We start from the raw sequence: 52,589 nt of genomic DNA, 5'->3' as shown, positions 1-52,589 counted from the left end.
AAGTCCTTAGGCACAACTATGGACAAAAGTTTTGATACACAAATAGAAACCCTAAAAAAGGAAGGTACAAAAATACGTCTTCTTGAAAAGAAGGAATTAAAAGAGTTCAAAGAGGTAACCAAATTTGAAGAAATTCAAGATAAATGGGCAAAAAAACAACAGGAAAAAGGAGTTTCTAATGCTGCTGATGTTTTGCAAAAAGTTAGGGTTTTACAATTTGATTCCAAAAGCTAAAAAATTCTAAAAGTCTGCACACTATTCCAAAAAGGCCTAAAAGCGAATTCATCAAAATAAGACTGGGCATGCTTTTTACGTACATGAATTGGAACAGTGCTTATCCATGCTTTTAGCTGATGAATGACAATAGGCATTTCCTTAAAAATTCTTCCCGTTTTTACTTTCCTTCTGTTCAATATTATACTTTGATTTCAACGGGGAATATCCTTTCCACTTATCAGTAAATATTTTAGCGTTTGTACTAATACCATTTAGATTTATAAAATAGCCTGAAAACTCAGGCTATTTTTTTTACATAAATTAGACTATTATATAGTTCTAATTATCTGTATTACTGTTTGATCGAAGAATTGGTTATAAAAAATCTATAATCACTAGTGAAATCCATCAAGCAATTAAACAAAGGCTAACCTCTCCAAAAGATGCCTTTACCTCTTATGTAGATTTAATTCATTGGATTGTTGAGAATTACATTCCTCAAGGCATAAATTACCACACAGTAAATAAATATGCGAAAAGGCATTTTGGTGCCAAATTAAAAGTATCTAGAAAAAGTCATGTAAAAAAAGACCTCAACGCTGTCGAATCTTTTAAAAAAACTTCTCAATAATTCTTGATTCTACATTAAAAAATGTTTCAGAAAAATTCACTCATTTTAATCTTTACGTGCAAGACGAAAGCCGATTTGGATTATTTACCAGAAACGGCAGAGCCTTAACGGCAAAAGAGGTAAAGCCCATTTGCACTTACCAAAACATATTCAGATCAACCTATATTTTTGGAGCATTTTCCCCAATCAACGGGGATAGTTTAGTAATAGAATTGCCGTATTGTAATGGGGATAATTTTCAAATATTCTTAAACGAATTGTCAAAAAAGAAACCCGAAGAATTAAAAGTAGTCATTTTAGATAATGGTGCTTTTCACAAAGGAAAAGCGTTAATCATTCCAGAAAACATAATACTTATTTTTCTTCCACCATATTCTCCAGAACTCAATCCAGCAGAACTTGTTTGGCTTAATATGAAAAGGAAAATTACTAACAAAATCTACAAAACAATGGAAGAACTGAAAATTAAATTAGATGAGATAGTCAAAGAATTGATAACTGAAAAGTTTGTTAAAAATCTATGCAGTTTTGACTATTTCTTTATTTAAATCAGACTGTTTAATATGTCTAAATGGTATTAGAAATAGGGAAAACAATCTTCCTTTAATACATCACTCAGACAGAGGTTTACAATATTGTTCACAGACCTATCAAAATGTATTAAAAGCCAATAAAATCAGTCCATCATGGTTATGATTGTTATCAAAATGCTTTAGCCGAGAGGATTAATGGTGTTTTAAAACATGAGTTTTTGATTTATAAATGCAAAAATGGTCAAGGACTCGGTAAGCTAATTAAAGAATCTATTGAGTGTTACAATATTAAAAGACCGCATTTAAGCTTAAGATGAAAACACCTAATTTTGTATATTTAAAGATAGTTTGTACATGTGAAATTTGTATTTAACCAAAACTCTTGCATCTTTATTCCCCAACCACGGTAAGCGACAAGACGATAAAAGAAATCCTAATTCAAACGAATTAGGATTTCTTTGTTTATGAATCAATGTGTTTTTTTATAGATTCTTAATTACAAATTCACTTCTTCTGTTTAATTCGTGTTGTTCTTCATCGCATGAATCTTCCGGTATACATTTTACAATTGGAACAGATTCACCGTAGCCTTTGGCATGAATTCTGTTTTTAGAAATTCCCTGTTCCAAAATATAATCTCTTGTTGCATCGGCTCTGTTTTGAGAAAGATTCAGGTTGAATTTCGCAGCGCCACGATTATCAGTATGAGAACCAATTTCCACAACCATTTCAGGATATTTTTTCATTAATTCGACTACACGATTTAGAATTTTTTTAGATTCTTTTCGGATGTACCACATGTTGTAATCAAAATAAATAGGTTCAGTTTTGATTATCAGCCTGTCTTTATCTTTAACAACATCTTTTTCTGCTGCAACTATAGCTGCAGTTTTTTCTTTTTTCTTAGCTTCAGCTAATTCTTTTTGTTTTTTATCCGCTTCTAATTTGTCTTTTTTCAACTGTTCAAGTGCAGCTATTTCTGCCAGTCTTTTGGATTCAGCAGCATTAGTATCGGCTATTTTTTGCTGCTGTAAAGCTATAGCATCGTCCTTTCTTTTTTGCTCGAGTGCCGCTAATTCGGCAGCTTTTAATTGCTGAGCGGCCAGTTCTTCTTCTTTTTTGATTATTTCCTGAGACTTGATTTCCATAGAGGCATCATTAGTTTTGTTTCTGTCTTTAGAAATAGTCAATGACTTTGAATTTTCGGTATAATTTTCTTTGGTTACAAATACAGAATACTGAGATTCACATGCTATAGAAAAATTAAATTTTCCATCTGCTGCAGTTATAAATTTATTAATTTCCTGATCGTCACTGTTTATCAGTATAACTTTTGCATTTTCTAAGGCAAGATGCGAATCAATATCCGTTATTATACCGCTGATATACTGCTTACAGTCTTCAATAAGCAGTTCTTTGGTTTCTTTTATGGAATAAATATCATCTTTTCCTTTTCCTTCCGGTCTGTCAGATGAAAAATAACCTTCTTTGGTATCTGAATCAATATAATAGGCAAAATCATCATAACCAGAATTTACAGGCAGTCCGACATTTGAAGCTTTCGAATAGGTATTATTATGAATATCTGATACAAAAATATCTAAAGCGCCATATCCTTCCAGTCCATTCGAAGAGAAATACAGCTGGCTGTCTTTTGAAACAAATGGAAACTGTTCTCTTTTTGATGTATTTATATTTTCTCCTAAATTAGTTGGAACACCGTATGTTAAACCATCTACAGAAACACTGAAAATATCGAAGGATCCTAATGTTCCCGGCATATCAGAAGCAAAATATAATGTTTTTTCATCAGGGCTTAAAGCAGGATGCTCTACCGAATATTCCGGACTGTTAAATGGTAATGAAACAACATTTGTCCATTTTCCATTAATTAATTCTGCCCTGAAAATTTGAATGTTAGATATTTTTTCAGCGTTTTTTCCTATTTTGCCGTTATTATAATTATTTCGGGTAAAATACATTGTTTTACCGTCTTTTGTGAAAATGGCATTCGATTCGTGCATTGGTGATTTTAATTCTTTAGAAAAATAGGATACAATAGAATCTTTTGTATTTATATTCTTCAATGGAATGCTTACTAAATTCAGATAGCCTTCATTGTTCCATTTATAGGTTTTGTCGAATAGACTCGGTTTCTTTTTAACAGCAGCAAATACTAAATTATCATTAAAAACGACTCCGCCAAATTCTGAATTTTCTGTGTTCAAAGCTAAATTTACAATTTGAAATCTATCTCCAATTGCGGTGACATTACTTAAACTTTTAATTCCCTTGTCTAATTTTTCGATTGCAGCACTATTATTTGAAATCTGATAGTAATTTCTTAGAACAGTATTGGCTTCATCGTATTTTCCTCTGGTTTTTAATGTTTGTGCATATCTAAAATAAAAGTCTTCATTTAGTTCGTTGCTTCCGCTTTGAAATAAAAGAGCATATTGTGCCTGAGCTTTATCATATTGGCCAGTGTAATAATAACAGTCTCCCAGATTTTGAATTACTGCAGTACTTTTATCTTTAAGACTAATTTTTTCATACAAAGGAATGGCTTCGCTGTAATACGTTTTGTTAAACAGACGATTTGCTCTCTGCAGATCCTCCTGCTGGGCTTGTGCAAATTGGATTGTAAAAACAATTAAAAGTATATATATTCTTTTCATCTTTGTTTTTTTAGAAGAATCTAGGCGATTTATTATATCCTTTACCCAACAAATTCAAGTTATACAAAAGCACTATTTCATGTGAGCCGGAATTAAACTGGCTCAGGTTAGAAATAGTATAATCATAAGAATAACCAATTCTAAAATTTGGAGATACATTTATGCTCATTAGAGCACTTACAGCATCTCCAATCCGATAAGCTGCTCCAAGCTCAAATTTTTCATTATACAATACATTAGCTGTTAAATCTACAGAAACAGGCGCTCCCTCAACAAATATGGCCATAGCTGCCGGTTTTAGTTTAAATTCTTCATTGATGTCAAATACATAACCCCCAGTTAAATAACCATGAGCTTTATGAGTTCCAAAGGAATTAATCTTACCTCCGGATGATCCTGGGTGTTCGGCAGAAAGAATGTTTGGAACAGATATACCGATATAATAATTATCAGCAAAGAAGTATGCTCCTGCTCCAATATTTGGCATGGTTTTGTTTGTGTTTTCTGCAAATGCTAAATCAGTAGTTACGTCACCGCTGTTTAACTGAAAGCCGTTGAAATTTGTAGTTATTGCAGTAAATCCAGCTTTTAGTCCAAAGGAAAGTTTGTGGGTTTCATTTAGCTGAAGTACATAGGCAAAATCAGCAAAAAAATTTGTTTCTTTTTTTGCACCATCACCTATATCATCTGAAATTAATGAGAAGCCGGTTTCGATTTTGTCATTTATTGGAGTATGTGCAAATAAGGTTAGTGTTTTTGGAGCGCCTTTAATTCCAGCCCATTGGTAGCGATAAAGACTTCCTAAATTTAGTATTGCCGGCGTATCTGTTGCATAAGCAGGATTTATCACACTCATATTACTCATATACTGTGTAAAATGAGGTTCTTGCTGAGCGCTTGCCTTTAGTATAGAAAGGAAAAAAAACACAAAAAGTATTAATTTTTTCATTGGAATTGGTTTAGTAGTAAAAAAAGAATTATCGGTTCAAATAAAGCTGTCCTTGTCGTGGTGAAAAGTTCTCTTTATTATAATTGATAATATAAAAATATACACCTGTAGCGGCATCACCGCTTATAAAGCTTGAATTAGAATTTTTTCCATCCCAGTCAGGTTTGTTTATATTTCCTTTGAACATGATATTTCCATACCTATTAAATATTTCTATACTGAAATTCGGAAATAAATATTCTATATCTAATATTTTGAATGTATCATTAATGCCATCACCATTTGGCGAAAAACCGTCAGGAATTGTTAAGCCGTCTGGAGTAACGCTGCAGGCTGTTAATATAATAGCTGTTTCTAATGGCCCTGAAACGCACTTAGTATTAGGATTGTAATCAATGGCATAATATGTCGTTCCTTCAGTTAATAAAACAGTATTGTCGTATGCTGTCCCATTCACAGGTGCATCATACCATGTTAAATTTCCAGTATAGCTAGTGTTACTAGTCAAATTTTGAATTGTCGGTTTGTCTGCTCCGCAAAAATTCTGACCATCAGTTTTTAATGTTGGAACTGGTACACTGTTTATAGCAACATTAACAACAGTAGCGTTTGATTCACATCCAGTAGTAAGGTTAACTTCTGTCAAATAGTAATTCCCGCTGATTAAAAGTGTGCTTGGCTGCAATGGTGTTGTGCTGTTTGCAGAATTATACCATTTATACTGCGTTCCGCTAGGTTTTAAATTTGCAACTGTTGCTGAATTTTCTTTACAAAATCCCTGATCATTTGCAGCTGGTTTACTTGGAATTGGCAGAATAGCAAAACTTTTAGGGGCTGGGGGGATTACTGCAGAACAAGTTGTAATTAAATTAATTATATCGTTCATAATTAATGAATTAGATCCTGTATTAGGAAGCCCTGAGCCAAGTATCGTAAAATTGGTACTGCCTCCTGTTACTATAAGTGCATCAGTTTGTGCATTAATAGTATTGGCACCGGTAACGCTATAACTAAATTTTACGCTGGATAAAGTTCCTAATCCGGAAACAATAACATTTAGTGGCTGATTTGGACAGCCGTCTTTAACGGTTACAGTCATGCTGGAAGTGTCTGGAGGACCACTTACAGTGAAATTAGTTTTTTGATCGGTAAATATTGGACAGCCAGTTACAGTATTAGTGATGTTTGTCAGATTAAAAGTCGTTAATCCTGCTTTTGGTATATCAGATGCAGGAATTATAAAACTTACTTTTCCGTTTACAACAGTCAATGAAATGGTTTTTAAGCTGACAATATTTGCTCCCAATAATCGATAATTGATATTGATTGTTGTTAAAGATCCTAATCCTGATAATTCAACATTTGTTGACTGTCCCTGACAAATATCTTTAATAGCTGTTACCATGCTGGAGATATCTGGTAATGGATTTGTAATAAAGGATTTACTTAGATTGGCAGTATTTGTACATCCAGTATTTGGATTGGTTATATTGGTTACTTGAACTGTAGTGGTACCTACGTTTGGAACAAAATTTGGAAGAATATCAAATCGGCCGATACCGCTGGTTACGCTAAGAACAGCAGCTATTCTGGTTCCTGTATTGGCTCCGCTAAGACTGTAAAGGACATTATAATCTCCATTGGCAAGGTTTGAACTACCTCCTAATAAAACAGTTACTGTATAAGACTGACAGGTTGTAGCAATTGATAATCTGGCACTGTCAATTTGCGGAGTTGTATTAATAGTTACCTGGATTTTTTTTAAAGCAGATTCACAAAGAGTTACTGGATTCACTTCTTTTACAAAATAATCTCCGGTGCGTAATGGCGTCGTCAGTGCTAATGGTGTTGTACTTGCAGCAGAATCAAACCATTGGTATTGATTTCCTTGAGGTGTTAAATTGGCAACAGTTGCATTATCAGCGCTGCAGAAAGGTCCGCCTGAAGCAGCAGGTGTATTTGGAAGCGGATTAACAGTAAAAGATGTTCCCTTGTTTATTGCAAATGTACAGCCTGTTATAGTATTAGTAACATTTGTTATGTTTAAAGATGTTGAGCCTGTATTAGGAATATCGGCAGCTGGAATTGAAAATTTAACTTGACCAGCGACGGCTGTTAAAGAAATAATTTTAGAACCAGTAGTATTACTTCCTGTAAGGTTATAAGTGACATCGATAGCAGTTAATATTCCTAAACCAGTTAAAGTTACTTCAGTTGGCTGAGCTGCGCAGGCATCTTTTACTGTAACTCCCAAATTGCTTAAATCTAAAGACGGATTAACTGTAAAATCTTTTCTAAGGTTTGAGGCATTAGGACAGCCGGTAGCAGAATTTGTAATTCTGGTAATTGTAATTGCTGTAGTGCCGGCTTTTGGTATATATGCAGATTGAATGGTAAATGTAGATAATCCGCCTATTACATTCATTGTTGCTGGTATTCCATTTAGATTGTTGCTTCCGCTCAAATTGTAAATAATGTCATAGCTTCCGTCTGTAAGGTTAGAAGTACCAGAAAATGCAGCTAGAGCATCAGCACCTTGGCAGACTGGCGGAATTGTAAGGGTAGCGCTATTGATTTTAGGACTTGGATAAACGTTTACTACATCTTGAATTGTTCCAACAATGCTTGAACAAAAAACTGGACTCGCGGTCAAAGTAACGTTTGTAACGCTTACTGTATAATTTCTTACTTGCGAAAAATAGGAAGTAGGAATTGGAAATATTAAAATACCATTAGAAAAATTTTGAAATGAAACAAATGAACCTACACCAGAAATGGAATAATCAACTCTATAATAACCGTTTGCAATGGGTTTAGCTCCTTGTGTCAAAATTCCTGTATAGATTGTAGTTGATAAATTGTTTTCGCAGACAGGATTTGGATTTACTGTTAATGTCGCAGAAGTAAAATCTAACTGCTCCCCTATTGCTATAGTAACTGTGGCCGACTGTTTACTGCAGACACGATCGTCTTTAGGAGGTGATACTGTATATGTAAAACTGTAATATCCAGGCCCTTTTGTATTGTATATATTTTGAATGTCAATTGTAGAGTCTGTACTGTTGCTGAGTTCTGATGTACCAAATTCCGTCCAGGTTCCACCAGTATCTTCTCCGCTTAATTGATTGTATAGGTTCACATTTGTATATGAGCCAAGCTGATTTGAACACAGCTGTAAATTACTGGGAGTACCTGGTTCTGGAGTACGATAAATGGATACCGAAACTTGAGATGATACTGCCGGACAGCTGCCGATAGCGTTAATTGAGTATTTATAAGAGTATGTATTATAAGGAGGAGGTACAGAAGCATTTAAAACACCGGTTACTGTATTTAATCCTCCTGCGAAAGTCAGGGCTTGCCAGGTTCCTCCGCTTTGTGGAGCTAAAACTGGTGTTCCCTGAAAAACCTGAAATAAACTATAAGCATGATCAGAACTGCAGATAGAATTGTTTGGTCCCGGCACTCCTGCATAACCACCGATAGTAACCGTAATCGTAGCTGTATTAGTGACACAGCCCACAACTCCATTTATAGTATAGGTATAATGATAAATACCGCTTTCATATACTTTCTGGGCATTTAAAATACCTGTGGCAGTATCAACTAATCCTCCGGAATTATCATCATCACTCCAAGTGCCTCCAGCTGTATGAGTTCCTAATAATAAATTCAGATCAATTGACTTGCTGCTAACATTTGTTATATCGCTGCCGCATAACGTGAGACTGTTATTATTACCGGCACATTGAGCATTTATGTCTGTCGAAAAGACTAAAAAAAGGAAAACAATTAAACAAGTAGGCAATGTAAATTTGGAAGAGAAAAGCAATTTTCGAACCATAAATTGTTTTTAGTTTATTCAAAAATAAGCATTTTTAGAATTAAATATTCAGTTTTATTCTTTTTAATGAGTTAAAAATGCCAAAGAGGTGAAAAAATGATATTTTAATAAAAAAAAGCCCTGCAAATCGCAGGGCTCTCTATATTTAAAAAATCTAAAAATTATTTTTTCTCTGATTTTTCCATTTTAGCTTTCAATGCAGCTAATACATCATTGTTATCTCCTAAAGTTGCAGCTGGTGCATTTGTAGTAGATGCAGATGAAGTAGTTTCAGCAGCAGCTTTCACGTTTTTCTCTTCTTCTTCACGGAAGATAGCAGTGTGAGAAGCAACTACTCTTTTGAATTCTTTGTTGAACTCGATTACTTTGAAATCAGCAGAATCACCTTTTTTCAATTTTTTACCGTCTTCTTTTTCAAGGTGACGAGTAGGAATGAAAGCAACGATATCTTCACCGAATTCTACAGTAGCTCCTTTATCAACGATTTCAGAAATTTCACCATTGTGGATAGTTCCTACAGCAAAAGAATCTTCGTATTGATCCCAAGGATTAGCAGTAGTTTGTTTGTGACCTAAAGATAATTTACGTCCGTCAACATCTAATTCTAATACTACTACATCAAGTTTTTCACCAACATTTACAAATTCAGATGGGTGTTTGATTTTCTTAGTCCAAGAAAGGTCAGAGATGTAGATTAATCCATCGATTCCTTCTTCCAATTCTACGAAAATTCCAAAGTTTGTAAAGTTTCTAACGATACCTGTGTGTTTAGAACCAACTGGGTATTTAGCAGTGATATCAGTCCAAGGATCTTGAGTCAATTGTTTGATACCTAAAGACATTTTACGGTCTTCTCTGTCTAATGTCAATACAACAGCTTCAACAACATCTCCAACTTTTACGAAATCCTGAGCAGAACGTAAGTGAGTTGACCAAGACATTTCAGAAACGTGGATTAAACCTTCAACACCTTCAGCAACTTCGATAAATGCACCGTAATCAGCGATTACAACTACTTTACCGTTTACTTTGTCACCAATTTTCAAATCAGCGTTCAAAGCATCCCATGGGTGAGCGTTCAATTGTTTCAATCCTAATTGAATTCTTGTTTTCTCATCATCGAAATCAAGGATTACAACGTTTAATTTTTGGTCTAACTCAAGAACTTCACTTGGGTGGTTGATTCTTGACCAAGAAAGGTCAGTAATGTGGATCAATCCGTCAACACCACCTAAGTCAATGAATACACCGTATGAAGTGATGTTTTTAACAACACCTTCCAATACTTGTCCTTTTTGTAATTGACCGATAATTTCTTTTTTCTGTACTTCGATGTCAGCTTCAATAAGCGCTTTATGAGATACAACAACGTTTTTGAATTCGTGGTTGATTTTTACCACTTTGAATTCCATCATTTTGTTAACATATACATCGTAATCTCTAATTGGCTTAACGTCAATTTGAGATCCTGGTAAGAATGCTTCAATTCCGAAAACATCAACGATCATACCGCCTTTAGTTCTGCATTTTACAAAACCATTAACGATTTCTCCTGTTTCGTTTGCAGCAATAACTCTATCCCATGATTTGATAGTACGTGCTTTTCTGTGAGATAATACTAATTGACCAGTTTTGTCTTCACGGATGTCAATTAATACTTCTACTTTGTCACCTACTTTTAAATTTGGATTGTAACGGAATTCGTTCAATGAAATAACACCTTCCGATTTTGCATTGATATCAACGATAACGTCTCTATCTGTAATTCTCACAACTACTCCCTCTACTACTTCTTCCTGGTCAGTAGCGATAAAAGTTTTTGATACTAGTTCTTCGAATTCCAACAAGTTTTTCTCATCTACTGCATCGATACCTTCTTCAAAGTTATGCCAGTTGAAATTTGCTAAAAACTCTTCTTGTGATTTTAATTGTTCAGACATGCTGATAAAAAATTTGTATTCTGTTTTTTCTCGAGTTTCTTCATGCGAAAGAAAAATACAGAAGTTGTTTTACTTAAATTGTTGATACCTAAAGGAAACTCCTATTCACCAAAAGGTCTGCAAAATTAATTCTTTTTTCTGAACTGACAAAACAAAACATGCATGATTATCAATCAATTGTTTTAAGAGCAGGAAATTTTGTTTTCATTAGGAAGTTCAGTCCCGATTTTTGTTGCAATCTTGTGAACCGAACCTCGGTCCACAAGGATTTTTACTGCAATCGGGGCTATTTTAGAAGTTCACTATTTCATAACAACAAACCCGACAAATTTTAAAAACTTGTCAGGTTTAAACTCTCAAAACTGTTACTATATTTTATGGGTACGTGCGAGACGCTCACACTTGCAATTTTAAAAACTCAAATCAACTTTAAAGGGATTCTTTCATGAATAAAGGAAATTATTTTTTCAAAATTTATTTCACCAACTTCAAGTTTATCCAATATGTATGGTTCGTAATTTTTTGCAACAAGTATTAAATTATCTTCTTTTACTAAATATAAGGTAAATTTTTCCCAGTCTAGAACTGCTGTATTATCTCCAACTTTCATAATGAAAGATTTCTCTGTGAATTCAATAATTGCTTTTTTGTTGTCTTTTAAAAACTTAACTTCTTTTACTTTTGCGATTTCAAACTTTTTATGAACACTTTTAACTTTAAAATAATAATAAATAAAAGGGAGTAAATTATATAATCCAATAAAGAGAAAAAAAAGACCACCCATAAATCTATTTGGGTTATCGTAAAGTAAAGAAATTCCAATAACTATTAATAAAACACCAAGGTATTGAGAATATCTATGAAAGTCAGTCTTTTTTTTCCAGCCCAAATCAAACAATAAATCCATTTGTTTACGGTAAATATTTTCGTCAAAGTCTATTTCGAATTTCATATAATCTAATCACTTTTTTATTTTTAAATATTTCAAAAAAAAAATATTATTTTAAACAACAAACCCGACAAATTTTAAAAACTTGTCGGGTTTATTTAATACATTTTTAATGCTTCACATTCTCCAATTCCTTCGGATCATGTTTGTATTTGAATAAAAAGGCAAACAAAATCAAAATCACAAAGGCATATCCGGCAAATGAAAACCAAACCTCCGGCCATTGAACTTTATTTTCAGTGGTAAAATAACTTACCGTTCTTCCTGCAAATTCACCGCCCAAAATAGCTCCAATTCCGTTTGTCATTAACATAAACAATCCTTGTGCGCTCGATCTGATTTTGCTGTCGGTTTCTCTTTCCACAAATAAAGAACCTGAAATATTGAAGAAATCAAAAGCCATTCCGTACACTATCATCGATAAAATAAGGAAAATAACTCCAGAACCCGGATTTCCAATTCCAAATAAAGCAAAACGCAATACCCAAGCCAGCATACTAAACATCATTACCTGCTTGATACCAAATCGTTTCAGGAAAAACGGAATCGTCAAAATAAATAAAGTCTCTGAAATTTGGGACAACGAGATGATAAATACAGAATGTTCAACTCCAAAAGTTCCGTGATATTCAGGATTGGAACCAAAATCTCTGATGAATGTATCAGCAAACATATTGGTAACTTGTAAAGCAGCTCCTAAAAGCATAGCGAATACAAAAAATATTGCCATCTTTTTTTGTCTGAATAACACAAAACTGTCTAATCCAAATTTACTCGATAAGGATTGGTTGGTATTTTTATTTTCGGCAGGCACATCCGGCATCGTAAACGAAAACAAACCTGTTGCAATCATAGCAGCGGAAGCAAAAATAAATTGGTTGGTATTTGATTTCCAGTCTGTCAAATCTACTATCCACATTGCTATTATGAATCCAACTGTACCCCAAACACGTATTGGAGTAAACGCTTTTTGCACATCAAATTGGAATTTATTTAAAACCGCATAACTTACTGAATTATTCAATGCGATTGTTGGCATATAAAAACAGCAGGTTACAAAAATCACCCAGTACATTTCAGTAGAATTGGTTGCCTTAGTAGCAAAAAAGATTGAAATTCCTGCAGCGATATGTGCAAAACCTAAAACCTTTTGAGCGCTAAAATATTTATCTGCAATTATTCCAAGTAAGGCTGGCATAAACAAACTCGCCCACCCCATAGAAGCATAAGTTCTAGCGATGGACAAACCTGTACTACTACCTTCCACTGGACCGAAAACCTGCCCCATATAACCGCCTAATGAAATCAGCCAGATTCCCCAAACGAAAAATTGGAGAAAATTCATAATTGTCAATCGTAATTTTATATCCATAAGATGATTTGTTTTTTTATTTGTAGATTTTGAGACGTGTAAATCTAACATTAAAATTGATATTACCAAAAAAAATACTCGACAATACATGTTTTTTTTAAACATATAAGTCATATATGATTATGTAACGTTAAAACCAAATTGAACTCAATTTGAGAAGCTTGTATAAGTGTAAAAATATTAAAAACGAGTGTGTTATTTCTTTTGAGGAGTATGTGAAAAGCCTTTAAAACAAACTTCTGTTTATTTTAAAGGCTAAAAAACTTATATTTTTTATATGTTTAAAGAAAGTTATGAATTTATAACTTCATTAACCAATTCTAAAACAACTTCAAACTGTTCTTTACGGTCCAGATACGAATTGTCTACTTCTATCGCATCTTTGGCGATTACTAAAGGAGAATCTTCTCGGTGTGTATCAACATAATCGCGGTCCACCACATTCTTTAAAACTTCTTCATAGGAAACTGTATCTCCTTTTGCCTGCAGTTCGTCAAAACGTCTTTGTGCACGGGTATCAGCACCGGCTGTCATGAATATTTTAAGTTCGGCATTGGGGAAAACAACGGTACCAATGTCTCTTCCGTCCATGACAATTCCTTTCTCTCTGCCCATTTCCTGCTGCTGTTCCACAAGCTTGGCGCGTACTTCTGAAATTGCTGCAACTGTACTGACAAAACTGGAAACTTCCAGAGTCCGGATTTCAGTTTCTACATTAATATCATTCAGATACATTTCGGCAAAACCTAATTCGGGATTGAATTTAAAATGCAGTTTTATCGAAGATAGGCTGTCTATTAATTTATCTTTATCCAAAAATTCGATTCCAATACAATTATTCTGCATTGCAAATAAAGTGACTGCGCGGTACATTGCACCAGTATCTACATATACATAACCCAAATGTTTTGCTAATTGTTTCGCCAAGGTACTTTTACCTGTAGATGAAAATCCATCTATTGCTATGGTGATTTTTTTCATGTCTATGTTCTGTTATCTATATTCTTTTTTCTAAAATCATTCTCCAAAATTAATAATCAATCCAAATAAACTAGTGTTTCCTGCTAATGTATATTTAGAATAGGAGTAATTTAGTTTTAATTTATTCAGTTTGAGTCCAAAACCCAATGAAAGTCCTGAAAAATTGCGCTGATCCTGTATCTGCAGCTCTTGACCTCTTCTAAAATTGTAGCCCAATCTTATATTAAATGCTTTCTTGGGAAAAAGTTCTGCACCAAAAATCATGTGACGCAGCGCATTGTTAAAAAAAGATACTTTTTCTTCTGTTACCGTGCCATCAATAGAAGTTTCAGAATTAACAGGATTTGAAAAAGACAAATTCCATTGCTGTAAATTTTCAATTGTCAAGTGCCAGCGCAAAGGTACGTGTTCTAACTCCTGAGATACTCCAGCAATAATTTCAAAAGGAAGCTGCTCTCTAGTCCCATCATAAGTAGTAAATTGAGTTCCAATATTCATTAAAGTCAAAGCCCAATTCACATCATTTTTTTTATCAATATATACCATTCCTAAATCTACCGCTCCTCCAAATGAGCTGTAACTTTCCAATGTAGACTGAATAAGTTTTGTGTTGGCACCAATGTGAATATCGGTGTAAGGAATATTGTAGGCATAACCAAGAGAAAGTGCTATTTCACTTCCGGTAAATGAATTTGTCTGTACTCCATTTTCATCATATCCGTCAAATTTTCCGTAATTAATGTAATTGATTCCGGCTTGAAATGTCTGCAGATGCTGATCATAAGTGTAGGCATATGAGGCTGTGCCGTAAGTGACTTCCTGATAGTAATTTCCGTAATTTAATGATAAACGATTGTGCATTTCGTCATTGATTGACGCAGGATTGAAAAGTGCCTGATTGACATCTTCATCATAAATAGTAATCGTTTTTCCGCCTAATGCAGCTTGTCTTGGTGAAGTAATCAAATTTAAAAACTCATAAGTATATTTCCCTCCTGTTTGTCCGTAGGAAACAGAACAAATTAGCAGAGAATAATAAAATAAAAGTTTTTTGAACATACAATAATCAAAAGAAGGTTTGATATTTCAAGATTCAAACTTACAAAAATAACAGCTAATAATAAGGTAAAAAACAAATTGCTTTCGCCTGTTAGCAATCGCTCGAGTCCAAATCCCAATTTTCAGATATTAATCAGAACTGGAATTTGGAATTTTGCTATTTGTAATCTAAAATATTGAAATTTATTTCAACTCTTTTGCGTTTTTAACTTTGTCTTTTGTAATGGCTAATTCTAAAACTTCGCTCATTTCTTTAACATAGTGAAAAGTTAGACCTTCTAAATATTCGGGTTTGATTTCATCAATGTCGCTTTTGTTTTCGTGGCATAAAATGATTTCTTTAATATTGGCTCTTTTGGCTGCCAGTATTTTTTCTTTAATTCCGCCAACAGGCAGTACTTTTCCTCTCAAAGTAATTTCTCCTGTCATGGCCAAGTTTTTCTTAACTCTTTTTTGAGAAAGTAAAGAAACCAATGATGTCAGCATGGCGATTCCGGCACTTGGTCCGTCTTTTGGTGTAGCTCCTTCCGGTACGTGTAAATGAATGTTGTATTTATTCAATACTTCTGGATTCAATCCCAGTAATTCAGCGTTTGCCTTAATGTATTCTAAAGCAATTGTGGCTGATTCTTTCATTACAGTGCCTAAATTCCCTGTAATAGTCATCGATCCTTTTCCTGGTGAAAGTAAAGACTCAATAAATAAAATATCACCTCCCACGCTAGTCCAGGCAAGACCTGTTACTACACCAGCTACTTCGTTATTTTCGTATTTGTCTCTTTCCAATCTTGGAACACCTAAGACTTTTATAATATCTTCGTCTGTAACTTTTTTATTGTATTCTTCTTCCATCGCTACTGCTTTGGCTGCGTTACGGACAATCTGAGCAATTTTATTTTCCAGACCGCGTACACCTGATTCACGTGTGTAACCTTCTACGATTTTTTCTAATTGTTTTTTGCCAATAGACAAATCTTTTGGTTTAAGTCCATGAGCTGTCAATTGTTTTGAGAACAAATGTTTTCTGGCAATTTCAACTTTTTCTTCGATAGTGTAACCTGACATTTTTATGACTTCCATACGGTCAATCAATGCAGGCTGAATTGCTGCCATATTATTAGAAGTGGCGATGAACATTACTTTGGATAAATCATAGCCCATTTCAAGGAAATTATCATAAAAAGCACTGTTTTGCTCTGGATCCAAAACCTCTAATAATGCAGATGATGGATCACCGCTATGGCTGGAAGATAATTTATCAATTTCGTCCAAAACAAATACAGGATTTGAAGTTCCGGCTTTCTTTAAACTCTGAATGATTCTTCCTGGCATTGCACCAATGTAAGTTTTCCTATGTCCGCGGATTTCGGCTTCATCACGCAGTCCGCCTAATGAGATACGAACATATTCTCTTCCCAATGCCTCGGCAACAGATCGCCCAATCGATGTTTTACCAACACCTGGAGGTCCTGTTAAACAGATAATTGGCGACTTCATATCGTTTCTTAATTTAAGCACGGCCAAATGTTCGATCATTCTCTTTTTGACATCTTCCAAACCAAAATGATCTTTATCTAATACTTTTTGAGCGTGTTTTAAATCAAAATTATCTTTTGAGAATTCACCCCAAGGCAATTCTAAAAATAATTCTAAATAATTTCTTTGAATACCAAAATCAGGAGCCTGTGGATTCATTCTGCGCATTTTTGACAATTCTTTATCAAAATGCTTCATTGTTTTTTCATCCCATTTTTTACTTTTGGCCTTCTGGCTCATTTCGTCCATTTCTTCCTCCTGCGAAACACCTCCCAATTCTTCCTGAATGGTTTTCATCTGCTGATGAAGGAAATATTCTCTTTGCTGCTGGTCTAAGTCAAAACGAACTTTAGACTGAATATCATTCTTAAGCTCTAGTTTCTGTAGCTCAATATTCATGTAGCGAAGCGTTTCCAAAGCACGTTCTTTCAGCCCATTAATCGACAATAAATCTTGTTTTTCCTTTACTGATAAATTCATATTAGAAGAAACAAAATTGATTAGAAACGAAGGGCTTCCAATGTTTTTTATAGCAAATGTAGCTTCAGTAGGAATATTTGGGCTTTCGCTGATAATTTTTACCGCTAATTCTTTTACTGAATCAATAATTGCATTGAATTCAGTATCTTTTTTAGCAGGTCTTTTTTCAGCAACTTCTTTGATTTTTGCTTTTAAATAAGGTGTTTCCGAAACTACTTCAGAAATTTCGAAACGTTTTTTCCCCTGAAGGATAACTGTTACATTCCCATCGGGCATTTTTAAAACACGAAGAATACGTGCTACGGTTCCAATTTTATTGATATCATCAAAGGTAGGATCTTCATCGTCTTCATTGATTTGAGCCACTACTCCAATTACTTTTCCATCAGTGTTGGCGTCGTTTATCAATTTTATTGATTTATCTCTTCCAGCCGAAATTGGAATTACTACTCCCGGAAACAAAACGGTATTGCGTAAAGGTAAAATAGGTAAAAATTCCGGTAATTCTTCATTATTCATTTCTTCCTCATCTTCTGGAGTCAATAATGGAATTAATTCGGCTTCCGAATCAAATTCTTGAAGTGACAGATTGTCAATAGTGAGTATTTTATGGTTTGACATAGCAGTATTTAAGTCTTTTTGTCATTAATTTTTTAGATAGGAACGCAAATATAAGGTATAGTAACAATATTCTGATCTAATATTGTTGTATAAATAGATTAAAATATTCGAGCCTTAATAAGGCAATGATTATGCCAAAATAAAATTCTTCTTTTATTTTCTTTAATTAAGCATACTATTAATAAAAAGCCAAACTCTAGAATTTGTTTTCTAGGAGCAGACACATTGGGATTTTTCAAAAAGCTTGGTTCCCGATAGCAATAGAAATAACTTCTTTCATAATTACCTTTTGAAAGATTGAAAAAACCTAGATTTAAAAGTGTAAAAAGTTAAACTAATTTTATAAAACTGTAACATATCAAAAAAAATCATGTCTTTATTATAAATCATTACTATTTAATTGAATTTGACCCACCAAAATATCGAAGATTTAATTACGCTCTGCAAAGAGAATAATCAGAAAGCACAATTTGAGATTTATAATCGCTATTGCAAGGCGATGTATAATGTGGCCTATAGAATTGTGAAAGATGAGCATTTTGCTGAAGACGTTATGCAGGAAGGTTTTTTGAAGGCATTTACCAAAATAAATGATTTCAAACAGGAAGTTGCCTTTGGTGCTTGGCTGAAAAGGATTATAGTCAATTACAGCATCGATTTTTACAAAAAAAACAATCAATTTAAAACAGAAGATTTTGAAAAAACACTTTATAAGCTAGAAGAGAACGATAATGACCGGGAAGAAAAATTAGACTTTAATGATTTAAAAGTTAAGCAGGTTCTGGATGCTATTCAGTCCTTAAAATACAATTACAGCATGGTTTTAACTTTGTTTTATATAGAAGGTTACGACCAGGAGGAAATAAGCGAAATTCTTAAAATTAGTTATGCAAACTGTAGAACAACTTTGAGCAGAGCTAAAGAAAGCTTAAGAAAAAAATTAAATGAGTTATGAAAATGAATAATGAAAATGAAAAATTAGACCAGCTATTTGAAAATTTTGATAATCAGTGGGATGTTCATGAATTGGACAGCCAGCATTCGGATAGGTTTTCAAAGAAATTGGATCTGAAAAAGAAAAAAAGAAACTACAGTTTTATCTATGCTGTCGCTGCTTCAGTAGTTGTTTTGCTGGGTGTGTCATTATTGTATAGAAACAATGACAGACCAAAAGAATTGAAATTTGCCTCTAAAGAAACTAAACAGACAGATTCAATTTTTACCGTATTAATTAAGAATGAATTAGAAAAAATTCACGAGAAAAAATCACCTGAAAATGAAAAAATTATTAGCGACGCTTTAAAACAAATGAAATCGCTGGATAGCGATTATGACAAAATTATGCATGAATTGGAAGTTAACGGCGAAAGCAAGCCTATTATTTATGCAATGATCAGTAATCTGCAGACACGGATTTCTTTTTTGCAGAGTGTTTTGCAGCGTATCGAAGAATCTGAAAAACTTAAAAATTTAAACGATGAAAAAACAATTTAAAATATTCCTGATACTTTTTTTAATTCCTTTTTTAGGATTTTCTAATGATGATTTAAGCTATACGAAACAGAAAAGCATTAATAAAGCTTATATAGTAAATAGCGATGCAGGCATCAACATAGATAACTCATACGGTAATATCCTTGTTACTACCTGGAATGAAGATAAAATTAAAATTGATGTCCTTATCAAAGTCAGCGGTGACAGTGAAAGATGGGTGAGTCAAAAACTGGATGCTATTGATGTGAATTTTATTGCGCTGAAAAGTATGGTTACGGCCAAGACTGTAATTGAAAATTTCGCTTCCAAAAATAATGGAAAAAATGATAATTTCGAAATCAATTACACTATTAAGATTCCAAAAAATGGATCGGTAATCTTGAATAATAAATATGGCAATATTAGCGCAACCAATCTGTTTTCCACCACGGATATCAATTGTAAGTATGGCAAAATTAATTTAGCAAACCTAAATGGGAACAGCAATAGAGTCCAAATTGGCTATTGTTCAAAATCTACTATCGATTATTTAAAAAATGGCTCGATAAACTCAAAATATTCTGAATTGTCAATAGATCGTGTTGCCAAAATTGATTTGGTCTCTGATTATTCCGAAATAGAAATTGGAGATGGCAGTGATGTAAAATATAATAGTAAATATGGCAGTATCAAAATTGATAAGGTTAATTCCTTGGATGCAAATGGTAATTATTTGTCAATAGATATTGGATCGATTACCAATCAATTAAGATTATATACCAAATACAGTAATGTTTCAATTGATGATATTCAGCCCAAAGCGAATAATATTGCCATTGCGGCGGGTTATACCGGTATTAAGATAGGCTTTGATTCGAATTATATTTTTGATTTTGACATTAGTGTGAAGCATGCTGATTTTAAATTCGATAATGAATTAATTTTCAGATTAAAAGAAGAATCTAATTATACCAAAAGAGTAAGTGGTTATTTCAAGAAAAAAGGAGAAAACAAAGTCACAGTTACTTCCGAATATGGTAATGTAAAGTTGTATAAAAACGATGTTCAGAAATAGTTTCAATCATAATCAATAAATCTTTAAATCAATTAAAAATGAAAAAATCACTAGAATTAATCCTTTTAGGAACTTTCCTTGTTACAGTTATTGGATATGCTCAAGGAAGTAAAATTAAGGGGAATGGAAAAATAGTTACTGAAAAAAGAGCTACAGGCGAGTACGATCAAATTAGAGTTTCAGGCTTTTTTGATGTTGTATTGGTCTCTGGAAAAGAAGGGGCAATAACAATTACTGGTGAGGAAAATATCTTGCCTTATGTCAAGGTCGAAGTAAAAGATAATGTTTTACAAATTCATGTGGAAAAAAATATGAGTATCAGTACCAAGAAAAATCTCGTTTTGATAGTACCCTTTGAACAAATTAGTGCTGTTTCGCTATCTGGCTCAGGTAATGTGGAATCAAAAAGTAACATTGTGGCTTCAAGTTTTAAAGCCAAACTGTCTGGTTCTGGTGATTTGAAACTGGACGTCAATGCCACCGATTTTGAAATTAATCTTAGTGGATCGGGAGATGTTGTATTGTCTGGAAATTCGGATAACTTCAATTCTAAAATGTCAGGTTCGGGTGATATTGATGCCACTAATTTAATTACAAAGAAAGCTAACCTGACTATTTCAGGATCTGGTGACATGATAGTAAATTGCAGCGATAGTTTGTATGCACGAGTTTCAGGCTCTGGCGATATTGCTTACAAAGGCAATCCGGCATCTAAAGATACCAAAGTGAACGGTTCTGGTGAAATTTCAAAAATTTAGCGGTTTTCTAGACTATCTTTTTGTAGGATATTTTTTTGTACTGTTTACAGGAGATAATTTGCAAGCATAAAAAAAGAGGCAGTTTGCCTCTTTTTTTATGCTTTAAATCAAATGATTTTATTATCTAATATGGAAAAAATCAGCATTGGTACGGTTATTCCCTAAAGAAGCTATAATTCCAAAAGTTAAAGCAAACTGACTGCTTGAAAATTTGCCTGGATTTGGATAAGTTGTGTTTTTTCCATTGTAATAAACATCTTGTTCCATAATACTTTTGTAAGTTGCATCAGCAAAAAAAGAAACTTTATCATTAAATGCCCATACAGGCTTAATTCCAAAAACTACAGCTCCAATGTAGTCACGGTCATTGTATTTACTTGACATTGCACCTGCATTAAGACCACCATGAAGTAACATTGTAAAATTATCTGAATCACCATATAATTCGAGAGTTTTACCTATATTATAAACTAATTCTAGACCCACTAGTTTTTGTTCATTTCTTTCATTTAAATTATTTATAAAATAATCATAATTTAAGCTTCCTAATAATCCTATATTCTCATTTAACATATATCGTAAAGCTCCTTGAAAATGTCTTTTAGAGATACTTTCATTTCTTGCTCCTGATGGAGAAAGTTTAGATAATGGGATTCCTAATCCAATTCCGGCTTCAAGGAATAATTTGTCGTATCGAAAGGATTGTCCTTGAACCATAGCGGTCATTAGTAGAAATGCAAAAACGATTTTTTTCATAATTGATTAATTTTTTTTTATATATATTATAGATTGATGGGGTTATTATAAAAGCATCCCTAACAAAATAAGCATCATATTGATCTGAAAATTATAAGAAAAAAGTTGTTATAATTTTATTTTTTTTCACTTCTTAAAAACTGAACTGAAAAATATATTTAACTAAATCTCCGTAATTATTTCCAACATTATAAAGCTAATTTTGTGCAAATATAATTGACTGTAATTTAATTATTGTAAAAAAAAAGAGACGGAAGTGTGATTATTATGAAATTAATTAATAATGTACTGTAAGTCAGTTGTTTATTCAAGTAATATTTTACCCTAAAAACCAATTGATATCAATAAAAATTAAAAAATCTGTTTTTTAATCTTTTAAATGGCTAATTAATCATTAAAAAGACTCATCAGTTTATTATAAATACACCTGTAATGCTAATTAAAACAAACAATAAACCAATACTTTTTTCTCTTGAATTGAATTAAAAAACTATTTTAATTTGATAAGGTTTTATTTGTAAAAATGGCATTTAATTTTTCTATTAGAAAAATTAAATGCCATAGAGGAGTAAGACTAAATTATAGAGAATACAAATCTGTATTTTGGTAAATACATTTTAACGTTGTTGGATTTTATATTTTTTCACTTTAAAAAAAGAATTGTTTTTATTTGAAAACAGTAGTTTATTTCGATACAGCCTCATTTTTTGGAACTCTATTCAAAAGCAAAACACCAATTACAAAAAATACGGCCAAAAAAACAATTGCTAATCTTGGGCTTCCTGTAATTTGATCAATAATGCCATACACACACATTCCTATTACAATTCCAATTTTTTCGGTTACATCATAAAAGCTAAAAAAGGAAGCTGTATCCTCAGTTTCTGGTAATAGCTTGGAATAAGTAGAACGTGATAATGCCTGAATACCTCCCATTACAAGGCCTACTAATGCTGCCATTATATAAAACTGCACAGGAGTGACAATAAAATAAGCTGCAGAACAAAGTAAGCACCAAAAACAATTGATTATGATAAGTGTTGGTAAGTTTCCGAATTTAGCAGATGCTTTTGAAGTTAGAATTGCCCCAGCTACGGCTACCAGCTGAATTAATAAAATACATATAATTAGTCCTATCTGACTTTGACTGCTCGATTCCCATGCTATTTCCTGCGAACCAAAATACGTGGCGATGAGCATTACCGTCTGAACAGCCATACTGTAAACAAAAAAGCTAATTAAATATCTTTTTAACGGAATATTGGCTTCTAATTGCCCCAAAACTTTTTTGAGTTCTTTAAAACCATTAAACACTACAGTTTTGGTTACTTTTCTATCGGTGTTTTTATTTCCTTTAGGCAAATAATAATAAGTATATTGGCTGAAAAGTATCCACCAGATTCCAACCATAACAAAGGAATATTTCATCGCTTTCATGGCCGCTTCTCCTTTACTTCCTGTAATTCCAAAAGTATCCGGCATCATTACCATTGCTAAATTTAGAATTAATAAAATAACACTGCCGATGTAGCCCAAAGAATAGCCCTTGGCACTTACTCCATCCTGCTGTTCAGTATATGCTATATCTGGCAGATAAGAGTTGTAAAATACTAAACTGCCCCAAAAACCTATTAAACCAAAAAAATAGAAAAATAAACCAACATAAATGTTTTCTAAACTAAACCAATTTAAACCGATACAGGAACAAGCTCCTACATAACAAAAAAACTTCATGAAAGATTTTTTATTTCCTACATAATCAGCTATTCCTGATAATAATGGCGAAAAAATAGCAACCATTAAAAAAGCGGCAGCGGTAACAAAACTAATTAACGCAGAGTTTTTTAAATGAAGACCAAAAACGTCTATATAATGATCTCTTTCTGAAAATAATGCTTCGTAAAAAATTGGAAATATTGCTGAAGAAATCACCAATGGATATACTGAATTTGCCCAATCGTAAAATGCCCATGCGTTTAATAATTTTTTATTGCCTTTTGCTAAGTCTGCCATGTTTGTCTTTTTTGTTTATTCTGCGAATGTATTTATTTTTAATTTGTAATAATCAAAATTGAAGTAATCACAGTATTATTTTTTTAATATTATATCTTATTGTTTAGTTATCAGTAGTATCTTTTTTTATAATTGAACTCATTCTATTTTAAAAATGATTACTCCCAATGGCGGAAGTTTAATTACTGCAGAATATGCTTTTCCATCATACGGAGTATTATTTATTACTGGTTCTTTATTAGATTTTACACCGCTGCCGCCAAAAGCGGTATCATCACTATTAAATATTTCGCTTAATTTTCCTGATTTAGTAACACCTATCTGATAATTTTCTCTTACTACCTGTGTAAAATTCAGGACAATGATTAAATCGTCTTTAGGATTGTTTCCTTTTCGGATGAATGACATTACTGCATTTTCATGGTCTGAATAATTAATCCATTCAAAACCCTCAGGACTAAACTGTTTTTCATACAAAGCAGGCTCCGTTTTGTATAATTGGTTGAGTTTTGTAATTGTCTTTTTTATTCCATTGTGAAAATCATATTGAAGCAAGTGCCAATCCAGACTATTTTGAAAATCCCACTCCCTGCTTTGCCCAAATTCTGCTCCCATAAATAGTAATTTGGTTCCGGGATGTGCAAACATATAACCATAAAGTAAGCGCAGATTTGCAAATCGCTGCCATTCATCACCAGGCATTCTTCCTAGAATAGATCTTTTTCCATATACTACTTCATCGTGTGAAAGAGGAAGCATAAAATTTTCAGTATAGGTATAAGTCATTGAGAACGTTAAATCGTTTTGATGGTATTTTCGATACACGGTTTCTTTTTGAAAATACTCCAATGTATCATGCATCCAGCCCATCATCCATTTCATTCCAAAACCTAATCCTCCAGCGTAAGCAGGCCTTGAAACCATAGGGAACGAAGTGCTTTCTTCGGCAATAGTCTGTACTCCTTCATAATTGCCATAAACGGCTTCATTAAAGTCTTTTAAAAAGCTGATAGTATCCAGATTTTCTCTTCCGCCATAAATATTTGGCTCCCACTCACCTTCTTCTCTGGAATAATCCAAATACAGCATAGAAGCCACTGCGTCTACTCTAAGACCGTCAATATGATAATGATGCAGCCAAAACAGCGCATTACTTATTAAAAAGGAACGGACTTCATTTCGCCCATAATTAAAAACTAAGCTTTTCCAATCCGGATGGTAACCTTTTCGACGGTCTGGATGCTCAAATAAATTAGAACCGTCAAAAAAGCCCAGACCATGAGCATCTTCTGGAAAATGTGACGGAACCCAGTCTAAAATCACACCAATACCAGCCTGATGAAGTTTATCTACCAATGTCATAAAATCCTGAGGATTCCCAAAACGAGAGGTAGGTGCAAAATAGCCGACCAATTGATAACCCCACGAAGGATCATACGGATACTCCATAACAGGCATAAATTCCACATGAGTAAAGCCTGTTTCTTTGACATATTTTACTAAATCTTCAGCATATTCCAGATAAGTTAAAAAACGGTTTTCTTCACCATGTCTTTTCCATGAGCCCAAATGAACTTCATAAACAGAATATGGTTTGTCTAAATCGTTATGCTCTTTTCGGGTCTGCATCCATTTTTTATCTTCCCACTTATAATCAAGATCCCAGATAACAGAAGCAGTATGTGGTGGTTTTTCGCAGTAAAAAGCAAATGGGTCTGCTTTTTCTGTAATAATTTCCTCATTATGGGATTGTATTTTATATTTGTATGTGGTTCCCTGCTCTATCCCTGGAATAAAACCTTCCCATATTCCTGATGAATCCCATCGTACCTGTAAAGGATGTTCTCCCTGTATCCAATAATTAAAATCTCCTACAACCGAAACCGTTCTTGCTGATGGCGCCCATACTGCAAAATAAACACCTTTCACTCCATCCACTTCGATAAGATGAGCTCCTAATTTTTCGTAAAGTCTGAAATGTTTGCCGGCTTTGAATAAATCAATGTCGAAATCTGTAAAAAGGGAATAGGTCTGTACTTTGTTCATTGTGTATTTTTATTTTTTTCTTGTGAAATTGTAATCAATTAATTGTATTAAACCCCATTATACTGGCAACTCCTGTTAATGGAATTACTGACCATCTGGGACGGGAATTTAATTCATAACCCAATTCGTAGATTGCTTTTTCAAGAAGACAGTATTTTAGTAAAAAATCAATTTCTTTTTGATAGCCAATATTTAAATTACCAGATTGAGCCACTTCAGTATAGGTATTTAGAAAAACGCCTACAAAATATTTGTATAAAATTTCTCCTGCCTGAAAAAGTTCTTCCTGCGTATAAGGATATTTATCATTGCTGTTGAATATAGTGGCATAAATTGCATAATGAAAGGATCGAAACATTCCTGCTACATCTTTTAATGGCGGCTGTTTTACTTTTCGATCCCTGATCGTACTTTCCGGTTCTCCTTCAAAATCAAGAATGCAAAAATCATCACCATTCACTAAAACCTGGCCTAAATGATAGTCACCATGAATGCGGATCCGTTCCGATTTCATCTGAGTCCAGTCAAAATCAAGGAAAACTTTTCTGATTTCTTTTTTATTGTCCAAAAATTTATTAGCTAACTCTAATTCTAAACCATCTAATTTGTGCAGATTATTTTCTAAGATATTCAATCGGTTTTGAAATTGATAAGTCAATCTGTTTTTTAGCCAAACAGAATAATCACCATTATAAGTAAGAGGTGTAAAAGCGGTTTCATGAATATCGCTTCCAAGTGCTATATGCATTTCGGCGGTTCGGGAAGCTAAAGTTTGAATTCTTAAAAAAATACTCAGTCCAGCCCAATCAATTATTTCATGGGGTACATCTTTTAACGGAAGCCTTTTAAATAATTCTATTTCTGGAAGTCTGCTCACTGTGATCTTTTTGGTGCTCAGATTTTCAAAAATCCGGTCAGCTTCTTCCAGCATATATTTCCATGCATCTCCCTGATTGGGAACCAATTCCTGCATTAGTCCCAGCGTAATATTTCCTTCCGAAAAGACAATACTGATACTTCCGGTATAGGCTGGTGAATGCTTAAAGTTCATTCTTTCAGTAAGAAAACGGCTGATTTCATAATCCGGATTCATACTGATATATATTCTTCTAAAAATTTTCAACACTAAATTGTCATTAAAAACTATTGAAGTATTGCTTTGTTCTACCCCCATAAAATGAGAGGAAATATATTCTTTGGCATGCAGTTTTTTTCCTTTGTGAAAGCTTACTTTAGTTTCTTCATCTTTTTTGGAATGAATAATTTTTTCAAAAAGTAATTTTCTGAAATCTTCCTGATGCAGAGCATCTACAAGATAACCTTCTTTTTCATTCATTACTACCGGAGCAATAATAGTATTAGTATCTAAATCTTTTTGCGGTAAAAAAGCCAGAGGCATAAAGTAATGCTGGTAAAAAGCTTCTTTAAAATTAACTTCTAATAAAACACCGTAATATGTATTGTCTGCTGAAGTAATTTTGAAGGAATGTACAATTTCAATGTATTTTAATGTACTGGCTTTACCTCCATACCACCTTTTGTTGATAATGTAATTTTCTAAAATATCGGAAGCAAAAATTTTAATAAAACTTTCGTCTTCAAAAGCATTTTCCCAGTCTGTATGAAATACAAGCGGGTTTTTATATTCGGCTTCGTTAATTTTATCAACCATTATTTCTGAATTTTAAATAGATGAAAAGGCAATTCTGGAGGGAGTTCAGCATAATTCCATTCATTATTCCATGAATAGGTATTTCCGGTAATCAAATCATCAATCTGGATGTTATGGCTCTCAAGTTGTGATGGAAGTTTTATCATTGCTTTGCCGGTATGATACGGATCAAGACTGACAATCATCAGTGTTTCGTTTTGTTTATTATCATCGAATTTATAATAAGCGATTACTTGATCATTATTGGTTTCGCAAAAAACAATATTATTGGTCTGCTGTAATGAAATTTGTTCTTTTCTGATTGTGTTTATTCGTGTTATCAGCGTAGTGAGTTTGTTTTTTATGTTCCAGTCCCAGGTATAGCATTGGTATTTTTCAGAATGCAGGTATTCTTCTTTTCCAGGAGCCATAGGTGTGCTGACCATATATTCAAAAACGGGTCCGTAAATTCCAATATTTGAACTTAATGTGGCTGCGAGGAAATATTTTTGCAAATGGACAGATTCGTTTCCATTCTGTAGAGCAAAAGGGTTAATGTCTGGTGTGTTTGGCCAAAAATTGGGGCGGTAAAATTCTTTTTGCTCAGTTTTGGTCAATTCTTCAACATATTCGGTTAACTCCTGTTTGGTATTTCTCCATGTAAAATAAGTGTAAGACTGGCTGAAGCCTTGTTTGGCCAGCTCATTCATTATTTTAGGACGTGTAAAAGCTTCTGCCAAAAATAAAACATCTGGATGCTTCTTTTTGATTTCGGCAATTAACCAGCCCCAAAAATAAAATGGCTTGGTATGCGGATTATCAACTCTGAATATTTGAATACCGCATTCTTCAATCCAAAATAAAGCAACATCAAGCAGTTCTTTCCAAAGATTCTTCCAGTCAGAACTCTCAAAATAAATAGGCTGAATATCCTGATATTTTTTTGGAGGGTTTTCGGCATACTGTACGGTTCCGTCAGGCCTCCATTTGAACCATTGCGGAAAATCTTTTACATAAGGATGATCCGGTGCGGCCTGCAGGGCATAATCCATTGCGACTTCAATTCCTAAATCTTTAGCTTTTTGTACCAATTCTTTAAAATCTTCGATAGAACCTAATTCAGGATGTGTTGATTTGTGTCCGCCGTGATGGGAACCAATTCCCCAAGGAGAGCCTACATCACCATATTCAGCATTTGTGGCGTTGTTTTTTCCTTTTCGGTTTACTTCCCCAATAGGATGAATCGGCGGAAAATAAAGCGTATCAAATCCCATTTCAGCAACTCTGGGAAGGAGTCTTTCGCAGTCTTTGAAAGTTCCGTGTTTTCCTTCTTCAGAAGAAGCTGACCGCGGAAAAAATTCATACCAAGTACTGAAAAGCGCTTTTTTTCGGTCAACATATATTTCTAAATCAATTGATTTATTTTCTAAAAATCGGACAGGATATTTTTTGAAAATACTGATAAGCCTTTCTGACTTTGTTTCTCTTACAGCATTATCGTATTCTGATTCAGTTGTGAAATAATATACCAGCTGATTAAGGTATTCATTGTCAGAAGCATCAACTGCACTAAGGATTTCACGGATATACTCTGCTCCTTCCAGCAGTTCTGATTTTACATATTGATTGTCATTGATTTTTCGTTCAGTACCATGCTGCCAGTTTAGTGCATAATCTACCCAGCCTTCTACAAAATAAGTATATTTTCCCTGTTTTTCTACATGGAATTCAGCTGACCATTCATCATTCTGATTATGAACCATTCGGACTTCATTCCAGTTTTTATCAAATTCGTGTTTGAACTTAACACAGCATTCTATGACATCATGACCATCTGAAAAGACTTCGGCTGTTACAGATACTTTTTGGCCAACGATTCTTTTAATGGCAAAACTGCCGCTATTAAGCTGCGGCAAAACATTTTCTATTATGATACGGGTTTGATTCTGCATGATATTGGTAAAATTGGATATATAATTGGATATTTATTTAGGGTAACTAATTTAAATAAATTTGGATATTTATGCAATTGTTTGTGTCTATAAAATACCTTTTACACCAAACCGAAGTCCAATAAATTGTACTGTCTATTTGGTGTAATCAGTTTTAGTAGTAGAAAAAATATAACTTGTTAATGCTTATTTACTTGAAGTTATTTAACGGTAAAGTTGTTTGGAATTATAGCTCCTTTTCGAATTACAACAATTCCTTCTTTAACACAATACAATTCGGTTACTGTGTCAGCGAGATGAGTACCTCCTTTAATATACACATCATCCCCTATTCTGCAGTTTTTGTCTACGATTGCATTATGAATAAAACATCTTTCACCAATACCAATTAATGGGATCTTGTTCTGAATGTTTTCATTAATATCCTCTATACTTTGGTATAAATCATTACCCATTACATAACTGTGCTGGATTACAGTACCCTCGCCTATTCTAGAGCGGTTACCTATAACAGATTTGGTAATCTCTTTGGCATGAATAATACATCCCTCTGAAATTAAAGATCTTTCGACTAATGTATTATGAAATTTGGATGGAGATAATAAACGAGGTCTGGTGTAGATTCTATTGTCATTATCAAATAAATTAAATTGAGGAATATCGTCTGTTAATCCAATATTTGCTTCAAAAAAAGAATCAATATTTCCTATATCAGTCCAATAGCCTTCGTATTGATAACTTAAGAGCTTGTTGTTTGCTACAGCTTGCGGAATAATTTCTTTTCCAAAATCTTTAGTTTCAGGGTCAGACATCAATTCAATTAATAGCTTTCTATTAAAAATATAAATCCCCATAGAAGCCAGATAGAGTTTTCCCTGCCTTTTCATTTCATCGCTTACTTCTGATGTCCAATCAGGTAATAATTCCTTGGCAGGTTTTTCTATAAAGGATTGAATTGTGCTGTCTGAATTCGTTTTTAAAATTCCAAATTCAGGAGCATCTTTGTCATTTACAGGCAATGTGGCAATAGTAATATCTGCTTCGGCTACAATATGGGCTTCAATCATTTCATTAAAATCCATTTGATATAATTGGTCACCGGATAATATTAGTGCATAATCAAATTCATGGTTTAAAAAGTGCGGCATACATTGTCGTACTGCATCAGCAGTTCCCTGAAACCATGTGGGATTGTCTGGAGTCTGTTCTGCAGCTAAAATATCAACAAATGAATTACTGAAAAATCCAAAATTATAAGTATTTTTAATATGCGCATTTAGAGAAGCCGAATTAAATTGTGTCAATACAAACATTTTGTATATATCAGAATTAATGCAGTTTGAAATAGGAATATCTACTAATCTGTATTTTCCGCCAATTGGTACAGCAGGTTTTGATCTTCTTGCAGTTAAGGGAAATAATCTAGAACCCTGACCGCCTCCTAAAATAATAGCGATAACATTTTTCTTTTTAGTTTTCATGTCTTTTTCCAATAATTAAATTATATAATTCTATATATTCCTGGCTTACGTGTTCCCAGGAATGGTCTGTATTCATTCCTTTAATTCTAATTTGGCCGATCGCATCTTTATCTGAATATAGATTTACGGCTCTTTGTATAGCATCACAAATGTCTTCTGCAGATGCCTGATCGTGGCAAATACCATTTCCATTATCTTCAAAATCAATAATAGTATCTCTTAGTCCGCCGGTTCTTCTTACTATTGGAATTGTTCCATAGCGCATTGCATACATTTGATTTAATCCGCAGGGCTCAATGCGTGAAGGGATTAAAAGAAAATCAGATCCGGCATAAGTTTTATGGGCTAATTCTTCATTATAACCTATATGAACATGATAGTTTTCTTTATATACTTCCAATAATTGCTTAAGCTGATTTTCTATTTCAATATCTCCATATCCTAAAATTAAGAAATTTATTTCATTTTTATATGTAGTCAAAGCTGATGATATGGTTTTAGCCAATAAATCGGCTCCTTTTTCATTATATAATCTTCCAATAAAACTAAAAAGGGGTTTATCTGGATTCATCTTAAAAAGAGAACACAAATGCTCTTTGTTTTTTTGTTTTCCTTCACTAAAGTCAGTCACTGAGTAATTCATTTCTAACATTGTATCTCTGCTTGGATCCCAAACATCCATATCAATTCCATTAAGTATACCTCTTGACTTGTTTCTTACCCGCTGAAATAATGTTTCAAGACCATTGTCAGAATAATTTATTTCGTTCAGATAAGTTGTTGACACAGTTGTGATTTCGTCCGAACATTTTATCGCTGACGCCAATGAATTAATGCAGTTTCCCCATTCTAATTCTTTTATGTGTATTAAATCAAATTCAGGCAGATAATATAATTTGTTAAACGTGAATATTCCTTGATACAATCCGTTATGAATTGTAATAATTGCAGCAACATTTTTTAATTTTTCATATTTGAAGCAATAATTCTTCATAAAAGGTATTAACCCTGTATGATGATCGTGACAATGAATAATGTCTGGTATCGAGCTTAGCCCAGAAATCCAGTCTAAGACAGCAATTTGAAAAGATAAAAACCGCTCGATATCATCTCTATAGCTGTAAACATTTGGCCGGTCAAAGAGTTCAGGTATTTCAATTAAATAAAGCTCAAATCCCAGTTTATCTGTTGTCTCTTTTAGTACGCTGTAAGGAAAATTAAACTGCCCTAATTTTAATTTTCCCCAATGAATGCATTCAAAATTATTTTCTAACCTAAATACTGTCTGGTAACATGGAATAGCCACGCTAACATTATTGTTTTTATTGTTTTGATATTTTGGTAATGAACCAATTACATCAGCTAATCCCCCCACTTTTGCAACTGGGTAACATTCTGCACCCACGTGAAGTATTTCCATCCAATTATTTATTTAAATTCTCTTAAAAAAAGGCTTATATTTTCAGACGTTTCAATAGTTTACTAAATTTAAAAAACTACAAACTTTATTGCGAAAAACTAAATTATATTAACATTAAATTTATAGTACTTTTGTGTTTTTTAAATTTAGTTAAAAAAAGTTAACATTTAAAGACTTTTAATAATTTTATCAATATGACAAAAAATGCTTCAAATCATACTAAGCCTTTAAAAATTCCAAAAATTATCTTACTATCTAGTAAGGTTATTGCGTTTCTGTCTATAAAATGGGCTGTTGTGTATGCTTCGAAATTATTCATTACACCAATAAAACATAAGATTCCAAAACGAGAAATTGAAATGGATGAAAAAAGCATACAGCAAATGATTACAGTTCCATCAATAAACAGAAAAATAAATATTTACGAATACGGAAAAAACGATTCAGGCAAAAAAGTGCTTTTAGTTCATGGCTGGTCCGGAAGAGGCACTCAGCTGTGTAAGATTGCAAAAGAAATGGTTAATTTAGGTTACCAAACAGTAAGTTTTGACGCTCCTGCGCATGGGAAATCACCTGGAAATTCGACAATTATGATTGACTTTATTGCATCTATTATTGAAATTGACAAGCAGTTCGGGCCTTTTGAAATTGCTGTTGGCCATTCATTGGGAGGAATGTCTGTTATGAATGCGATAAAAGAAGGATTGAAGGTTGATAAAGCTGTTATTATTGGAAGCGGAGATATTGTCCAGGATATTACTGATGATTTTGTAGCTAAATTGGGTTTAAAACCAATTATAAGCAAACTGTTATGTGAGCGTTTTGAGCACAAATATGGCGGAAAGATGAATGATTACAGTGCTTATAAAGCAGCAGAAATAACTTTGATTCCTACATTGGTTATTCATGACAAAAATGATCCTGAAGTATCCGTAAAAGCAGGAATACATATTCATAAGCATCTTAAAAACGGAGAATTAATGCTGACTGAGAAACTTGGTCACAGAAAAATACTGGCAGATCATCAAGTGATTGAAAAAATAATTAATTTTATTAAAAAATAATAATCATGAAATCGTCATTAACCATAAGTTTGCGTTAGCAAAATACCAATAAAAAAAGGCGATAATATATATGATAACTAAAAAATAAATTTCACCTATTATGAATTATCCTTTTGTAAAATCAGAGAAAGAATGGGAAGAAGAATTAGGTTCTGAACGGTATAGAATTCTTCGTCAGAAAGGAACTGAATATCCGCATACAGGAAAATATAATCTGCATTTTGAGAAGGGTCATTATTGCTGCGGAGGCTGCGGTACTCCCCTCTTTGAAAGCAATTCAAAGTTTGATGCACATTGTGGCTGGCCTTCATTTGATGAATCAATACCAGGAAAAGTAGAATATATACCTGATGCAACACATGGAATGACCCGAACCGAAATTGTCTGTGCAAATTGTGGCGGGCATTTAGGTCATGTTTTTGAAGATGGTCCGACAAAAACAGGACAGCGGTATTGTGTGAATTCTTTATCAGTGGATTTTAAAGAAAAATAAAGCTTTCATTTAAAAAACCGATAAAAACAAAAAATGCTTTACTGAAATGTAAAGCATTTTTTGTTTTTAAAAGATAATGTATTTAAAAAGCTATATTCCATCTTGGAAGTTTTCCGGTTTCGTCTAAGAAATTTTGCAAAACCTGTCCTTCAACACTAGTAGGGATTGATTTTACAGTATCATTAAAAGTTTCAAACCAATAAACTTCAAGCGTATCAATACTTTCTTTTTTCATTTGTGCAGGCCAAGAATATTTTCTTCCTGTTTTTGCAAATTGATGTCCATTTACAATTTTGTCATAAAGACCTCCGTTTTTACTTTTTAAAGTCCCGTCATTCTGAACGGTTCCTGTAGAACCAGCCATTATTAATTCTTTAGTATCATTTGCCACAGCATAAACAATAAAAACGCCGCTTCCAGTTTGTGAAGCATTACAAACTGCTTCTAAATTATCTTCCTGTGTAAATGTAAAATTTCCATTTACAGTAAACTTTTCTAATTCTTTGTACATATTTTAATTTTTTAAGCAACAAGATTCTTATAGTCTGAATTGCTAAGTTTTTGATTATTTTCCAGACATTTTAAAAATGTAAAAAAGTCTCAACAAAATATTGAGACTTTTTTTGGAATTTATTATTTAAATAAATTGGAGATTATCCAAGTACTTCTTTAACTTTCTTTCCTATTTCAGCAGGAGAATCAACAACGTGAATTCCGTTGTCTTTCATAATTTGTTTTTTAGCAGCAGCTGTATCATCGGATCCTCCAACTATAGCACCAGCATGTCCCATTGTACGTCCTGCAGGAGCAGTTTCACCAGCGATAAAACCAATAACTGGTTTGCGGTTACCATCAGCTTTGATCCATTTAGCAGCATCAGCCTCTAATTGACCTCCAATTTCACCAATCATGATGATGCACTCAGTTTCTGGGTCGTTCATTAATAACTCTACCGCTTCTTTGGTAGTTGTTCCAATGATTGGGTCACCGCCAATTCCGATAGCAGTAGTGATTCCTAACCCTTGTTTTACAACCTGATCAGCTGCTTCGTAAGTTAAAGTTCCAGATTTTGAAACGATTCCAACAGTTCCTTTTTTGAAAACGAAACCTGGCATAATTCCAACTTTAGCTTCACCTGGAGTAATAACTCCTGGACAGTTTGGTCCGATTAATCTAGCATTTCTTTGTTTAACATAGCTGTTTGCTTTAATCATATCAGCAACAGGTATTCCTTCTGTAATTGCAATAATTACTTTAATTCCTGCATCTGCAGCTTCCATAATAGCATCTGCAGCAAAAGCAGGCGGTACAAAAATAATTGAAGTATCAGCTCCAGCTTGAACAACTGCATCTTTTACTGTATTGAAAACCGGTAAATCTAGATGTGTAGTTCCTCCTTTTCCTGGAGTAACACCGCCAACAACATTTGTACCGTACTCAATCATTTGAGTAGCGTGGAATGTTCCTTCGCTTCCCGTGAATCCTTGAACAATTATTTTTGAATCTTTATTAACTAAAACACTCATGATATATTTTTTATGTAGTTTTTAAAATTGTTTCGCAAAAGTAAGTCTTTTGTAATTATTTTAAACTTATTTATAATAAAAATAATTAACTAAATTTGACTCATTTGATAACCTCTGTATAATTTATTGTCTTTTATTTCCCATATAATCATCATATGAGCCAAAAACATTTCTTCTCTGGGATTCTCTATTGTTTTTACATAATGTGTAAAACGAACTGAAACCGTATTTCCTTCTTCTACAATATGACTGATTCTTGCTTTAGTCCGTACATAAGCTCTGCTAATATCGTAAGTTAAGCTTAGTATAGCTTCATAATCCATTTGAATAAAACCTTTGCTGCTATTCCAATCCAAAATACATTCCGGATGCAAATATTCTTTCATTATCTCAGGGTTAATGAAGGCATCTGATTTATAAAAATTTTTTACAATTTCCTTAGCAGACATAATTATTTCAATTTATTTAAAATCTCAGGAATCTTCTTAATATTTGCTAATTGCTTTAATTTTTCTCTTGATTCTTCAATTGGTGTGCCAAAATAGCTTTTTCCGCCCTCAATTGATTTTGTTACTCCTGTCTGTCCCATAATGACAGCATTGGCACCTATAGTAATACCGCTCGTAGTTCCAACTTGTCCCCAAATTGTAACTTCATCTTCAATAATTACACAGCCTGCAATACCTGTCTGAGAAGCAATTAAACATTTTTTACCGATAATCGTATCGTGGCCGACATGTACCTGATTATCAATTTTTGTGCCTTCGCCAATAATTGTATCTCCAGTAACTCCTTTGTCAATTGTACAAAGGGCTCCAATTCCAACATTATCTTTTATGACAACACGGCCTCCTGACAGCAATTGGTCATAGCCTTCGGCTCTTTTTTTGTAATAAAAAGCATCAGCTCCAAGGACAGATCCGGAATGAATAATCACGTTGTTACCTATAATTGTATGGTCATAAATTGAAACATTAGCATGAATCAGACAATTTTCACCGATAGTGACATTGTTTCCAATGAAAGCGTTTGGCTGGATAACGGTTCCTTTGCCAATTTTTGAAGAAGGAGAAACTATAGCATTTGCCTGCGCGAAAGGTTTGAAATGCTTAGTCAAAATATTGAAATCTCTAAAAGGATCATCAGAAATCAATAATGCTTTGCCTTCAGGACATTCCACTTTTTTGTTTATTAAAACAATCGTAGCTGCAGAGTTTAAAGCTTTTTCGTAATATTTTGGATGGTCAACAAAAACAATATCACCAGGTTCAACAACATGAATTTCATTCATACCTTGGATTGGAAATGCTGCATCTCCTACAAATTCACATTCAAGTAAATCTGCAATAAATTGTAGAGAATAAACTTTTGGGAATTTCATCTTTTTAATTAGATAATTTGAAAATTAGAAAATGTGATAATTAGGTAATTTGTTAACTGACTAATTATCACATTGATTCATTGTCTAATTGACAAACTACTCTTTCACTCGTTCCATGTAAGAACCAGTAGCAGTATCAATTTTTATTTTGTCTCCTTCGTTAATAAACAATGGAACGTTTACAGTTGCACCAGTTTCAACAGTTGCAGGTTTTGTAGCATTGGTTGCTGTATTTCCTTTAACTCCTGGTTCAGCATAAGTTACTTCCAAAATCACTGATGGAGCCATATCTACAGATAATGGTAAATCAGTTTCAGTATTAATCTGGATCATTACATTTTCTCCTTCTTTTAACAAATCTGGAGAATCTAGAACATTTCTGTTTAAAGTAATCTGCTCAAAAGTTTCAGCATTCATGAAATGGAAATCATTCCCTTCTGGGTATAAAAATTGGAAAGTATGAGTTTCTACTCTTACTGTGTCGATTTTATGTCCTGCAGAAAAAGTATTATCCAGAACTTTTCCATTTGTCAAAGACTTTAATTTAGTTCTTACAAATGCAGGTCCCTTTCCTGGTTTCACATGAAGGAACTCAATGATTTTGTAAATATCGTGATTGTGCTTTATGCAAAGCCCGTTTTTAATATCTGATGTAGATGCCATTTTTGTGTTTTTTTGTTAATTCGTTTTTTTTGTTAATCTTTTATTTATTTGCCGATTAAACGATTTGATAAATAAACGATTAACCGACTTTTTTTTTAATAATTTCCAGTGTATCCTTTCATAACGCCACGAGATGAATTTCGGATAAAATCTAATATTTCATCACGTTCAGTCGTAGCTTCCATTTCGGCTTCAATAATACCAATTGCCTGAGTTGTATTGTAGTTTTTTTGATAAAGAATGCGATATATGTCCTGGATTTCTCTTATTTTTTCTGTTGAGAATCCTCTTCTTCTTAGTCCTATGGAATTGATTCCTACATATGATAAAGGCTCTTTTGCTGCTTTTGTATAAGGAGGAACATCTTTTCTTAATAAAGATCCTCCGGAAATCATAGCGTGATCTCCAACACTTATGAATTGATGAACAGCTGAAAGACCTCCGATAACTGCGTAATTTCCAATTGTCACGTGACCGCCCAGTAAAACACCGTTTACAATGATTGCGTTGTCACCTACATGGCAGTCGTGAGCAATATGCGCGGCAGCCATAATCAGGCAGTTGTTTCCGATAGTGGTCTGTCCAGAAGCTATAGTTCCTCTGTTTATGGTAACACATTCTCTGATGGTACAGTTATCACCTATAATGGCTAGAGAGTCTTCTCCGCCAAATTTTAAATCCTGCGGTACAGCAGCAATTACTGCCCCAGGGAAAATGTTACAATTTTTGCCAATTCGTGCACCTTCCATTATAGTAACATTAGAACCTATCCAAGTTCCGTCTCCGATAATAACATTGTTATGTATCGTTGTAAAAGGTTCAATTACAACATTCTTGGCGATTTTTGCACCTGGATGAACGTATGCTAACGGTTGATTCATATATTTTGTTTAGTCGTTTAACTTGTTGATTGATTAATCGGATAAACGATTAATCAAATCAGCAAAAAAATTATTGTTTTCTGGCAATCTGTGCCATTAATTCGGCTTGAGCTACTAATCGCCCATTTGCGTATGCATTTGCCTGCATGTGACAGATTCCTCTGCGTATTGGAGTTATCAGATCACATTTAAAAATAAGTGTATCTCCAGGTAATACTTTTTGTTTGAATTTTACATTATCAATTTTCATGAAAAAAGTCAGATAATTTTCTGGGTCTGGAACTGTGCTTAAGACTAGGATACCTCCTGTCTGCGCCATTGCTTCTACAATCAATACTCCAGGCATTACCGGTGCATTAGGAAAGTGTCCAACAAAGAAATTTTCATTCATTGTAACATTTTTCATTCCTACTACGTGGCTGTCAGACATTTCGATAATTCTGTCAATCAGTAAAAACGGAGGTCTATGCGGTAACATAGCCATAATTTTATGAATATCCATCAAAGGCTCCTGATTCAAATCATAAGTTGGAACATAATTTCTTTGTTCGTTTTTGATGATTTTTGACATTTTTTTTGCAAATTGAGTATTTACAAAATGTCCAGGTTTATTAGCGATGATTTTTCCTTGAATTTTTGTTCCGATTAAAGCTAAATCACCAATTACATCTAATAATTTATGTCTTGCAGCTTCGTTTGGATAATGCAGTGTAAGATTATCTAAGATACCATTTGGTTTTACAGTAATCTCGTCTTTGCCAAAGGCTTTTTTCAGGCTTTCCATTGTAGACTCCGAAATATCTTTATCTACATATACAATGGCATTATTTAAATCACCGCCTTTAATCAATCCGTTTTCTAATAAAGCTTCTAGTTCATGCAGAAAACTAAATGTTCTTGCATTAGAAATTTCATTTTTGAAATCGTCAATTGTTTTTAAAGTGGCATTTTGTGTTCCTAATATTTTTGTACCAAAATCAACCATAGTCGTTACACTGTAATGATCACTCGGCATTACCATAATTTCACTTCCGGAAGCTTCATCAGTAAATGAAATTACTTCTTTAACTACATATATATTACGGTTTAATTCCTGTTCTTCAATACCTGCTTGATCAATTGCTTCCATGAAAAATTTTGAAGAGCCGTCCATAATCGGAAGTTCAGAAGCATCTAACTCGATGATAATATTATCCAGATCAGAACCCATCAAGGCTGCCAAAACATGCTCAGGTGTCTGAATTTTTACACCCAATTTTTCTAAATTAGTACCACGTTGTGTATTAACTACATAATTAGCATCAGCTTCAATAACAGGATGTCCTTCAAGATCTACACGAACAAATGTAAATCCATTGTTTACTGGAGCAGGTTTAAAAGTCATTTTTACTTCTTTTCCAGTATGCAGTCCAACTCCTGTCAGCGAAATTTCTGTTTTGATGGTCTTTTGTTTAACCATTGTTTCCATTTTTTTGGTTTAATATTTGTTTTTTTAACTCTTCTATTTCTTTTACCATTTTAGGTAAATTCTTAAAATAAACATACGATTTACTAAAATCAGAATATCCAAATGTTGGGCTTCCCTGAAGAACTTCGTTGTCTTTTATATTACTTGCTACTCCAGACTGAGCCTGAATACGGACGTTATTTCCTATTGTTAAATGCCCTACAATACCTACCTGACCTCCTATCATACAGTTGCCTCCTACTTTTGTAGAACCTGCTATTCCTGTTTGAGCAGCAATAACTGTGTTGTTACCGATTTCGACATTATGGGCAATCTGTACTTGGTTGTCTATTTTTACACCAGCTCTGATAACAGTAGATCCTAATGTTGCCCTGTCTATAGTAGAATTGGCACCAATATCCACATTGTCTTCAATAATTACATTTCCTATCTGCGGAATTTTATCATAAGTGCCGTCTTCGTTTGGAGCATAGCCAAAACCGTCAGCACCTATAATTGCTCCTGAATGAATGGTACAGTTATTTCCAATTACAGTTTCTGAATAAATTTTAGAGCCAGCGAAAATAATCACATTGTTTCCAATAGAGACATTGTCTCCAATGAAACTCCCAGGATATATTTTTACATTATTTCCCAATTTCACATTGTCGCTTATGTAGCTAAAACTTCCTAAATATAGATTTTCGCCATAAACAGCACTTTCAGAAATAAAGGAAGGTGTTTCGATACCGTTTTTATTTAATTTCACCTGATTGTAAAATTCAAGCAGTTTCGAAAATGCCTTATAAGCATCTGCTACTTTTATAAGTGTTGTACTTATTGGAGTTTCGGGAACAAAAGAATCATTAACAATCGTAATTGATGCTTTTGTGGTATAAATAAAGTTTGTGTATTTTGGATTGGATAAAAAAGTAAGTGAGCCTTCTGTTCCTTCTTCGATTTTGGATAAACGGGATACTTCAGCATTGGCATTACCAACAATCTCTCCTTCTAAAATCCCTGCTATTTGTTCAGCTGTAAATTTCATCTTATTGTATTGTATTTTTAAAAAGTATAAGATGGAACAGACTAAAAGTTAGTTCTCACACTATATAATAAAAATAGATTAGCTTGATTCATGGCGACAAAAATATGAAAAATAGGTTTTAAATGTTAATTTTAAAGCAGTTGTTTTGGAAAACAAATGTAATACTTAGTTACCAGTCTTGATAACGACTTCAAATTCAGCTGGTCAGATGCCTCTACAACATCTTCGATAGTTGCATCTTTATTTAAAATCCTTATAGGTTCAGCTAGTTTGTTATATGCCTGGCTTTTTATTTTTCCTTTAAATATGAAATAGCCTGCCTCAGTCAAAGAAATTTTATTTTGAGAAGCGAAACGCTCTTTCTGGTCCTGTAATTCTTCGAGTGACACTTTATCATTGGTTAATTTGATTTTTAATAAATCTCTATTGATAATCATTCGGCTCAATGAAGAGAGTATAAAATCATCATGGCTTTCCCATTCTTTTAAAGCACTGATAATATCAAAATCATCAAGTTTGGTAAAGAGTTTTACTGTTTTTTGATCAAAAGTTTCTAGGGTTACCTTGTTTTGCATAAAAAACAATAATGATTTACTGCAGGGCAAAACCATTCCTCTTTCGGTCAGTTCTTTGGCACGTTTCAGTACTTTGGTCAATATCAATTCGGCTGCTAGACTGGTTTTGTGTAAGTAAACCTGCCAATACATCAATCGTCTTGACATTAAAAACTTTTCGACTGAGTAAATCCCTTTTTCTTCAATAACCAGAACATCATCTACAACATTCATCATCTGAATCAATCTTTCGGAATTAATATTTCCTTCTGAAACCCCAGAATAAAAACTATCCCTTTTTAAATAATCCATTCGGTCCATATCAAGCTGGCTTGAAATCAGCTGCAGCATGAATTTTCGATGATATTCTCCCTTAAAAACCTGAATAGCCAGACTCAATTTACCGCTGAATTCAATATTGAGCTGATTCATCAATAATAAGGATATTTCCTCGTGATGAACATCTTCGACAATACTGCTTTCCATGGCATGAGAAAAAGGACCATGACCAATATCATGCAGTAAAATAGCTATGTATAAAGCATTCTCTTCCTCAGGGCTGATGTTTACTTCTTTAAAACGGAGAACATCGACAGCTTTCTGCATTAAGTGCATGCATCCCAGCGCATGATGGAAACGAGTGTGATTAGCTCCCGGATATACGAGATAAGACAATCCCATTTGTGAAATACGTCTCAGCCTTTGAAAATAAGGGTGCTGAACTAAATCGTAAATTAAAGGATTGGGTATTGTAATAAATCCATAAATTGGATCATTGAATATTTTGAGTTTATTTATTTGAGACACTGTCAGATGATTTAAGGAAAACAAATATAGTCAAAATAGTATATAGTATTAGGAATCGAATCACGGCATTCGCTTTTAAAAGTTTCTGACACGAATTACACTAATTTGCACGAATTAAGATTGCTGTTTAATTACACAAAATATTCGAAACTGTAAAAGTTGTAAAATTTGATTTCAATTTTGATAAGAATTAGTGTTAATTGGTGAAATTCGTGTTTATCTTTTTTTAAATGCGAATGCGTGGAATCGAATTTGTGATCTAAGTGCAAAAGCTTTGTTACTTGTCTTCTGTTTGTCAAGAATACAAATTTTATACCAAAAGAAGTTTCTGCATAATTCTTCTTTAACTTTCTGATATGTTATTTTAAATTAAAAATCATTTTGAAGTATATTGTTGTACTGTCAGTGTTGTATCGAAGCTGCCTCCATTGCAATACAATTGTAAATCAGTTTTTAGGGATTATAATGAACTGCGTTCAATATATTTAAACTCATTTTTAATTATTTCTTTTTTGTTTGATAATATCAGATCAGCGGTAAGCACTCCCATCGCTTTAAAGTCAGTGCTGATAACGGTTATGTCAAGCAATGATTTCAACGGAGTTTCATTGTATGAAACCACACCTACATCCTTACCTAGTACAAGATGTTTGGCTTTGGTCTGCTGGACTAAATCAACCAAATCCGATTCCTCAATTACTATGTAAGCATCTTTGCTTTCAAAACTTATACAATCATCAATGGTGTCTATAACCTCAAAATTAAAATTGTAAGAACTACAGAATGCTTTAAATCCAGTTATGATAGGTTCTGGATATGGAAACACAGCATTTTTCGGGTATATTAAAATGATCTTATCGTACTTTTCAAGTTTATCTGAAGCTTGTTCCAATGCATGGAAAATATCATTTTTAAAGTCCTGGCATACTGCACCATAATTTCCAGTAATCCCCTCTTTTACGGTATCCAATAAAATTAGCTTGTCTTTGGGCATATTTTGAAGCGCTTCAAAGGCTTTATCTGTATAACTGACATGATTGTTGCTTTCGTTTTTAAAATGAGGCATAATTACGTAGTAATCAAACATGCCCAAACTTTTTTTTAGTCCATCAATAAAAAGATTTTCATCACAATAATAAAAAGATACTGCGATATTACCTTTGTCCCCTATTGTATCTACAAAAGCATTACATATCTCCATCTTGTAAGAACTTGGTTTATTAATAAGGAAAAAGATATTGAGTTTATCTGAGGATTTTTTTATATTGATAAAATTACCAACGCCTTTAACGGAAATAATTAGATTTTTATTCCGCAAATATTTATAAGCCTTTTGAATTGTATCGCGCGACAGAGAGCTTGAATGGCTTAACTCATTAATTGAAGGTATTTGATGACCTGCTTCCAGTGTTCCTGAATTTATATCATTCATGATACATTCTGCTACCTGCTTGTATTTTGGCACGCTTGAACGTGAACTGACGTTTAGTTTTAACTTTTGATACTGCATTTACACTTGTAATCTTAATAATGCTTTAATCCTTGAAATAAGAGAGGATTTTAATACTCTTATATGTTTTTAACAATATTGAGCATAATCTAAAGCTTTTAAATTTTATTTATTTTAAAGCATGTTAAATCTGCAAAATAATGGTTCAAAAATAATAAAATTCTAGTCTCAAAATATAACCTTAGTTATTTATAATCAATAAGGCTAGTCTTTAATTATTGCTGATTTTAATTGAATTGAATGGCTGCTTATTTTTTTTGCATAAGAATTTATCTGATCGTTTGATTTGGTAATTGTCGATGCTGTTTTAATATCTTATTAAATGTTCAATGGATAAATATAAAAAAAAAGACACTTGGTGTAAACAAGTGCCTTTCTGTTATAAAAGTAATTTTATTTTGAGTTAACTTATTACAGCTGAACGTTCATAAGATTAATAAAAACCATTTGTTTATTGCCTTCTGTTTTCGCCAAAATTAATCTTTTAGCTTCGGGTAAATAATTCATAAAACCTTTAATTATTGTTCCATCATCATCTAAAGATTTTATTTTAAGATTATTGTCAATCGAACCGTTATTTAATCGGTAAATTCCAGGAATTTCATATTGTCCGTTTAGATGTGCATTAAGAAAAAAGTTTCCTTTAATATTTTGTACACCAATTGATTTATAACCTTCTCTAGCTGGTCGTATATTATAACCTACAGTTCTCGTGAGTTCTCCATTCATATTAAACAACAGTAAATTTGGATAACCGTTTGAATATTCCGGAACTTTGAACGTTGAATTTGGAAAGGTAGGATCCGGTTTTGTTCCGCTTTGAAAGTCACAGTCTACAAATAAGTTAATTTCATCATTTTGTATGAACAAAGTATTGAAATTAACATTCTTCAAATCCTTAATATTTCTTAAATTTTCTACAGAATTATTTTTCAAGACCTTACCTGCATTTACATCATAAACAAGAACTTTATCAAATTCTCCGCGGTTTATACCATGTGCATAATTATTAAATGCGATAAGATACTCGTTTGGACCTACTGAAAAAGAAAGCGGTTTCTTAATCTTGACATCTTCTTTACCAAAATCTTTGTTTTCAACAGTATTTCCATCTGCTATAGCCAAAACGTTTTGAGATCCGGTTTCTTTAGTTGTTCTGACGAAAATCACTTTTCCGCTATCACTTAAAACGACATTGTCTGTAAATGATAATAACGGAAAGGAAACGTCTTTCTGCCAAAGTAAATCTCCTGTTCTTCCATCTATAATGGTACATTGGTGTTCTTCTGCAATTTTCTTATTTGCAAATTTACTATAAACAATTCCGAAATAGTTTTTGTTTTGTGAAACCATTGGATAAGTAGTTCCAGATTTTGATAGGCTTTCAAAAGTATATTCGGCGATTACTTTTTTATCAAATAACCCCGTTTTTTTATCAAATGTAATTTGATGAATTTCTTTCTTTTTTGTTTTATTTGAATAACAATCGGTTAAAATTATAAGCTTCTCTTTTCCAATCTCATAACTTCCAACATAATTATGGAGTGTAAATGCGTCTTTATATGGAAATTCTTCAGTAAAAGTCTCAACTAACTGATTTTTTTGATCAAATTTTCTAATAATAATTTTGTTGCTTGACTGCATTCCGCCGTCAACATTTATTATAGAAGACATATAATGATTGTAGTTATCAACCAATACTAATTTAAAATCTATTTCTCTTGAATCGTAGTCAAATTTTGTTCCGTATTCTTTACTAATCTGGCTAAATCCAGAATAGCTTAGCAGTAAAAAAAGAAGTGCAAATATTTTTATTCTCATAATATTAGTTTTTAAGTTGTTTTATAAATTTGCTTTTCGATGGCTTTTAATTCGGTTTCTTCGCTTGAATTTAATTTGATGTAAATTAAATTTTCCTGCATCTCATTAAGTACTTTTTCTGCATCAGTTTTTTTATCTAATGCCAAATTTAAATTCATTAAATTGAAGTAAATAAACTTTGCAATTTTTGCATTAAAATCGGCTTTGGGATCTTTGAAATCAATCTTAGAAAGGGTTTCTCTCCAAATATCAATTCCTTTCTGCATTCCAGTAAAAGCTGCGGCATTAATTTGAGGATTTTCAGGGCTTAATTTTTTTAAATTAGTAGAAACATAAATATCAGCTTTTTCTAAATCATCATATTGCCCTTTGTTTTTAACTTTCTGGAGTCTTATACTATATCGGATTGTTTTAAAAGCAAATGTTTCATTTAAATAATCATTTACAAAAGCTACAATTTTTTTCAAATGCTGTTGTTCTTCACGAGGTTTATTGATGTTGTTTGTTGGAGACGAACTAATGTATTTATATTCCTGAAAAAAGATTTTATTTATTTTTTCTAGTCCATTTTGCTTTACAATAAGTGTAGTAGGCTGATTGGCATAAGTTTGTCCTGAATTATCCTGAAAATTAGTTTTTTTGATGTCTAATAAAATGGTTAAATAATTTCCGTCTTTAGTAAAACCGTCAATGTTTACCTGAGAAGCTAAAACATTATTGTCAATAATAACAAAGTTTTGAAGGTTTGGTTCGTGATAAACTGGTTTTAGCGGCGCTACATAAAGCGGTCTGTTGGGAAGAATAAGTTTAGGGGTTTGATTTTTATCCTGCAGCGTTAAACGCTCTAATAAAGTAAGTTTTTTAAATTCTTCAGACTCTGATTTATATTTAGCATTGGCTTTTGCTACATCTGCATCATAATCTGCTAATTTTTGTTTAAACTCTTTTTCACTTTCCGCAGTTACTTTATCAAAATTATTTAATTCGGTTTGAAAATCAATTTTAGATTGGGCATAAACTTCATCACTTGTCAGGTTGTAAGGTGAAGTAACTGTTACTGAATACTGGCGTGAACTGGCGTCGATACTAATTTTAGGTTCTCTTAAAATCTGGTATTCCACTAATTCAGTTGAAATACTTTGTGCATTTAAAGTAAAAAGGGGAAACAGGAAAAAGCCAAAATGTAGATAATTTAACTTCATATAATTTAGGTTTAAAATTCGCTCAAAAATAACATAATATAAGTACAAAATAAATAGTTTATATTAAAATTTGTCCTTGATTTCTGGTTATTTATTCGGTTAATAATTTGAGCATGATCCAATTTTATGAGGATTTCAAAAAATTTCAATTCAGAGCAAAAAAACTTCCCAATTTCTTGAGAAGTTTTGTGGAGTGTCAGTGACTGGAATCGAACTTTTAATACCTGTATTGACTTTTTTCGAAAGCTTAAAATGCCATTGTCTTCCAATAGTTTTGTTTCTCTTTTTGTGATATGGATGAGACTTCCATCAAACACTTTACTACAATGCCGGTTATTTTATCCGAATTTGAGTGTTTTAAAAAGATAAAAATATCTATCTATTGCACACCGCCGCCAAGTGCACGATATAGTTCTGTTGCGGCATTGAGTTTTTCTAATTTGATAGCAATAAGATCCAAATCATTTTGGAGCGCACTATTTTGAGCTACAATAACATCTAGATAAGTAGCCATACCGCTTTTGTACAAAAGATTAGCATTGGCAGTTGCTTTTTCTAAAGATACCGCTTTCTCCGTTACGGTTTCCATACGTTCATCTGCATACTTTAATTTTGACATAGCTCCCGATACTTCAGCAACTGCAGTTATAAAAGACTGCTTGAACTGAATTACTGATTTTTCCTGTTCCAATGCTGCAATCTCATAAGCAGTTCTAAGTGTGCGTTTCTTAAAAATGGGCTGTACCAGATTGACAGCGATTGTCTTGGTTATAGATCCCGGAAAGTTAAACCAGTTATCAAACTCAAAGGAATTAGCTCCAATAGATGGATTTATGCTTAATGCTGGATACATCTGCGCTTTGGCAAGTCCTGTTTTTGCTGTGGCAGACATTACGGCATATTCTGCACTTTTTACGTCTGATCTTCGGCTTAAAAGAAACGCAGGAACTCCTGATGGAAGTTTTACATCCATTTCAGCTGCATTTAAATTTCCGGCACGCTCGACAGTATCAGGATATTCTCCGCATAAAACCATAAGCGTATTTTCCTGTACCGCAATATTCGCTTTTGCCTGCGGTACTAGAAGTTCAGCAGTTTTCTTTTGAGCTTCAGTCTGATTTAAAGCCAAAGAACTGATTAATCCCGATTTGAACTGAAGCTGCATCATGCTCAAAGTATTGGTACTCAATTCAATATTTTTCTCAGCAATTTTAAGCTGTTCGTCCAATCCTAAAAGATTAAAATAAGCTTGAGCAACCTGAACAATTATTCTGGTTTTAAGTGCCGAAAGGTTTTCCTTTTGCGCAAAATAAGATGCTTTTGCATCACGCTTTTGCATGGCCGCTTTTCCCCAGATATCAGCTTCCCAGGATAAATTTAATGTCGCATTGTAATCATCAATGTAATCCTTGCTGGTGAGCTGCGAGCTTAATGATCCATTCAAAGAGTTTTTTGACTGATAGCTGCGGCTGGCACCTGCATTCAAATCAAGTGTAGGAGTTAACGCCCATTTTGCCTGTTTGTAGCTAAGATCCAATTGTTCCATGTTTTTGATCGCGACAAGCACCTCGTTATTTTTAACGAGGGCTTTTTCTATCAATTGAACTAATAAAGGATCTCTATAATATGTTTTCCACGGAAGCAGCACTGTATCACCAGTTACAACAGCTTCTTCTCTATATTTTTCAGGTGTGTTTAAATCTGTTCGTGTATATTTCTTTCCAACTACACAAGATGACAACATAATCATGCTGCAAAAAGAAATTCCTATAAAATATTTTATTTTCATTACTCGTGCTTTTCTATTTGAATTATATTTTTCTTACCCGATACTTTTTCCTGTAAATATTGGAATAGTATAAAAAGTAATGGGATTACAAAAACTCCTAATACTACACCGCTGAACATTCCGGCAGCAGCACTTACACTAATGGATCTATTTCCGAAAGCTGTTCCTCCCGAAGCAAACATTAACGGAATCATACCTACGATAAAAGCCAGCGAAGTCATAATAATAGGTCTCAATCTTGACTTGGCGCCTTCTAAAGCGGCCTCAGCAATAGTAAGTCCTGCCAATCTTCGCTGTAAAGCAAACTCGACTATCAGAATGGCATTTTTTGCTAATAAACCAACAAGCATAATAAGTCCAATCTGAACATAAATATTATTATCAAGGCCAACAGCTTTTATTCCAAGGAACGCTCCCAAAATTCCTGTTGGTATAGAAAGTAATACTGCCAAAGGCAATAAATAACTTTCGTATTGGGCGGCCAGAAGGAAGAAAACAAAAAGAAGACATAACCCAAAAATGGCAATGGTCTGGTTTCCTCCTGCTTTTTCTTCAAGACTTAATCCTGTCCATTCATAACTATAATCAGATGGAAGTTTATCTAAAACTGTTTCCAGATTAGCCATAATTTCCCCGTTACTAAATCCCGGAAGTGCCACTGCAGTAATATTTACAGCATTATAAAGATTGTAACGATTTACAGATTCCGGACCATAGACTTTACGCAATTTTACCATGGATTTTACAGGAACCATTTGCATTTTATCGTTTCTTACAAAAATCTCATTAAAAGCATCCAGATCGGTTCTAAAGATACCGGCTGCTTTTACATTAACTCTGTAAAATTTGCCAAATCTTGAAAAATCAGCCGACTGGTCACCTGCAAAATAAGTTTGGATATTGCCCAGCATCTCACGAACATTCACACCCATTTGTCTTGCTTTATCCTCATCAACTTCCAATTCCAATTGCGGAAAATCTGCCCTGAATGTGGTGTAGGCATACTGCACTCCTGGTTGCTGCATAAGCTGGCCGATTACTTTGTCGGTCATTGCTTTTAAAGTTGCCGGATCACGCGCCATTCTGTCCTGAAGCACAATCTCAGCACCACTGGTCATACCAAAACCTTCTACGGGAGGCATACGAAGTGCCATAACAGAACCTTCTTTTATTGTGGCTGTTTTTGCACTGATGATATTCAGTACGTCTTCAATATTCTTAACTTCTCCCCTGTCCTTTTTAGGTTTTAATTTAATAAATCCCATTCCATAAGCAGAACTCGCACTATTACTCAAAATATTAAATCCAGTAATACTGGTCTGTACGTCAACTGCCTCTACTGTTTTAAGCTCATTTTCAATTTTTTTGATGACTGCATTGGTACGGTCTAACGCTGTTCCCGGTGGCATTGATAAACTGTAAAGGATAAAGTTATCATCTTCCATAGGAACAAAACTTTTTGGAGTTGTGTTCATCAAAATAAATGCAATTGCACTAATGATTAACACGAATCCCGCAGCCAGCCATTTTCTATTGATTAAAAAACGAACTCCGCTGATATATCGGTTGGTCAGATTATTAAACCCTGTATTGAATCCCGTAAAAAAACGTTCTTTAAAACCCGTTTTGTGATTGTCCTTTCCATGTCCGCTGTGGTTATTCTTCAATAACAAAGCACATAACGCAGGAGTTAATGTCAAGGCATTTACTGCAGAAATAATAATGGCAATTGCCAGCGTGTAAGCAAACTGTTTGTAGAAAATACCCGATGAACCAGTCATAAAACCAATCGGAATAAATACAGCAGACATTACAAGTGTAATCGAAATTACGGCTCCAGTAATCTCAGACATTGCACTCTGAGTTGCTTCTTTTGGCGTAAGACCTGCATCTTCTTCCATTTTACTGTGCACAGCTTCTACAACCACAATAGCATCATCGACGACAATACCGATGGCAAGCACGAGCGCAAAAAGTGTCAGGATATTAATGGTAAATCCTAAAGCCAGCAGGAAAAAGAAAGTTCCTATAATGGCCACCGGAACCGCAATAGCCGGAATAATGGTAGATCTGAAATCCTGAAGAAAGATGAAAACCACTATAAATACTAAGCCGAATGCCTCTAATAAAGTCGATTTTACCTGACCTGTAGCTTCATCCAGTTTGTCTTTTGTACTCATTACATTCACATATTTTATCCCTGGGGGAAAGGATTTCTGCAAACGCTCAATTTCTTTATTGACTCCAATTTCTATATCATTGGCGTTAGACCCTGAAGTCTGCAAAATAGCCATTGTTACAGCATTTTTTCCATTAGATAAATTATTACCGCTGTAAGAAATAGAACCAAATTCAATTTTGGCTACATCTTTTAATCTCAAAATATTGTTTCCATTGTTTTTAACTACAATATTCTCATACTGTTCGGGTTTATTTTTCTTTCCCTTATATCGTATTACATATTCTAAAGCTGCATTCGATTCTTCTCCTAATTTTCCCGGAGCCGATTCTAAACTCTGATCAGCAATGGCCTGCGTAACATCTGACGGAACCAGTCCGGCATTAGCCATTTTTCTTGGATCCAGCCATACACGCATCGAATAATCTTTCTGGCCAAAAATCTGAACCTGTCCAACTCCCGGAACACGTTTCATCTGCGGAACTAGATTGATATTGGCATAATTCTGAAGAAATAATTCATCGTACTTGCTATTATCTTCTGTATAAATATTGAAAATAACAATCATACTGTTTTGCTGTTTAGAAGTAGTAAGTCCCATTCTAATCACTTCCTGAGGCAGTTTTGGCGTAGCCTGCTGTACTCTGTTCTGCACATTTACCGCAGCCTGATCAGGATCTACACCTTGTTTGAAGATAACACTTATAGAGAATGTCCCATCATTACTGGCGTTGGATTTTATGTACTGCATGTTCTCAACTCCGTTTATCTGCTCCTCTAACGGAGTTACTACAGAACGAATTACGGTTTCACTGTTTCCTCCCGGATACGAACCACTCACCATAACGGTTGGAGGAGAAATATCAGGAAATCTGGTTACTGATAATCTGGTTAGGCCAATAATACCCAATATAACCAAGACTATAGATATAACTGTGGCCAATACAGGCCTGTCTATAATTTTCTTTAACATAAAAATGTTATTTATTTTTTGAACAAAAATTAATTTTTAGCAGTTGCTTTAGATGCTTCTTTAGGAACGACTTCCATACTGTCATTTAATACATCAATAGAATTTAGTGCTATTTTATCTCCCTGTTTTACACCGCTTTTAGCAAAATAATTGGCTCCAGCACTTCCTTCAATTTCTATAGGAACCATCGCTACTTTATTGCCGGATTTTAATACAAAGACAAAAAACTTGTCCTGAATATCTTTTACACTCGCCATAGGAACAGCAACCACTGATGATAAACTATTATTAAGCACTACTCTGGCTGAACCGCCAGAACGAAGTATTTTATTAGGATTAGGAAAAATGGCTTTTAATGCAATTGTACCCGTAGTACGGTCTACGTTTCCAGAGGCAACTTCAAGAGTTCCGTGTTGCTCATAAACGCTGTCATCTGCCATAATGAGACTTACTGATTTTTTTGATTTTGAATCTTTAACAAAAGAAAGATAATCGGATTCACTTAATGAAAAATAAACGAATACAGTATTAATCTCAGAAAGCGTAGTTAATGGAACGGTATCCGCAGGCGTGACAAGATTTCCAACACGATTTGGAATTCTGCTGATATATCCGCTTACAGGTGCTTTGATTAAAGAGAAATCAGCATTGATCTGCGAAGAACCTAAAGCTGCTTTTGCCTGTGCTGCCTGAGCCTGAGCAGCTTCGTAGTTTGCCTGTGCTGTTTTTAACTGCATATCAGAATACACATTTCCTTCTACAAGAGGTCTTATTTTTTCAACTTCAAGTTTTGCATTGGCTAGATTTGCCAATGCACTTTTATAAGTAGCACGGCTG

General features: G+C 33.5%; 39 protein-coding genes and 2 pseudogenes (1 of these 41 running past the window's edge). 9 read left to right on the top strand and 32 right to left on the bottom strand.

The genetic code is table 11. The features are described 5' to 3' along the window. A partial coding sequence (locus tag IRZ80_RS06295) for a hypothetical protein (protein WP_228520818.1) occupies window positions 1-234 on the top strand: 234 nt, incomplete at its 5' end. Between the two features lie 35 nt (window positions 235-269). Here the strand turns inward: IRZ80_RS06295 and IRZ80_RS06290 are convergent. After that, window positions 270-483: pseudogene (locus tag IRZ80_RS06290) on the bottom strand (transposase); the annotation flags it as partial. A 360-nt stretch (window positions 484-843) separates the two neighbouring features. On the opposite strand from IRZ80_RS06290, the gene IRZ80_RS06285 reads away from it, so the two are divergent. Together IRZ80_RS06285 and IRZ80_RS20950 are read left to right on the top strand one after the other, a co-directional pair. Beyond that, entirely contained in the window at window positions 844-1,395 is a 552-nt protein-coding gene (locus IRZ80_RS06285; RefSeq protein ID WP_317174739.1) for an IS630 family transposase, read from the top strand. 28 nt (window positions 1,396-1,423) lie between these two features. Then, a pseudogene (locus tag IRZ80_RS20950) lies at window positions 1,424-1,753 on the top strand (transposase); the annotation flags it as partial. Between the two features lie 109 nt (window positions 1,754-1,862). Here the strand turns inward: IRZ80_RS20950 and IRZ80_RS06275 are convergent. The 9 genes from IRZ80_RS06275 to lon form a co-directional block, all read right to left on the bottom strand. Beyond that, window positions 1,863-4,058: an OmpA family protein gene (locus IRZ80_RS06275; RefSeq protein WP_194640703.1), complete on the bottom strand. Its 2,196-nt coding sequence runs from the start codon at window positions 4,056-4,058 to the stop codon at window positions 1,863-1,865. Between the two features lie 10 nt (window positions 4,059-4,068). Then, window positions 4,069-5,007, bottom strand: a complete 939-nt coding sequence (locus IRZ80_RS06270) for a type IX secretion system membrane protein PorP/SprF (protein WP_194640702.1) — start codon at window positions 5,005-5,007, stop codon at window positions 4,069-4,071. A gap of 28 nt (window positions 5,008-5,035) precedes the next feature. Further along, complete coding sequence (locus IRZ80_RS06265) at window positions 5,036-8,851, bottom strand: gliding motility-associated C-terminal domain-containing protein (RefSeq protein WP_194640701.1); 3,816 nt, start codon at window positions 8,849-8,851, stop codon at window positions 5,036-5,038. A gap of 161 nt (window positions 8,852-9,012) precedes the next feature. Next, a complete protein-coding gene (gene rpsA, locus IRZ80_RS06260; RefSeq protein WP_194640700.1) occupies window positions 9,013-10,791 on the bottom strand; it encodes a 30S ribosomal protein S1 in 1,779 nt (592 codons plus the stop codon). A 418-nt stretch (window positions 10,792-11,209) separates the two neighbouring features. Continuing rightward, window positions 11,210-11,743: a hypothetical protein gene (locus IRZ80_RS06255; protein WP_194640699.1), complete on the bottom strand. Its 534-nt coding sequence runs from the start codon at window positions 11,741-11,743 to the stop codon at window positions 11,210-11,212. Between the two features lie 106 nt (window positions 11,744-11,849). Further along, window positions 11,850-13,112, bottom strand: coding sequence for a nucleoside permease (locus IRZ80_RS06250; RefSeq protein WP_194640698.1), 1,263 nt, complete (start codon window positions 13,110-13,112; stop codon window positions 11,850-11,852). 291 nt (window positions 13,113-13,403) lie between these two features. Continuing rightward, window positions 13,404-14,093, bottom strand: coding sequence for a (d)CMP kinase (cmk, locus tag IRZ80_RS06245; RefSeq protein ID WP_194640697.1), 690 nt, complete (start codon window positions 14,091-14,093; stop codon window positions 13,404-13,406). A gap of 36 nt (window positions 14,094-14,129) precedes the next feature. Further along, window positions 14,130-15,152 (bottom strand): type IX secretion system protein PorQ, encoded by a 1,023-nt coding sequence (gene porQ, locus IRZ80_RS06240; RefSeq protein ID WP_194640696.1) that lies wholly within the window; start codon window positions 15,150-15,152, stop codon window positions 14,130-14,132. 183 nt (window positions 15,153-15,335) lie between these two features. Then, window positions 15,336-17,789, bottom strand: a complete 2,454-nt coding sequence (lon, locus tag IRZ80_RS06235; protein ID WP_194640695.1) for an endopeptidase La — start codon at window positions 17,787-17,789, stop codon at window positions 15,336-15,338. Window positions 17,790-18,189: 400 nt separating this feature from the next. Here lon and IRZ80_RS06230 point away from each other — a divergent pair, with 400 nt between their 5' ends. The 4 genes from IRZ80_RS06230 to IRZ80_RS06215 are packed head-to-tail and all read left to right on the top strand — an operon-like array spanning window position 18,190 to window position 21,095. Beyond that, on the top strand, window positions 18,190-18,744 hold the full coding sequence (locus tag IRZ80_RS06230) for an RNA polymerase sigma factor (protein WP_194640694.1): 555 nt from the start codon (window positions 18,190-18,192) through the stop codon (window positions 18,742-18,744). Next, window positions 18,741-19,283, top strand: a complete 543-nt coding sequence (locus IRZ80_RS06225; RefSeq protein ID WP_228520817.1) for an anti-sigma factor — start codon at window positions 18,741-18,743, stop codon at window positions 19,281-19,283. The genes IRZ80_RS06230 and IRZ80_RS06225 overlap by 4 nt, the downstream gene beginning before the upstream one ends. Continuing rightward, complete coding sequence (locus IRZ80_RS06220; protein ID WP_194640693.1) at window positions 19,267-20,337, top strand: hypothetical protein; 1,071 nt, start codon at window positions 19,267-19,269, stop codon at window positions 20,335-20,337. Before IRZ80_RS06225 ends, IRZ80_RS06220 begins: the two co-directional genes overlap by 17 nt. Window positions 20,338-20,375: 38 nt before the next feature. Then, on the top strand, window positions 20,376-21,095 hold the full coding sequence (locus tag IRZ80_RS06215) for a head GIN domain-containing protein (RefSeq protein WP_194640692.1): 720 nt from the start codon (window positions 20,376-20,378) through the stop codon (window positions 21,093-21,095). A 120-nt stretch (window positions 21,096-21,215) separates the two neighbouring features. Here IRZ80_RS06215 and IRZ80_RS06210 read toward each other — a convergent pair whose 3' ends face one another. From IRZ80_RS06210 to IRZ80_RS06180, 7 genes are all read right to left on the bottom strand, one after another. Next, window positions 21,216-21,851 carry a hypothetical protein gene (locus IRZ80_RS06210; protein ID WP_194640691.1) on the bottom strand — a complete coding sequence of 212 codons (636 nt, stop codon included), beginning with the start codon at window positions 21,849-21,851 and terminating at the stop codon, window positions 21,216-21,218. Window positions 21,852-22,535: 684 nt separating this feature from the next. After that, window positions 22,536-23,864 carry an MFS transporter gene (locus IRZ80_RS06205; protein ID WP_194640690.1) on the bottom strand — a complete coding sequence of 443 codons (1,329 nt, stop codon included), beginning with the start codon at window positions 23,862-23,864 and terminating at the stop codon, window positions 22,536-22,538. A 138-nt stretch (window positions 23,865-24,002) separates the two neighbouring features. Beyond that, complete coding sequence (gene glgB, locus IRZ80_RS06200; protein ID WP_194640689.1) at window positions 24,003-25,910, bottom strand: 1,4-alpha-glucan branching protein GlgB; 1,908 nt, start codon at window positions 25,908-25,910, stop codon at window positions 24,003-24,005. Window positions 25,911-25,944: 34 nt separating this feature from the next. Next, a complete protein-coding gene (locus IRZ80_RS06195; protein ID WP_194640688.1) occupies window positions 25,945-27,582 on the bottom strand; it encodes a maltokinase N-terminal cap-like domain-containing protein in 1,638 nt (545 codons plus the stop codon). Then, window positions 27,582-29,513, bottom strand: a complete 1,932-nt coding sequence (locus IRZ80_RS06190) for an alpha-1,4-glucan--maltose-1-phosphate maltosyltransferase (RefSeq protein ID WP_194640687.1) — start codon at window positions 29,511-29,513, stop codon at window positions 27,582-27,584. The genes IRZ80_RS06195 and IRZ80_RS06190 overlap by 1 nt, the downstream gene beginning before the upstream one ends. Before the next feature lie 200 nt (window positions 29,514-29,713). Next, window positions 29,714-30,994 (bottom strand): glucose-1-phosphate adenylyltransferase, encoded by a 1,281-nt coding sequence (locus IRZ80_RS06185; protein WP_194640686.1) that lies wholly within the window; start codon window positions 30,992-30,994, stop codon window positions 29,714-29,716. Beyond that, the gene (locus IRZ80_RS06180) at window positions 30,984-32,414 is read right to left on the bottom strand and encodes a glycogen synthase (RefSeq protein ID WP_194640685.1); all 1,431 of its coding nucleotides are present in this window, start codon (window positions 32,412-32,414) and stop codon (window positions 30,984-30,986) included. Before IRZ80_RS06180 ends, IRZ80_RS06185 begins: the two co-directional genes overlap by 11 nt. A 194-nt stretch (window positions 32,415-32,608) precedes the next feature. Between IRZ80_RS06180 and IRZ80_RS06175 the strand changes: the two genes are divergently transcribed. Together IRZ80_RS06175 and msrB are read left to right on the top strand one after the other, a co-directional pair. After that, window positions 32,609-33,478 carry an alpha/beta fold hydrolase gene (locus IRZ80_RS06175; protein WP_194640684.1) on the top strand — a complete coding sequence of 290 codons (870 nt, stop codon included), beginning with the start codon at window positions 32,609-32,611 and terminating at the stop codon, window positions 33,476-33,478. 100 nt (window positions 33,479-33,578) lie between these two features. Continuing rightward, window positions 33,579-33,971, top strand: coding sequence for a peptide-methionine (R)-S-oxide reductase MsrB (gene msrB, locus IRZ80_RS06170; protein ID WP_194640683.1), 393 nt, complete (start codon window positions 33,579-33,581; stop codon window positions 33,969-33,971). Window positions 33,972-34,053: 82 nt separating this feature from the next. Here the strand turns inward: msrB and IRZ80_RS06165 are convergent, their stop codons facing one another. The 15 genes from IRZ80_RS06165 to IRZ80_RS06095 form a co-directional block, all read right to left on the bottom strand. Beyond that, window positions 34,054-34,482: a hypothetical protein gene (locus IRZ80_RS06165; protein WP_194640682.1), complete on the bottom strand. Its 429-nt coding sequence runs from the start codon at window positions 34,480-34,482 to the stop codon at window positions 34,054-34,056. Between the two features lie 142 nt (window positions 34,483-34,624). Beyond that, window positions 34,625-35,497, bottom strand: coding sequence for a succinate--CoA ligase subunit alpha (gene sucD / locus IRZ80_RS06160; RefSeq protein ID WP_194640681.1), 873 nt, complete (start codon window positions 35,495-35,497; stop codon window positions 34,625-34,627). A gap of 89 nt (window positions 35,498-35,586) precedes the next feature. Continuing rightward, window positions 35,587-35,946, bottom strand: a complete 360-nt coding sequence (locus IRZ80_RS06155; protein ID WP_194640680.1) for a nuclear transport factor 2 family protein — start codon at window positions 35,944-35,946, stop codon at window positions 35,587-35,589. Window positions 35,947-35,948: 2 nt separating this feature from the next. Next, entirely contained in the window at window positions 35,949-36,878 is a 930-nt protein-coding gene (locus IRZ80_RS06150; protein WP_194640679.1) for a UDP-3-O-(3-hydroxymyristoyl)glucosamine N-acyltransferase, read from the bottom strand. A gap of 96 nt (window positions 36,879-36,974) precedes the next feature. Continuing rightward, window positions 36,975-37,541 carry an elongation factor P gene (efp, locus tag IRZ80_RS06145; RefSeq protein ID WP_194640678.1) on the bottom strand — a complete coding sequence of 189 codons (567 nt, stop codon included), beginning with the start codon at window positions 37,539-37,541 and terminating at the stop codon, window positions 36,975-36,977. Window positions 37,542-37,636: 95 nt separating this feature from the next. Beyond that, window positions 37,637-38,422, bottom strand: coding sequence for an acyl-ACP--UDP-N-acetylglucosamine O-acyltransferase (lpxA, locus tag IRZ80_RS06140; protein ID WP_100430762.1), 786 nt, complete (start codon window positions 38,420-38,422; stop codon window positions 37,637-37,639). 70 nt (window positions 38,423-38,492) lie between these two features. Further along, a complete protein-coding gene (locus IRZ80_RS06135; protein ID WP_194640713.1) occupies window positions 38,493-39,881 on the bottom strand; it encodes a bifunctional UDP-3-O-[3-hydroxymyristoyl] N-acetylglucosamine deacetylase/3-hydroxyacyl-ACP dehydratase in 1,389 nt (462 codons plus the stop codon). Then, window positions 39,874-40,917, bottom strand: coding sequence for a UDP-3-O-(3-hydroxymyristoyl)glucosamine N-acyltransferase (lpxD, locus tag IRZ80_RS06130; protein WP_194640677.1), 1,044 nt, complete (start codon window positions 40,915-40,917; stop codon window positions 39,874-39,876). The genes IRZ80_RS06135 and lpxD overlap by 8 nt, the downstream gene beginning before the upstream one ends. A gap of 131 nt (window positions 40,918-41,048) precedes the next feature. Continuing rightward, window positions 41,049-42,278 carry an HD domain-containing protein gene (locus tag IRZ80_RS06125; RefSeq protein WP_194640676.1) on the bottom strand — a complete coding sequence of 410 codons (1,230 nt, stop codon included), beginning with the start codon at window positions 42,276-42,278 and terminating at the stop codon, window positions 41,049-41,051. 460 nt (window positions 42,279-42,738) lie between these two features. After that, on the bottom strand, window positions 42,739-43,788 hold the full coding sequence (locus IRZ80_RS06120) for a GntR family transcriptional regulator (RefSeq protein WP_194640675.1): 1,050 nt from the start codon (window positions 43,786-43,788) through the stop codon (window positions 42,739-42,741). Window positions 43,789-44,199: 411 nt separating this feature from the next. Beyond that, a complete protein-coding gene (locus IRZ80_RS06115; RefSeq protein WP_194640674.1) occupies window positions 44,200-45,609 on the bottom strand; it encodes a hypothetical protein in 1,410 nt (469 codons plus the stop codon). Between the two features lie 11 nt (window positions 45,610-45,620). Continuing rightward, entirely contained in the window at window positions 45,621-46,811 is a 1,191-nt protein-coding gene (locus IRZ80_RS06110; protein ID WP_194640673.1) for a hypothetical protein, read from the bottom strand. A 379-nt stretch (window positions 46,812-47,190) separates the two neighbouring features. After that, on the bottom strand, window positions 47,191-48,600 hold the full coding sequence (locus tag IRZ80_RS06105) for a TolC family protein (RefSeq protein WP_194640672.1): 1,410 nt from the start codon (window positions 48,598-48,600) through the stop codon (window positions 47,191-47,193). Continuing rightward, window positions 48,600-51,752 carry an efflux RND transporter permease subunit gene (locus IRZ80_RS06100; protein WP_194640671.1) on the bottom strand — a complete coding sequence of 1,051 codons (3,153 nt, stop codon included), beginning with the start codon at window positions 51,750-51,752 and terminating at the stop codon, window positions 48,600-48,602. The genes IRZ80_RS06105 and IRZ80_RS06100 overlap by 1 nt, the downstream gene beginning before the upstream one ends. Before the next feature lie 29 nt (window positions 51,753-51,781). Continuing rightward, window positions 51,782-52,589 carry the 3' portion of an efflux RND transporter periplasmic adaptor subunit gene (locus IRZ80_RS06095; RefSeq protein ID WP_194640670.1) on the bottom strand. It continues 335 nt past the right edge of the window, so 808 of the gene's 1,143 nt are visible here — the last part of the coding sequence; the start codon falls outside the window, past its right edge; its stop codon occupies window positions 51,782-51,784.

This window comes from Flavobacterium sp. HJJ (assembly GCF_015351475.1).
GTDB classification, from domain to species: domain Bacteria; phylum Bacteroidota; class Bacteroidia; order Flavobacteriales; family Flavobacteriaceae; genus Flavobacterium; species Flavobacterium marginilacus.
This window is presented reverse-complemented; position numbering and strand designations above follow the sequence as displayed.

Bases quoted from the DNA above. Each gene is read 5' to 3' on its own strand.
- IRZ80_RS06105 (WP_194640672.1), bottom strand. From the start codon at position 48,600: ATGAAAATAAAATATTTTATAGGAATTTCTTTTTGCAGCATGATTATG.
- efp (WP_194640678.1), bottom strand. From the start codon at position 37,541: ATGGCATCTACATCAGATATTAAAAACGGGCTTTGCATAAAGCACAAT.
- IRZ80_RS06210 (WP_194640691.1), bottom strand. From the start codon at position 21,851: ATGAAAAAAATCGTTTTTGCATTTCTACTAATGACCGCTATGGTTCAA.
- porQ (WP_194640696.1), bottom strand. From the start codon at position 15,152: ATGTTCAAAAAACTTTTATTTTATTATTCTCTGCTAATTTGTTCTGTT.
- IRZ80_RS06165 (WP_194640682.1), bottom strand. From the start codon at position 34,482: ATGTACAAAGAATTAGAAAAGTTTACTGTAAATGGAAATTTTACATTT.
- IRZ80_RS06175 (WP_194640684.1), top strand. From the start codon at position 32,609: ATGACAAAAAATGCTTCAAATCATACTAAGCCTTTAAAAATTCCAAAA.
- glgB (WP_194640689.1), bottom strand. From the start codon at position 25,910: ATGAACAAAGTACAGACCTATTCCCTTTTTACAGATTTCGACATTGAT.
- IRZ80_RS06220 (WP_194640693.1), top strand. From the start codon at position 19,267: ATGAAAAAACAATTTAAAATATTCCTGATACTTTTTTTAATTCCTTTT.
- IRZ80_RS06100 (WP_194640671.1), bottom strand. From the start codon at position 51,752: ATGTTAAAGAAAATTATAGACAGGCCTGTATTGGCCACAGTTATATCT.
- IRZ80_RS06180 (WP_194640685.1), bottom strand. From the start codon at position 32,414: ATGGAAATACTTCACGTGGGTGCAGAATGTTACCCAGTTGCAAAAGTG.
- IRZ80_RS06205 (WP_194640690.1), bottom strand. From the start codon at position 23,864: ATGGCAGACTTAGCAAAAGGCAATAAAAAATTATTAAACGCATGGGCA.
- msrB (WP_194640683.1), top strand. From the start codon at position 33,579: ATGAATTATCCTTTTGTAAAATCAGAGAAAGAATGGGAAGAAGAATTA.
- IRZ80_RS06265 (WP_194640701.1), bottom strand. From the start codon at position 8,851: ATGGTTCGAAAATTGCTTTTCTCTTCCAAATTTACATTGCCTACTTGT.
- rpsA (WP_194640700.1), bottom strand. From the start codon at position 10,791: ATGTCTGAACAATTAAAATCACAAGAAGAGTTTTTAGCAAATTTCAAC.
- sucD (WP_194640681.1), bottom strand. From the start codon at position 35,497: ATGAGTGTTTTAGTTAATAAAGATTCAAAAATAATTGTTCAAGGATTC.
- IRZ80_RS06270 (WP_194640702.1), bottom strand. From the start codon at position 5,007: ATGAAAAAATTAATACTTTTTGTGTTTTTTTTCCTTTCTATACTAAAG.
- IRZ80_RS06110 (WP_194640673.1), bottom strand. From the start codon at position 46,811: ATGAAGTTAAATTATCTACATTTTGGCTTTTTCCTGTTTCCCCTTTTT.
- IRZ80_RS06150 (WP_194640679.1), bottom strand. From the start codon at position 36,878: ATGAAATTCCCAAAAGTTTATTCTCTACAATTTATTGCAGATTTACTT.
- IRZ80_RS06275 (WP_194640703.1), bottom strand. From the start codon at position 4,058: ATGAAAAGAATATATATACTTTTAATTGTTTTTACAATCCAATTTGCA.
- IRZ80_RS06255 (WP_194640699.1), bottom strand. From the start codon at position 11,743: ATGAAATTCGAAATAGACTTTGACGAAAATATTTACCGTAAACAAATG.
- lpxA (WP_100430762.1), bottom strand. From the start codon at position 38,422: ATGAATCAACCGTTAGCATACGTTCATCCAGGTGCAAAAATCGCCAAG.
- IRZ80_RS06115 (WP_194640674.1), bottom strand. From the start codon at position 45,609: ATGAGAATAAAAATATTTGCACTTCTTTTTTTACTGCTAAGCTATTCT.
- IRZ80_RS06155 (WP_194640680.1), bottom strand. From the start codon at position 35,946: ATGTCTGCTAAGGAAATTGTAAAAAATTTTTATAAATCAGATGCCTTC.
- cmk (WP_194640697.1), bottom strand. From the start codon at position 14,093: ATGAAAAAAATCACCATAGCAATAGATGGATTTTCATCTACAGGTAAA.
- IRZ80_RS06215 (WP_194640692.1), top strand. From the start codon at position 20,376: ATGAAAAAATCACTAGAATTAATCCTTTTAGGAACTTTCCTTGTTACA.
- IRZ80_RS06195 (WP_194640688.1), bottom strand. From the start codon at position 27,582: ATGGTTGATAAAATTAACGAAGCCGAATATAAAAACCCGCTTGTATTT.
- IRZ80_RS06190 (WP_194640687.1), bottom strand. From the start codon at position 29,513: ATGCAGAATCAAACCCGTATCATAATAGAAAATGTTTTGCCGCAGCTT.
- IRZ80_RS06250 (WP_194640698.1), bottom strand. From the start codon at position 13,112: ATGGATATAAAATTACGATTGACAATTATGAATTTTCTCCAATTTTTC.
- IRZ80_RS06225 (WP_228520817.1), top strand. From the start codon at position 18,741: ATGAAAATGAATAATGAAAATGAAAAATTAGACCAGCTATTTGAAAAT.
- lpxD (WP_194640677.1), bottom strand. From the start codon at position 40,917: ATGAAATTTACAGCTGAACAAATAGCAGGGATTTTAGAAGGAGAGATT.
- lon (WP_194640695.1), bottom strand. From the start codon at position 17,789: ATGTCAAACCATAAAATACTCACTATTGACAATCTGTCACTTCAAGAA.
- IRZ80_RS06120 (WP_194640675.1), bottom strand. From the start codon at position 43,788: ATGCAGTATCAAAAGTTAAAACTAAACGTCAGTTCACGTTCAAGCGTG.
- IRZ80_RS06185 (WP_194640686.1), bottom strand. From the start codon at position 30,994: ATGAAAACTAAAAAGAAAAATGTTATCGCTATTATTTTAGGAGGCGGT.
- IRZ80_RS06135 (WP_194640713.1), bottom strand. From the start codon at position 39,881: ATGGTTAAACAAAAGACCATCAAAACAGAAATTTCGCTGACAGGAGTT.